Raw genomic sequence first — 54,417 nt, forward strand, 5'->3', positions numbered from 1 at the left:
GGTTGCGGGGGTGGGTGGGCGGTCTGGTCGGTCATGTGGGGCTCCTTCTTCAACGCCGCGACGGCCGGCGCGCATCTGGCGTGCCCCGTCACGGAAGGCGCGCATTGTCGAAGGGATAGGCCGAAACCGGAACATTATTTAGCCAAAGTTTGGCAGGCTAAATTTTATTCAGGAAAGGACGGCGAGCCGTTCACGCGAATTGCGCAGGCCCGCGCAACGCCGCCGGGCGAACCGCGCGGCGCCCGATCCGGTTCGCCTGTACCATCGCGTCATGTTCGATCGATACATCGGCCCGTGGGGCCTCGTCCGCGACGGCGACGCGATCCTGACCGCGAGCGGCGGCGTGCTGCCCGTTCTCCGGCACGCGCGGCACGCGATGCTGAAGGTCGCCATCTGCGACGAAGAGCGGCGCGGCAACGCGCTGATGATCTGGTGGAACGGGCAAGGCGCGGCGCAGGTATGGCGGCACGACCGCGACGCGATCCTGCTCGAACGCGCGCAGCCCGCGCCGTCGCTGGCCGGTTACTCGGCATCGGGCCGCGACGACGACGCGATGCGTATCGCATGCGACGTCGTCGCGCGGCTGCATGCGCACCGTGCGCCGGGAGCGCCTGCGCTCGTGCCGCTGCACGACTGGTTCGATGCGCTGCTGTCGGATGCTTCGGCCAACGACGTGCTGCGCCGCGCGGCGACGGTCGCGCGCCAACTGCTGGCCGCGCCGTCCGTCGACGAAGTCGTGCTGCACGGCGACATCCATCACGGCAACATCCTGCATTTCGGCGATCGCGGCTGGCTCGCGATCGACCCGAAAGGGCTGCGCGGCGATCGCGCGTTCGACTACGCGAACCTGTTCTGCAATCCTGCGCACGACATCGCGGCCGATCGCGCGCGCTTCGCGCGGCGCGTCGAGGTCGTGGCCGATGCCGCGCAGCTCGACCGTCGCCGGCTGCTGCGGTGGATTCTGGCGTGGGCGGGCCTGTCGGCCCTGTGGCTGATCGAAGACGGCCTGCCGCCCGATACGCGGCTGGCGGTCGCCCACCACGCCGCGCACGCGCTCGACGCGTAGGCGCGCAACACCGCCGCATTCGCGGGCGGCCCTGCGCCGTGCGCACGCGCCGCATCGCACGCACCGCATGCATCCGTTGCGCCCCGGGGCGCCATCCCCGGCAACGCCTTGTCGCACGGCATGCGATGCGGCATGCCGGGAAACGCAAACGCCCCTGCGGGCATGCAGGGGTGCCGGATCGCCACGCCGGCTCACGCCACCCGGCCGGCGCTCCCGATCAGGGTCTTGGGTTCCAGGTACGCGCTGATGCCCCACCGGCCCATTTCGCGCCCCAGGCCCGAATGCTTGAAACCGCCGAACGGCGCAAGCGGCTCATGCGCCAGCGTATTGACGAGCACGCGGCCGGCGTCGATCCGCAGCGCCACGCGCTCGCAACGCTCCGCGTCCTGGCCCAGCACCACCGCACTCAGGCCGTAGCGCGTGTCGTTGGCAATGGCGATCGCATCGGCATCGTCCTCATAGGGAATGATGGTCAGCACCGGGCCGAAGATTTCCTCCTGTGCGATGCGCATCCGGTTGCTCGCCCGCGAAAAGACCGTGGGTTTCACGTACCACCCGGCGCGCAGGCCGTCGGGCCGCCCCTCACCGCCCGCCAGCAGCACCGCGCCTTCTTCCTGCCCGATACGGATGTAGTCCTGCACGCGTTCCCATTGCTTCGCGCTCACCATCGGCCCGATGTCGGTGCCCGCGTCGCGCGGATCGCCGGAACGGACGTGCGCCACCGCCTGCGTGATCGCCGCTTCGAATTCCGCGAGCCGGCGGCGCGGCACCAGGACGCGCGTACCCGCGATGCACGCCTGGCCGCTGTTGATGAATCCCGCCTGCAGCACGAGCGGCATGACGCTCGCGAAATCCGCATCGTCGAGCACGACCGTGGGCGACTTGCCGCCGAGTTCCAGCGTCACGCGTTTCATCGTGGCCGCGCCCGCGCTCACCAGATGCCGGCCCACCGCGGACGAGCCGGTGAAGGAGATCTTCGCGACATCCGGGCTGCTCGAGATCGCGTCGCCGACCACGTCGCCGCGCCCGTTGACGATGTTGAACACGCCCTTCGGCAAGCCCGCCGCATGCAGCGCCTCGGTCACGATCTGCGTCTGCATCGCGCTCATCTCGCTGGGCTTGATGACCGCGGTGCAGCCGGCCGCCAGCGCGGTGGCGAGCTTGTTGCAGATGAACCCGGCATCGCTGTTCCACGGCGTGATCAGGCCGGCCACGCCGACCGGCGTCATGACCACGCGGGCCGATCCGGCCTGCTCCTCGAACACGAACGATTCCAGCGCGGCGATGGCCTGCCGGATCGCGTCCGCCGGATAGGTCGCCATCCAGCGGCCGCGCACCGTCGGCGCGCCGTATTCGGTCACGATCGCCTGCATCAGGTCGTCCTCCCGCGCGACGACGGCCTCGAGCATGGCCGTGAGCGCGGCGCGGCGCTGTGCCCGCGTGGTGCGCGACCAGCCGGGGAACGCGGCCCGCGCGGCCGCGATCGCCTGCCCGGCGTCCTGCGCGTCGCCTAGGCGGACCTGGCCGATCACCTGCTCGGTGCTCGGGTCGTGCAGGTCGAACCATTCGCTGCCGTGCGGCGTCACGAATGCGCCGTCGATGTAGATCTGTTCGATGCGTTGCATGCTGCGTACTCCTTTGTGCGTATCCGACAAGCTGTCACGACACGCAGTCTAGGAATACGTTACTGTTCTGATAAGCCACCTTATCGCTGATGACTCATCCCGAAAATCAGGACAATCGATGCATCGCACCGGAATGACCGAGCTGGAAGTGGTCCTGGCCGTCGCGCGCCGCAGCAGCTTTCGCGGCGCGGCGCTGGAGCTGGGCATGTCCACGACGGCGGTCAGCAGCGCCGTGGCCGGGCTGGAAGCGCGCCTGAAGGTGCGGCTGTTCAACCGCTCGACCCGCAGCGTGTCGCTGACCGACGCCGGCCAGCGCTACGTGACGCGCATCGCGCCGGCGCTCGCCGAGATCCGGAGCGCCGGCGAGGAGGCCGGCACCGGGTCCGGCCAGCCCAGCGGCACGCTGCGCATCAACGCACCGCAGGGCGCGACGCCGCTCCTGATGGAACCGCTCCTGGTCCCGTATGCGCAGCGCTATCCCGAGGTCCGCATCGACATCGTGAGCGAGTCGCGCATGATCGACATCGTCGCCGAAGGCTACGACGCCGGCATCCGCCTGGCCGAATCCGTGCCGCAGGACATGATCGCCGTGGCGCTCTCGCGCGACATCCGCATGCTGGTGGTTGCGACGCCCGAGTATCTGAAACGTCACGGCACGCCTCGCCATCCGCGCGATCTGCTCGAACATCAAAGCATCGGCATGCGCATGTCCCACGGCGGCATCTATCACTGGGAACTCGAACGCAAGGGACAGAAGCTGCAGATGGATCTGCCCGTGCGGCTCGCGCTCAACGAGTTGGCCGCCATCAAGCAGGCCATCCTGTCCGGGCTGGGCATCGGCTTCATCTCGGAATGGTTCATCGCCGAAGAACTGGAGGCCGGCACCCTGGTGCCGGTGCTCGTACCGTGGTGTCCGTCGTTCGGCGGGCTGCGGCTCTATTACTCGGGCCATCGTTTCGTGCCCGCGCGGTTGCGCGCGCTGATCGACCTGGCGCACGACCTGCGTCTGGCCGATGCGCCGTTGCGCGACCGGCCGGCGGGATGACGCGCGGCGCCCGCGTCTTGCCGGCGCGGGCACGGTCGCCGGTGCGGCCCCGACCGACCGTCGCCGCCCGCCCGGATGCGCCCGCCGTATTGGTCCGGGCAGCGATCCCGGCATGAAGAAAAGCCCGCCGACATTGCGCCGGCGGGCTTTCGCGTTCGACTGCCGGCGCGGCGCTCAGCGCGCCGGGTTCAGCGTCAGGTTCATGTGACGGTTCACGTCCTTGTACAGCAGGTAACGGAAGCGGCCGGGGCCGCCCGAATAGCATGCCTGCGGGCAGAACGCACGCAGCCACATGAAATCGCCCGCCTCGACCTCGACCCAGTCCTGGTTCAGGCGATAGACGGCCTTGCCTTCGAGCACGTACAACCCATGCTCCATCACGTGCGTCTCGGCGAACGGAATCACGCCGCCCGGCTCGAACGTCACGATGTTCACGTGCATGTCGTGGCGCATGTCGCTCATGTCGACGAAGCGCGTCGTCACCCATGCGCCGTTGGTGCCCGGCATCGGGATCGGCTCGACGTCCTGCTCGTTGGTCACGAATGCCTCCGGCAGCGGAATGCCGTCGACGGCCTGGTAATGCTTGCGAACCCAGTGGAAGCGCACCGCCGCATCGCTGACGTTGTGCAGCGTCCAGTCGGCGCCCGGCGGAATGAACGCGTAGCCGCCCGGCTTCAGCGTGTGCTTCGCGCCCTGCAGCGTCAGCTCGGCCTCGCCTTCGACGACGAACAGCACGGCTTCGGCGTTCCTGTCCTGCTCGGGCTTGTCGCTGCCGCCGCCCGGGTTCACTTCGACGATGTATTGCGAGAAGGTTTCGGCGAAACCCGACAGCGGGCGGGCGATCACCCACAGGCGCGTGTTCGTCCAGAACGGCAGCCAGCTCGTGACGATGTCGCGCATCACCCCCTTCGGGATCACCGCGTACGCCTCGGTGAACATCGCGCGATCGGTCAGCAGATCCGTCTGTGGCGGGTGGCCGCCGTGCGGCGCGTAATACGTTGTCTTAGACATGGTGCATCCAGGCAATGGGTTGGGCAGCCCCGGGCGCCAACGGCATCGGGCGGCACGCACACGCGCTGGGCGCGCGGGCGGCGGCGGGACTTCGTTGCCGGGGTGGCTTGAAGGCGCATGCGCCCTCGTTCGGTCGGCCAGGCTTCGCGACGGGGTCTTCCGGCTCATCGAACGCGGCGGCCCCCCTGCTTGCGGGACCGGCGGCCGGGCCGCGCGATCGTGCGGCGAGGCGCGGCTGACGGCACGGTTCGGCTCCGTACACGGGCATCGCCGACGATAGCGAAGTCACCCTCAATCGACCAATTAAATGTTGCGATGGATTCCATTCGATTTCCCACTGCCCGCTGGAACCCGCGATGTGCGGCGAAGGAGCGTGGCGCGGCGGCCTGGCTATCGGGGAAATCCTGACGAATGCGGCCACGCACAGGTGCGCCGGAACGCCGCCATGACGCGATACGGACGACAGCGGCAAGGCAGTTCGCGCACGCGGGTTGCGATCCATCGGGTGACGCGGTCGGGAGAGCACTGACGTGTGCGTGGCGGCAAGCCGCGTCGGTCACGGGCTGCCGTCAGGCCGTCGGACCGTCAAAGCGAAGCGGGAAAGCGAGCTGGGCGCATTGGGCGCATTGGGCGAATCGGGCGAATCGGGCGAATCGGGCGAGTCGGGCGAGTCGGGTGAGTCGGGCGAGTCGGGCGAGTCGGGTGAGCCGGGTGAGCCGGGTGAGCCGGGTGAGCCGGGTGAGCCGGGTGAGCCGGGTGAGCCGGGTGAGCCGGGTGAGCCGGGTGAGCCGGGTGAGCCGAGTGAACCGAGTGAACCGAGTGAGCCGGGCTAACGGCAAATAGCGCCCGCCTGCGCTGCACGGGTGTATTCAGGTGCCACAAGCACTGCGGTCGGAAAGCGGGAAATACGGCGGGAAGGGAGACGGGTCGGGCCGTCGGTCGGTCAGCAGGCAGCGGTGGATGAAGCAGGAAAAGGGGGCGATGTTGCCGGCGACGGCGACCCGGCAGAGCCGCCGGGCCGAATCGCAGGTCGGGGCCGATGCGATCGGCGCGCCGGTGCGCCGGTCGCGCACCGTGCCGCGCCAGCGGCGATCAGTCCCAGTCGCGGCGGTGGCGATGCTTGCGATGACGGTAGCCGCGATCGCCGTGGTCGCGTTCGTACGAGCTGCGCGACAGGTTGCCGCCGAGCGCCGCGCCCGCGCCGCCGCCGACCGCCGCGCCCAGCAGGCCGCCGGTGCGGCCGCCCATCGCGTTGCCTGCCGCGGTGCCCGCGCCGCCGCCGAGCGCGCCGCCGATGATCGCGCCGGTGCGCTCGTGACGATTCGACGTCACCGCGCCACCCGCGCCGCCGCCGATGGCGCCGCCGATCACCGAGCCCGTGCTGCCGCCGAGCGCGCCGCCGACCGCTGCGCCGGCGACCCCGCCGAGCGCGCCGCCAAGCGCGTTGTTCATGTCACCTGCCAAGGCCGGCAGCGCAGTCGCGCCGGTCAGCGCGGCGACGACGAGAGCGGGTGCGATTTTCTTCCACATTCCCGGATTCTTCCTTGTTCGCAATCGGGTTATCGAAGGTCCGCTCGATACGACGATCTGAATCGATCGACGCCGCGCCAGGTGAGGCGCCAAACCGCGGACCCGTTTATTTCAATGAGCTTGCGGCGAAGAATAGCACCGGTCCCGGCTCCTTGCCCCGGACATTCTGGTAACAAGTTGTTTACGAATAACCAACCGTAAACGTCCGTCCGAAAAACCCGGAAACCCGTGCGGGCATTGGCTTTGGCAAGGGCCCGGCCGCACGCGGCGACAGGCCGGCCGCCGGCGCGATCGCGCATTCGGGACACACGTGGCAACACATCGGACATGCGCCGTGAGCGCGCCGAAAGAACGGATTGGAAGAAATGAAGGGAGCGGTCAGTACACGCCGGGAAGCAGGCGCCAGGTCCGCGCGCAGTACGCGTCGTATTCGGCGCCGAATTGCGCGCGCAGCAGCGCCTCCTCGGAGCGGATCCGCGCGACGAGCGGCACCGTCATCGACACGACCAGCAGCACGCCGACGCCCGAGCGGAACGCCAGCGCCCAGCCGAGCGCGTTGACGAGCAGGCCGAGATAGCTTGGATTGCGGACGCGGCGGTAGATGCCGTCGGTCACGAGCGTATGGCCCGGCTGGATCGCGACCAGCCCGCTGAAGCGCTTGCCGAGCACGAATACGGGCCAGATCCGCAGCACGCCGCCCGCGACATACAGCACGACGCCGGTCCAGCGCACCGCGGCGCCGCCGACGGTCCAGAAATCCAGCCGGTCGGTCAGCGCGGGCAGGTACGCGAGCAGGAACCCGCAGACCGCGAACGCCGCGAGCACCCAGCGGTTGTCGCGGTTCTCGCGTTCGCCGCTGCTCAGGTTGCCTTCGGTGAACATCGCGGCGACGGCCATCGCCAGCGTCGCGACCACGACGACGGTCTGCGGCGGGGGCGAGAAGAAAGCGGCGAACCCGCCGCTGCCGAGCACCGCAAGCCCGAGATAGACGAGCGTGGAAATGCCCGACAGGGCTGCGACCTTGCGGGGGACGGTCATGGCGGCCTCGCCGGAATGCGTTCTCCCGTGAGGGAGAGGAACCGCGCACACGCCGCACGCCGCGCGGCGCGCCGCCGTCAAACGGCACGCGAATCCGCGCGATGCGCCGGGCGCAATGCCGCCGCCCCGGCGGTGCAGCCGGGGCCGGGGCCCCGCGCCGGATCAGCGGATGCGGAAGTTGCCGCCGATCCCGACGCTGACGGGCGGCGCGTAATACGCCGGCGCGTAGCCGTAGTAGGCCGGCGCGGGCGCATAGCCGTAAGGCGGCGCGACGTAGCAGCCGGACAGGCCGCCGATCAGGGCAAGCGTGATGAGAAGTCTGGACATGGCTCGATTCCCGGCGCGAAAGACGAATGGCATCTTGCGAAAGCCGCGCCGCCGCGACCTGCGGCGACCGGCACGAAGAGGCGATCCGCCCTTCCTGTCGCTCGATGAAGCAATGCGCCGAGTCTAGCGCCGGGCTTGCACGGCCGAGTTTCCCGGGCGGTTACACGTGTTACCCCGCATGACCGCTGAAACAGCCGGCGGCGCCGCGACGCCCGGCCGGCGGGCCGCCGTCGCGCCGCGCGCCGTCGACGCGTTACACGAAATGCGCGCGAATGCGCTGCGCGAGCGCTTCGAGCGTCGCCGCGTCGGCGATCTCGCGCGCATGCATCCGCAACTCGGCGCCTTCCCGGCGCGGAATCACGTGGAAATGCACGTGCGGGACCGTCTGGCCGGCTGCCGCGCCGTTGAACTGGCCGATGAACACGCCGTCCGGCTCGAACGCGGCGCGCACCGCCGCCGCGACGCGCTGCGTCATGCGGATGCCGGCCGCCGCCCCGTCGGCGGACAGGTCGAAAATCTGCGCGGCCGGCTCCTTCGGAATCACGAGCACGTGGCCGTCGGCCTGCGGCATCAGGTCCATGATCGCGAGGGTTGCGTCGTCTTCCGCAACCTTCACGCACGGCAGTTCGCCGCGCAGGATTTTTGCGAACGGATTGTTGTTGTCGTAGGACATGGCGTTTTCCGATAACGGTTTGACTGGGAGAGCAATGCCGGACGATTATCGGCCGACGGCCCGTGCAGTTTCAACCCGTTCGCTGCACGACAACGTGCCGATCGCCACGCGGCGGCCGGTCGCCACGCGTCACGACGTCGCGATTGCAACGCGGCGCCCGAACCTGCGACACTGCCTGATCGTTGCCGGCCGGCACGCCACCGAGGACGCTCGCGCATGACGATCTCCCTCAAGAAGCTGATCCTGCGCGGCACTGCGCTCGCGCTCGTCGCAGGTGCCGGCTACGCGGGCTACATGCTGTCCCGGCTCGCGCCGATCGCGACCGGCTATGCGGCCAAGGCGCTGTGTTCCGGCGTGTACGTGTCTGGCCGCCCGGCCGCGTCCGTGATCGACGTCGACATCATGGCCGGCGTGCATCCGCTGCTGAAGCTGGTACGCCCGTCGCTCGATCCCGGCCGCCATCGCGCAGTGGCGACCTTCGCCGGCTTCGCCGAGCGCGAAGCCGAGTTCCGGCCCGGGCTCGGCTGCACGCTCGTGCCCGGACCGCCGTCGAGCACGTCGCAGGCCGCGCTGCCGGCTGCCTTGCCGCCCCTCCCCGATCCGCCGCCCGCGCAGCCGGCACCGGCGGCGGCGCCCGCCGGCATCGATGCCGCCAGGCTGCGGAGCGCGCTCGACCGCGCGTTCGACGAACCCGATCCGGCACGGCCGCGACGCACGCGCGCGGTCGTGGTGATGTGGCGCGGCCAGGTGATCGCCGAACGCTATGCGCCCGGCTTCACGGCCGATACGCCGCTGCCCGGCTGGTCGATGACGAAGACCGTGACGGCCGCGCTGGTCGGCACGCTCGTCGCGCAGCACCGGCTGTCGCCCGACACCGCGGCGCTGCTGCCCGAATGGCGCGGCGGCGGCGATCCGCGCGCGGCCATCACGCTCGACGAGCTGCTGCGGATGACGAGCGGCCTGCAATTCAACGAGGACTACGACGACCCGCTGTCCGACGTGGCCGTGATGCTGTTCACGCAGCCCGATACCGCGCGGTTCGCGTCGGCGAAGCCGCTCGCCGCGGCGCCCGGCACACGGTGGGACTACTCGAGCGGCACGAGCGCGATCGTCGCGCGCGTGATGCGCGAAGCGCTGGGCGGCAGCGAGGACGACTACCTCGCGTTTCCGCGCCGCGCGCTGTTCGCGCCGCTCGGGATGCGCAGCGCGGTCTTCGAGCCCGACGCGTCCGGCACGTTCGTCAGCCCGTCTTACCTGTATGCGAGCGCGCGCGACTGGGCGCGCTTCGGGCAGTTGCTGCTGCAGGACGGCGTGTGGAACGGCCAGCGGCTGCTGCCCGAGGGGTGGGTGCGCTACCTGACGCGCGCGACGCCGCAGTCGTCGGACCAGGCGTACGGTGCGCAGTTATGGGTCAAGGTGCCGGAGCCGTTCAACGATCGCGATCCGCATGCGGTCGCGATGCCGGCCGACGCGTTTCATGCGATCGGCCATGAGGGCCAGTTCGTGAGCGTGGTGCCGAGCCGGCAACTGGTGGTCGTGCGGCTCGGGCTGTCGAGGCCGGAATCCGCGTGGAACCACGAGGCGTTCCTCGCACGCGTGCTCGCGGCGGTGCCGGCGGCCGGCGCGTGACGACGGCGCGCCCTCGCGCGCCGGCCGCGCTGCTGCTGCCGTGGCAACGCCGGCCGCGCCGCGCGCGGCCGGCGGCGTGTCACGGGTTCGCGCTGCCCGCGTACCGCTTGAAGCCCTCGCGCGTCGCGAGACGTTCGATATAGCGCGACACCGCAGGGAACTCCGGATGCTCGAACGGCGTGCCGAACCAGCGGTTCACCGACAGGCCGATCGGGATGTCCGCGAGCGTGAAGGTGGCGCCGGCCACGAACGCGCCGGTCGCCTCGAGCTGCGCATTCAGCACGCGCATGTGCTTCGTCCAGCCCGCGATCGACTGCGCGATACCGGCCGGATCCTGGTGATCGGGCGATTTCCGCACGAGGCCGAGAAACGCGCCGACCCACGAGCGGTTCAGGTCCGAACCCTGCCAGTCGATCCATTGATCGACCCGTGCGCGCGCCTGCGGCTCGGCCGGATACAGCGCGTCGCCGCCATGACGGTTCGCGAGATAGCGGATGATCGTGTTCGATTCCCAGAGCACGAAATCGTCGTCCTTGATGACGGGCACGAGACCGTTCGGGTTCAGCGCGAGATAGGCCGGATCGTCGGTCGCGCGAAAGCCCGCGCCCCAGTCTTCCTGTTCGAACGGCAGGTCCAGCTCGGTGCACAGCCACAGCACCTTGCGGACGTTGATGGACGGGATCTTGCCGAGGATGCGCAGCATGCAGTCTCCTTGTTGGGTCGGATGCGGAACGCCCGGGACGCACGACGGCGCCCGGGCGGATTCACGCCGAATTTATACACGACCGCGCGGGAAACGGCATGCCGTGCGCGGAAAATCCGCATGCGGCCGATTCGTCAGGTCGCGCAGCGCGTGCTCGGCCGTCGGGAAGCGGAACATGAACCCGTCCTGATGCAGCCGCGCGGGCATCACGCGCTGGCCGTCCAGCAGCAGCTCGGCCATCTCGCCCATCGCGTAACGCAGCGGCGCGGCCGGCACGTGCAGCCAGGCGGGACGGCGCAGCACCTTCGTCACGACCTGCACGAACTCGCGCTGGGTCAACGGCGCCGGCGCGACCGCGTTGTAGACGCCGCGCATGCCCGGGTTCGACATCGCGCGCGCGACGATGCGCAGCACGTCGTCCCGGTGGATCCAGCTCATCGCCTGCGCGCCGTCGCCGAAGCGCCCGCCCATGCCGAAGTAATGCGGCAGCAGCATCGAGCGCAACGCGCCGCCGGGGCCGAACACGAGGCCCAGCCGCAGCACCACCGTGCGCACCCCGTGGCGCTCGAGCGGCTGCGCGGACTGCTCCCACTGCCGGCACAGCTCGGCCATGAAGCCGGTGCCGGCACGGCTGCCTTCGTCGAGCCGCTCGTCGGCCGGACGCACGCCGTAGTAGCCGATCGCCGATGCCTGGACCCACGTGCGCGGCTTGACCTCGGCGGTCTCGACCCAGCGCATCAGCGACTCGGTCACGCCGACGCGGCTGGCGAGCAGCAGCGCCTGCCGGCGCTTGCTCCAGCGCCCGCCCAGCACCGGCGCCCCCGCGAGATTGATGACCGTGTCGAAACGCTCGTGCGGCTGCAACTGTTCGATCGCCGTGACGCTGCGCACGCGGCCATGGAACAGGTAGGCCGCGCGCAGCGGATCGCGCGCCAGCAGCGTCACCGCATGCCCCGCATCGAGCAGCGAACTCACGAGGGTTTCGCCGATGAAGCCGGTCCCGCCGGTCACGAGCACGTTGCCCGGCGGCTGACCCGCGAACGGATTGGCGGCCGGCGCGCGTCGTGCGATCCGGCACGCCGCCATGCCGTCGCGGACTCCCGACACCGTCACGCCGACGGCGAACAGGCTGAGCACCCAGCCGCGCCAGCCAAGGTCGATCGCCTGCAACGCGGTCGGCTCGTGCGCCCACGCGGCCAGTTGCATCGCGATCATCCCGAACAGCGCGCCGCCGTTGACGGCCAGCAGCGTGTGCAGCACGCGCTCGGTGGCCGGCAGCTTGCGGCTTTGGTCCTCGACGACGAAATCCCACAACGTCAGCACCACTTCGACGACCACCACCGCCGCGATGGCCGCGACCCAGGCGCCGTGAAAGGCCACGTTCGCGATCGACGCGAACACGAGGCCGTACAGCACGGAACGCACTGCGTGAATCGCCAGCTCGAGCCGCGCGCGCGGGCTGTGCGGCAGGTCCTGCGTGAGCTCATGGTGATAGAGCGTATCGAATGCGCCCATCGCGCCCTGCACGATCAGCAGGTTGAGCGCCCAGTCGAAAGCAGGCAAGGTGTTCATACGGTGTCCCTCCTCCACAGCCAGACGAGCGGCGGCACCATCGCGACGAGTGCCGCCGCGTCGACCGCCACGTGGCCCCATACGCGGGCCTCCAATGAAAACAGGATGTCCTGCGGCGCCCAGATCAGCAGGCCGGCCAGCAGCCATCCCCACACTTCGCGCCGGCGCAGCCGGTTGCCGAGGTGGACGAGCGCCAGCATCCAGACCGACGCGCACTGCACCGTCGCGCCGATCAGCGACATCCACCAGATCTGCTGGGCACGCGCAGGCTCGGGCGCCGCGCCCGCCCAGAAATGCAGCTCGACGACGCGGTGATAGCCGTCGAGCCACGGCGCGCCGGCCACCCACGGAACGACCATGCCGACCAGCAGGTGCGCGATCGCGGCGCAGAACATCCAGCTCACCACGAGGCGGCGCGCGCGGTCGTACGCCGGACGATCCGCCGTACGCCCGGCGGCGCGGTCGCTGCCGCACGCCGCGCCGGCGCACGCCGCGTCGGCGTGGTAGCCGAGCCAGCGCGATACCGTATGCCGGTCGCGCGCGAGGCGGCGATACAGCGGCGTCAGCGCGCGGCGCACGACCGGTACGCGAAGCGGCCAGACGCGCCAGCCCCCTCCGGCCAGCGTATAGGCGGCCAGGATGCTGTCCACGCCGGTCAGCATGCGTCCGTCGGGCAGGCGCGCGTGCAGCTCGCGGTTCAGCGCGGACAGCTCGACGCCCAGCGGCGCGGGATCGAAGCCCGGCTCGGCGATATCGACGAACGCCAGCCGGCGCCGCGCATCCCGGGCCCCGAGACGCCGTATTTCCGCGGCGCATAACGGACATCGTCCGTCGAAGTACAGCACCAGTTCACTTGATCCCATGATTCGTACTCCTTTTCGTTATCGCCCGCATCGTGGATCGACCGGCGGCCTTCCGATGCGCCGCACCGCCGCGCCCGCGCGGCGGCGCCGCACCTACATCGGCTTGAGCACCATCAGGAAATACACGCTCAGCATCGCGACGAACGCCGGATAGCCGAGCAGCTCCCAGCGCTTCGCGTAGCGCCAGTAGCGCTCTGGCAACGCGGCGGCGCCGTTCGCGTGAGCGAGCTTCGCCATCGCGGCCAGTTCGACCTGCAGCCACACGACCGGCAGCCAGCATGCGCCGGCGATCGCATACAGCACGATCGACGCGAGCAGCCACGGCGTCTGCCACGGCCAGCCGGCCGTGTGCGCGAGCCACAACCCCGAGGCGGGCTGGAAGATCACGGCCGGCGTCGTGAACCACCAGTCCGCGCGCACCACGAGCCGCGACACGGCCGCGATCGCGGGCACCGAGCGCGTGCGGTTCGCGAAGAACAGGTAGAACGCGGTGCCGAACCCCGTGCCGACCAGCAGCACCGAGGACAGGATGTGAAGCGCCTTGACGACGAGATAGGTATTCATGCGTGTTCTTCCTCGGAAAACAGGATCAGCAGGATGGCGAGAATCGGCACGTTCTTGAGCACGGGGCCGAACGGTTCGGCCAGCAGGCCGGGCATCGTGACCGCGATGACGGCCGAATACGCGACGATCAGCGCCGCCTGCGCCGCCCACAGGCGCCGCGACGGCGCGGCGACGGTCGCGACGCCGAACGCGAAATCCAGCGCGCTCGCCGCGTAGAGCGCGATCAGCGCGGGCAGCCCCGTCAGGTGTGCCGGGGCGAGCAATGCCAGGCTCGCGTGCAGCGGATGGACGAACGCGCTGGCGACGGCCGTCCAGATCCAGACGATCGCGAGCGCGCCGCGCAGCAGCGGACGACGCCACCTCGCGAGCGCGTCGCGACGCAGCGCAACCGCGTCCGCGCCGATGAAGCCGTCGATGCCGCGCGGCGGCCGGCCGAGCAGGGCCGTGACGGCCGCCGGATCGCCGGTGTTCCCGGCGCGCAGCATCGCCCACGTGTCGCGCGTGAACATCGCGCCCGGCAGCGTGCCGAGCAACGCGGCCGCCGCGCCAGCGAGCGGGCCCGGCAGCGTCACGCGGACGGCCGGCGGAAAGCCCAGCGCGGCGCGATAACGGGCCAGCATCCCGCGATAGTCGACTTCGTCGTTGCCGACGACGTCGATCACCGGAGAGCCGCCGGCCGGCGCGTCGACGCACCGCGCCACGGCTTCGGCGAGATCGTCGACGTGCACGGGGCGCAGCCGCTGGCGGCCGCCCGCCGGCAGGACCTGCACGGGCAGGCTCGCGAGCATCCGGAAAAAGCCCGCCGACGCGCCGGACTCGCCGTACACGAGCGCGGGACGCACGATCCGGAACTCGATCGGCAGCGTCTGCAGGAAGCGGTCGGCCGCGTACTTGCTGGCGAAGTAGCGCGTATCGCCACGCTCGGCGCCGAGTGCCGAGATCTGGATCACGCGCCGCACGCCCACCCGGCAGCACGCGGCGAACAGCGCGCACGGCGCGGCGCGATGCACGGCGTCGAGGGTCGCGCCGCGCCGGTCGGCCAGGATGCCGACCGCATTGATCACCACGTCGACGCCGGCCAGCCGCGCCAGCCACGCGTCGGGCTCGACGTCCGTCGCGAAATCGATCCCGACGTCGCGCGGGCCGACCGCATGGCGCACGCCGCGCAGCACGCGATGGCCGCCGGCTTCGAGCCGCGCGCACAGTGCCCGCCCGATGAAGCCGTTCGCGCCGCACACGAGCACGGTCATGCCGTGCGCCCCGGTGCGTGCGGGCGGGCAGGTCAACGGCCGGATTGCGTTCATCTTCATCCTTTATTTACAGTTATTTCTGTAATGACAGAAATAAAGACCCCAAAAAAAGCGGGCTGCCTGCCCGCACTGCGCGCCCCGCTTACTTCGACGGCTTGCGCCTGACCGTCTGGCTGATCTTCGCGCCGATGCCGAGCGCCTTCATCAGCGTATCGGGCTTGAGCCGCAGCATCTCGTCCGACCAGGTCGTGAGCGTCTCGACGAACTGCAGGGTGTCGCGGATGCGCTGCTCGGTTTCGCGGCTCTCGTTCGCGATCTCCGGATTCGTCAGGCAATCGCGCAGCACCGTGAGCGTCGGTTCGATCTCGCGCTGCCGCCGCCCTTCGACGATCAGCTTGAACAGTTCCCAGATGTCGGTCGACGTCTCGAAATGGTCGCGGCGATCGCCCAGCACGTGCACGACCTTCGCCAGCCGCCACGCCTGCAGTTCCTTCAGGCTCGTGCTGACGTTGGAGCGCGCGACGTTGAGCGTCTCGGCGATCTCGTCGGCCGCGATCGGCCGGCCGGCCAGATACAGCAGCGCGTGAATCTGCGAGACGGTGCGGTTGACGCCCCACCGCGAGCCCATTTCGCCCCAGTGGAGAATGAATCGTTCGGCAATCGGTGTGAGTTCCATGCCGTGAAATTTAGGCATTTCAGTTATTTCTGTCAAGAGAGAAATAACCGGGTGAACCGGTACCGTCCGGCCGCGCCCGCCCTCAATCGGCCGCTTCCTTTACAATGCGCGGGATTTTCCCGAATTCAGGCCGTACCCGCCTTTCTGACTAGAGGTTTCCATGATCATCAAACCGCGCGTGCGTGGCTTCATCTGCGTGACGACTCATCCGGTCGGTTGCGAAGCCAACGTCAAGGAACAGATCGACTACGTCACTTCGCACGGCCCGATCGCCAATGGCCCGAAAAAGGTGCTCGTGATCGGCGCGTCGACCGGCTACGGCCTCGCAGCCCGGATCTCGGCCGCGTTCGGCTCGGGCGCGGACACGCTCGGCGTGTTCTTCGAGCGCGCAGGCAGCGAATCGAAGCCCGGCACGGCCGGCTGGTACAACACCGCTGCGTTCGAGAAATTCGCCGCCGAACAGGGGCGCTATGCGCGCAGCATCAACGGCGACGCGTTCTCCGACCAGGTCAAGCAAGTCACGATCGACACCATCCGAAAGGATCTCGGCAAGGTCGATCTCGTCGTCTACAGCCTCGCGGCGCCGCGCCGCACGCATCCGAAGACGGGCGAAACCATCAGCTCGACGCTCAAGCCGATCGGCAAGACGGTGTCGTTCCGCGGCCTGGACACCGACAAGGAAGTGATCCGCGAGGTCACGCTCGAACCGGCCACGCAGGAAGAGATCGACGGCACCGTCGCGGTGATGGGCGGCGAGGACTGGCAGATGTGGATCGACGCGCTGGATGAAGCCGGCGTGCTGGCCGACGGCGCGAAGACCACCGCGTTCACGTATCTCGGCGAACAGATCACGCACGACATCTACTGGAACGGCTCGATCGGCGAAGCGAAGAAGGATCTCGACAAGAAAGTGCTGTCGATCCGCGAAAAGCTGGCCGCGCACGGCGGCGATGCACGCGTGTCGGTGCTGAAGGCCGTCGTCACGCAGGCAAGCTCGGCGATCCCGATGATGCCGCTGTACCTGTCGCTGCTGTTCAAGACGATGAAGGAAACCGGCACGCACGAAGGCTGCATCGAGCAGGTGTACGGCCTGTTCAAGGACAGCCTGTACGGCGCGACGCCGCACCTCGACGCGGACGGCCGCCTGCGCGCCGACTACAAGGAACTCGACCCGCAGGTGCAGGCGAAGGTCGTCGCGCAGTGGAACCACGTGACGAACGACAACCTGTACGAACTGACCGACTTCACCGGCTACAAGACCGACTTCCTGCGGCTGTTCGGCTTCGAGATCGCCGGCGTCGACTACGACGCGGACGTGAACCCGGACGTGAAGATCCCCGGCATCGTCGACACCACGGCCTGACGGCCCGGCCCGCCGCGTCGCGCGCGGCGGGCTCGCCCGCCCGGCGGCGTCAGCGCGGCGCCGGCGCTTCCAGATACACGCCCGACGACAGCGCGGCCTTCACCTGCCGCGTGAACTCGTCGGTCGACACCTCTTCCTCCCCCGCTTCGATGGCGTCGTACGCCTGGCGCACGACGTCGGCCGGCGCGGCCTTCGGCACGTCGAAGCCCGCCGTCAGGTCGGTATCGATGAAGCCGGCATGCAGCCCGACGACCTGCGTGCGCTGCTCGCGCAGCGACTGCCGTAGCCCGTTGGTCAGCGCCCACGCAGCCGATTTCGACACGCCGTAGCCCGACAGCAGCGGCCGGTTCACCCAGCTCGCGACGGACAGGATGTTCAGGATCGCGCCGCCGCCGTTGTCGGCGAGGGTGCCCGCGAAGGCGCGCGACATCGCCAGCATCCCGAACACGTTGGTCTCCAGGTGATCGCGCAGCGTCTCGGCCGCGCCGTCGTCCGTCAGGCTGCCGAGCCGCGCGATGCCCGCGTTGTTGATCAGCAGCGTGACGTCGCGCGCCGCGTCGGCCGCCGCGGCGATCGCCGCCGGATGGGTCACGTCGAGCTTCACGGGCACGACGCCCGGCAGCGTCACCGCGGCCGGATCGCGCGCCGCCGCATAGACCTTGCGCGCGCCCCTCGCCAGCGCCTGCTTCGCAAACTCGCGCCCGAGCCCGCGATTCGCGCCCGTGACGAACACCACTGCACCTTCGATCTTCATGATCGTTCCTTTCGCATGATGAATCGCATGCGCGCCGGCTCGCCGCGCGTGAGATCCGGTGGAAACACAGGCTGCCCTTGCGTACCGAATCGCGGCGCCCCCGCCGGCAGACGGCGAGCCGTCCGCTGCCCATCGCCCGGCGGCGCCAAAGACGCCGATCGATTGCCATCTCGCGTGCCGCCGGGGCTTCGCACCGCGCGCCGGGTCGGCTACACTCGATATCAATGTCGATCACCATTGTCTTTGCGTGGCATTGTGTTCGCGCCGAACAGGCATGTCAATGGTGATCGACATTGTGTTTTTCGATCGACGCGATCGCAAACAATCAGGGAGAGATCGATGGGCGTTTCAAGACAACAGGCCGCCGAGAACCGGAGCGCGATCGTCGCGGCCGCCGAACGGCTGTTCCGCGTGCACGGGGTCGACGCCGTGGGGCTGACGGAGTTGATGAAGGCCGCGGGCTTCACGCAGGGCGGCTTCTACAACCACTTCAAGTCGAAGGACGCGCTGGTCGCCGCGGTGCTGGAGAAGGCGATGCAGGACCGTGCGGATTCGCCGAATACCGACAGTCTCGATACGCTCGCGGCCGTGTATCTGTCGGCCGCGCATCGCGACAACGTCGAGGCCGGCTGCCCGTTGTCCGGTTTCGCGGGCGACGCGCCGCGGCTGAACGATGCGGCGCGCGCGTGCTACGCGCACGGCCTCGCCGCCTATCTCGGCCGGATGGAACGGATGGTGGCCACGGAAGGCGCGGACCCGGCGCAAACGCGTCGCGACACGCTCGCCGCCTTCAGCCAGATGGTCGGCGCGCTCGTGCTGTCGCGCGCGGTGGCCGGCGCCGATCCCGCGCTGGCCGACGCGATCCTCGATGCAGGGCGGGACTCGCTCGCCGCCGGACGCGGCGATCCGGTCGCGCCGGCATGACGGCGCACGCGGCCGCGCGTCAAGCCTGCCGCGCTATTCGACGGCCCGCGCGGCATCCCATAGCGGCTGCCCGCCCAGCGCCGCATGCCACGCGTCGAAACGCGTGCGCCACGATTCGAACGGCTCTGCCAGCGGACGGCGCGGATCGCCGCTGAGCGAATACGCCATCCCCTCGATCAGCCAGCGCGGCTTCGTCGCGACGGCCAGGTTGCCGAGCGCCTCCGCCTGACGATGATGGATCAGCTCGTGTGCGAGAAAGTAGGTCTGCCAGCCGCGCGGCGCGACGACCACGCCGAAACTCCCGAGCGTCAGCGCCGCGCGCGTGCCGACGCCGAATGCATCGGCGCACGCACGGGTCGAACAGAACACGACGCGCGGCGCCTCGCGGAACGCGCCGACGGCCGACGCCGCGCGCGCATAGCCGTCGAGATAGAGCCGCCGCGCATCGTCGAGCCTCGCGACATCGTCCGTGCAGATGTCCGCGCTCGGGCACGACACGCCGTGAACCAGTGCGGGCGCGACGACGCGCAGCGGCTTGACGAGCGCATACGCGGCAATCGGCAGCGCGACGAGCAGGCCCGTGAGGGCAAAGGCGACGTGGGAGCGTTTCATCGAGGCGGCGGTTCCGGTGCGTTCGGTTCGGGTCTTCCTGCGCCAATATATCGGACCGGCAGCGATGCCGGCCCCGTTTTCAGGTCCGGCGGTGCGGTGCACGCGGCGGGGCATGCCCCGGCGCATGTGGCCGCGTTTCACCCGCCCTGCGCAAACAAAGACTTTTTACGACTTAATAGCGCATGAATAATATATTGGACGGATAACCTGGCACACCGCATCCTTGCCCCTGACGGCTCGCGACGACACGCTCGACGGCCGCACGGCAAGGACAGGACATGAACAGGAACGAACGGCTCAACGGCATTTGCCATGGATTGCTCGCGGCGCTCATCTGGGGCGGCTTTCCGGTCGTCACGCGCCTCGGCGTCACGCACGCGACACTCGACGCATACGACATCGCATTCATCCGCTTCGCCATATCGGGCACGCTGCTGCTGCCCGTCCTGCTGCGCTACGGCCTCGGCACGCTGCGCCCGGCAACGGTCGCGCTGATGATGACCGGCGCCGGCGCGCCCTACATCCTGACCGTCGCGGCGGCGTTGAGCCGCGCGCCGGTCGGCTACTTCGCGCTGACACCCGGCAGCATGATCGCGTTCACCGCGATCCTCGGCCGGCAAGTCACGCACGAGCGGCTGAGCGCCGCGCAGGTTGGCGGGATCGTCGCGATCCTGGGCGGCATCGCACTGACCGCATCCGACGCGATGCGCGACGCGATCGGGCTGCCGGCCCTCGCGCTGTTCGTGCTCGGCGGCCTGCTGTGGGCCGTCTACAACGTCACGGCGAAACGCGCCGCCACCGGCGCGCTGCACACGACGGCCGTCGTGTCGGTCGGCTCCGCCGTGCTCTACTGCCCGCTTTATCTGGCCGCACGCGGAGGCGCGATACTGCACGCGCCGGCCGGAGCGATCGCCACGCAGGCGATCTATCAGGGTGTGCTGATGTCGGTGCTGGCCCTCTACTGCTTCAGCCAGGCCGTCGTCGCGCTCGGCCCGGCGATCGGCGCGACCTTCGGCGCGCTGATGCCGCTCCTCGCCACGCTCGAGGCTGTGCTGCTGCTCGACGAACGGCCGCACGCGCCGGCGCTGGCCGGCATCGCGATCGTCACGGCCGGCATGGTCCTGAGCCTCGCCGGCCGATGGCGAACGGCGGCGCGACCGGCCCTGCAGCGACCGAACCCCACCGCGCACGGCTGAAACGGGCGCCGCGCGTCACACGGCGCGCCCCGTGCCCGTGGCGCCGGCCTCCGCCCCGCGGCGGCTCCAGCGCACCGCGAGCCACAGCAGCGCGGCGCTGCACACGAACAGGATCGCCTCGACCCGTACCGTATCGACATGCCAGTGCCGCGTCAGCAACACGACGGCGAGGTCGAACACGAAGTGGATCGCGATCGCATAGGCGAGCCAGCGCTTCTTGCCGCGCACGAACGCCTGCAGCACGATCAGCGACAGCCCGACGTGCGCGGCCAGCGCGCTCGCGCGTTCGAGCAGCGCGAGAAACGGCGTCGCGGGCGTCATCCCCGCTAGCTGCGCGCCGATCACGGCCTGCACGCCTTCGGGCACGACGACGCCCGCTTGCGCCAGCAGATAACCCGTGCCGAGCGCGAGAAAGCCGACGCCGACCAGCAGCATCGCCTCCATCCCGCCGTGCCCGAGGCCGAGCATCACGGCAGTCGACGTGTCGTGCCGCTTCGGCAGCAGATACCGGAAAGCGACCCAGCGGCCGACTTCCTCGAAGAGCCCGGCCGTCAGCGCCGTGAGCACCAGCATCGGCAGATGCCGGTGCGAATGATGAGCGAACCAGCGGGTCAGCGGGATCTGCCACGACAAGCGCAATACCGGCTGGAACACGAAGAAGGTCAGCATGCCGTAGAAAAACACGCGCCACGGCACGTGCGTGCGGCGTCGCCATGCGGCCGCCAGCAACGCGGGCGCGAACAGCGCGACGACGCCGGCCGCGAGCGTGAGCAACAGGATCGCGGGGGCGACGGGATGCATGACGTGCGCGACTACGCGAGCTGCTTGTGGAAATACGTGGTCGCGCACGGCGTGCCGTCAGGCATCAGCGCATAGTTCGGCACGACGCCGACGCGCTGCCAGCCGGCCCGCTCGTACAGCCGCTCGGCGTCCCCGCCCGTCACGGTGTCGAGCACGAGCACGGTCTTGCCGGCGTCGCGCGCGGCCGCGTCCGCCGCCGCCATCAGCCGCGCGGCGATGCCCTGGCGGCGCGCGTGCCGCGACACGAGCATCTTCGCGACGTCCGCGCGATGCGGCTGGTTCTCGGGCTGCGCGGTCACGACCTGCACGGTGCCGACGATCCGGCCGGCCGCATCCTCGGCGACGAGCAGGATGCGCTCGCCGTTCGCGACGCCGTCGGCCACGCCCGTCCAGAACGCGACCGCGGCCTGTCGTTCGATCGGCAGCATGAAGCTGACGGACGCGCCCCCCTCGACGCAATCGATCAGCACGTCGGCCAGCGCGTCGACGCAGGCTCTCGCGTCGCGCGCGTCGGCGCGGCGGACGGTAACAGGTTCGGTCATGCCATCTCCGGTAGTCAGGCGGGTCGCACGCGCGGGTTCGACGTGCGCCCGGATCAGAAGGCGCGCCCGCCGGACCTCGCCGCGCACGCGGCGGCGGGCGTCCGGCCATGTTGCGCGGGTGGGCGCGTGTTACTGCCCCATCATCCTACGCGATGAATATTCCCGGTGCATCGCCTGACGCGTCACCTCCATTTCACGCAAGGCGTGACAGCCGGCCCGGCACCGCCAAGCTGTCCCCCGGACGCGCCGGTTCGACGGGCTGGGCCGGGCTGGGCCGGGCCGGGCCGGGCCGGGCCGGGCCGGCATTGCACGACGCGCCGCACGCGCCTAGGATTCCTGAAGGAAGCATGACGACACGCCGGCCGCCGGTGCGCACCGTCGTGCGCGCCGCGGGAGGCGACATGTTGCACACGCACACGCATTCGACCCGGGTCAGCCGGCACCTGAACGCCCCGCGCGGTCGCGTCTACCGTGCGTTGCTCGACCCGCAGGCGGTCGAGCAATGGAAGGTGCCCGACGGCATGACGTGCCGCGTGCATGCCTACGACGCGCGCGAAGGCGGCGCGCTGCGCGTGTCGCTGAGCCGCGACGTATCGTCGGGCGCGACCGCCGCGCACACCGACACCTATCACGGCCGCTTCGTCACGCTCGTGCCGGACGAGCGGATCGTCGAGATCGACGTGTTCGAGACCGACGATCCGATGCTGCGCGGCGCGATGACGATCACGATCACGCTGTCCGACGAAGCCGGCGGCACGCGCGTGGACGCCGTGCACGACGGCGTGCCGCCCGGCGTACCGGCCGCCGACAACGAAACCGGCTGGGAGATGGCGCTGGCGCGGCTCGCGGCGCTGGTGGAAGCCGGGTAAGGTCGCACGAAATGCCCGCCGTGGCATGCGTCGCGCCGACCCGGCCAGCGCGTGCAGTGCAGTGCCATGCCGTGGAACCGCGTATCGCACTCGTCCAACCGTGCAGGCGCGAACGGCTGCCTGAATGCATCCGGCCGTTCACGCGCGGACCCGCGCCATTGCGGACCGGGAAATAGCACGCGAAGCTGCCGCACGCTACGCCGGCCCCGTCGATGCGGGCCCTCGTCCACGACTCTCGAGCACCGGCGAGCGGTACGGAACAGCGCCCGAAGTTACCGCACACTGTACCGGCCCCATCGATGCAGGCCCTCGTCCACGGCTTTCGAGCACCAGAGAGCGGCACGGAACAGCGCCCGAAGTTGCCGCACGCTGCACCGGCCCCGTCGATACAGGCCCTCGTCCACGGCTTTCGCACACCGGCGCCGCAGCAGCGCGAAAAAAACGGCCGCATGCGACACTGGCCGCCGATGCACGCATCACGCGCGCCACCGGCGGGCGTGTGCATGCGCAACCGCCAACCGGACACGCTTGAGGGCCACCACCATGAACGCCGCGCGCACCGCCACGTGGTATTTCGACTTCGTTTCGCCGTTCGCCTATCTGCAACAGGAACAATTCGACCAGTTGCCGCCCGCCGCCGCGTTCGAGCCGAAGCCGATCGTGCTCGGCGCGCTGCTCGCGCACTGGGGCCAGAAAGCGCCGGCGGAAATCGCGGCCAAACGCGTGTTCACCTATCGTCATGCGCAATATCGCGCGGACAAGCTCGGCATCCCGTTCCGGATGCCGCCCGCGCATCCGTTCAATCCGATCAGGCCGCTGCGTCTCGCGATCGCGATGGGCAGCTCGCCCGACGCGATCCGGCGGATCTTCCGGCATATCTGGCGCGACGGCCACGACGTGTCGACCCCGGAAGGCTTCGCCGCGCTGTGCGACGCCGTCGACTTCCCGGAAGGGGTGACGGCCGTCGAAGCGCAGCCGGTGAAGGACGCGCTGCGCGCGAACACGGACGATGCGATCGCGCACGGCGTATTCGGCGTGCCGACCTTCGAACTCGCCGGCGACCTGTTCTGGGGCGAGGATGCGACCGGCATGTTCGCCGACTGCGCGACGTCGCGCGCGTGGCTCGACTCACCCGAGGTACGCCGCATCAGCACTCTGCCCGAAGGGATCCGGCGCGGCTGACGGCGCGACCGCCCGACACGCCTCACGCGTCAGCCGTCGCGCCCCTCGACGAGCTCCGGCACGACTTCGCGCATCATCGCGGCGAAGCGCACGAGCCGCGACGGGTAGAACTGCGCGTGCGGATACGTCAGGTAGACGGGCAGCGGCGCGGCCTGCCACTCGGGTGCGAGGTGCACGAGTTCGCCGCGCGCCAGATGATCGGCCAGCATCCATGACGACCCGACGCACGCGCCGACGCCCAGCAGCGCCGCGCTGCGCAGCGCATACAGGTTCGCCGTCGTGATGCGCGGGCGGATCGCAATGCGCCGCGTCTCGCCGGTGACCGAATGCGTCAGCGCCAGCTCGTTGCGGTAATACGTGCGCAACGCGAGCCACGGCAACGCGGCCAGCGCATCGGGATCGGCCGGCACGTCGGCGCCGCTCAGCACCGACGGCGCGGCCACCACGAAGCGCGGCACCTTCGAGAGCCGGATCGCGACCACCGCCGGATCGCTCGGCTCGCCCACCTGGATCGCGCAATCGATGCCGCTGCCGACGAAATCGCGCACGTCGTCCTGCAGCAGCCACTCGACCGACACGCGCGGATAGTCGCGCAGGAACCGCGCGAGCGGCGCGACGAAACGCTCCTGCCCGAACGCATGCGGCACCGCGACCCGCAGCAGCCCGTCGGGCTCCTCCTGGGCGCCGCGCAGATCGGCCTCGAAGGCCGCCCAGTTCGCCAGCAACTCCTTTGCACGCTTGAAGCAGCGCTCGCCGTCGACGGTCAGCCGCATCGCGTGCGTCGTCCGCTGCAACAGCCGCATGCCGAGCGAGCGTTCGAGCGCCTGCAGCCGCCGGCTGATGGTCGGCTGCGTCATGTGTAGTTGCACGGCGGCCGCCGAGAGGCTGCCGGCCTCGACTATGCGCACAAAGGTTTCCATCAGCTCGAAACGGTAGCCTGCGCCGTCCAGCGGCACCGCCTGAATGCGCGGAGAGCCGCCAGCAGCGGGAGATCGGGGAATTTTCTCGGTCATGCGTGAAGCGTATAACAAATCTGCGCGCGACGGCACTACCGTGGCCGGCCGCATGCCGCCACACTCGCGTCCATCCCTTTGTCCACCCCACGATGCACGCCATGTCCACCCCGTCCCGTCTCGACGCCGCGCCCCATGCGGCCGCCCATACGATGCCCGATCGCCGGCTCGTGCTGCTGCTCGCGGCCGCCGCCGGCCTCGGCGTCGCCCCGCTCTACTATGCGCAGCCGATGCTCGGCGCGCTCGGGCCCGATCTCGGCGCGTCGGCGCGCGCGATCGGCTTCGTGCCGACGCTCACGCAGCTCGGCTATGCGCTCGGCATCCTGCTGCTCGCGCCGCTCGGCGACCGCTTCGACCGCCGCCGCGTGATCGTGACCAAGGCCGCCGCGCTGGTCGTCGCGCTGCTGCTCGCCGCCGTCGCGCCGTCGCTCGGGCCGATGCTCGCGGCGAGCTTCGCGATCGGCCTCGCCGCGACGATGGCGCAGGACGTCGTGCCGGCCGCCGCCACGCTCGCGCACGATGCGCATCGCGGCCGCATGGTCGGCACGGTCATGACGGGGCTGCTGCTGGGCATCCTGCTGTCGCGCGTGGTGGCCGGGTTCGTCGCCGAGACGGCCGGCTGGCGCGCGATGTTCGCGCTCGCCGCCGCCAGCGTCGCCGCGATCGGCATCGTCGCCGCGCGCGGGCTGCCGCACTTCGAACCGACCACGCGCCTGCCGTATCGCGCGCTGATCGGTTCGCTCGGCGCACTGTGGCGCCAGCATCCGGCGCTGCGCCGCGCCGCGCTCGCACAGGGGCTGCTGGCGATCGGGTTCAGCGCGTTCTGGTCGACGCTCGCCGTGATGCTGCACGGCGCGCCGTTTCACCTCGGCAGCGCGGTTGCAGGCGCGTTCGGTCTCGCGGGCGCCGCCGGCGCACTGGCCGCGCCCGTGGCCGGGCGCCTGGCCGACCATCACGGCCCGGATCGCGTCACGCGCATCGGCATCGGCATCGCGGCGCTGTCGTTCGCGTCGATGGCTGCCGCGCCGCTGATGGCGCCGCATGCCCAGCTCGTGCTACTCGCGGTCGCGACGATCGGCTTCGACCTCGGCGTGCAGGCCACGCTGGTCTCGCACCAGGCCATCGTCTACCGGATCGACCCCGCGTCGCGCAGCCGCCTCAACGCGGTGCTGTTCGTCGGCATGTTCATCGGGATGGCGACCGGCGCCGCGATCGGCAGCCTGTTGCTCGCGCAACTGGGCTGGAATGCAGTGACCGCGCTGGCCGTCGTGACGTCGCTGGCCGCGCTGGCCGTGCGGATCTGGCGCAACTGATCCCGCGCCGCGCAACAAACCCGGCCGACAGGCCCGCGAGGCTCCCCCGCCCGCCTCGCGATTGTCGGCCGGCGCGCACGATGCTGCCGGCGCGGCGCGTGGATTCGGGCGATCGCGCGCCAGCGTGGAAAACGATCGCCGCCGGCTCGCACCCTCGCACCCTCGCGCGGCGCACGCGCCGCTCAGTCGCGATCGGGCGCCCCCAGCGGAAAGAACGCGCGATACGGCCGCGCCTCGTCGACCGCGCGCGCGAACGACGGCCGCGCCAGCAGGCGCGTGCGGTACGCGATCACGTTCGCGAACGACGGATCGATCCGGTGCGTCCAGTCCGCGTAAAACAGGAACGGCGCCGCGCCGCAATCGGCGAGGCTGAAGCGGTCGCCGGCCGCCCATTCGCGATCGGCCATCTTTCGGTCCAGCCACGCATACGACGTGTCGAGCAGCGCGCGCGCGTCGGCGACCCCGCGCGCATCGCGCTCGGCTTGCGGCCGCAGCGCGTCGAACACGACCTTCTGCTGCGGCGTCGACACGTAGTTGTCGAAGAAGCGATCCATCGTCCGCACCTCGAGCGCCGCGTGCGGATCGTCGGGCAGCAGGCGCACGGGGCCCGGATGATTCAGGCCGAGGTACTCGACGATGATCGACGCCTCGACCACCGTGCGGCCCGCATCGACCAGCACCGGAAAGCGCTTCAGCGGCCACAGCGCGGCCAGTTCCCGCATCGGTTCCGGATCGTCGTGCGTGAGCATGCGGTACGTGAACGGCGTGCCGTTCTCGTAGAGTGCCGTCAGCACCTTCTGGCAGTAGGACGAAAAGGGATGGGCGTAAAGCGTCGGCATCATCGCGTGCTCTCTCTGGGGTTTCGGCGCCGCATGATGCGGCGCCACGTGATCGGATACCTGGACGACGAACGGCGCCCGGCCGTTTCGACATCGGTCGGGATTTTTTTTCGCCGTCGGGCCGCTACGACCGGCCGTCCATCACGACGCGCCCTTCTGCGCGCCAGCGCAGCATCCCGCCGCCGAGATTCGCGACCGCGCCGAAGCCGGACTTCAGCAGGATCACGGTCGCCTGCGCGGATCGCCCGCCGGCCCGGCATACCGTCACGACCGGCCGGTCGCGCGCCAGCTCGCCGGTGCGCGCGGCCAGTTCGCCGAGCGGAATCGGCGTCGCGCCGGGCAGATGGCCGAGCGGGCCCGTGAATTCGTCCGGCTCGCGCACGTCGACGACCTGCACCGCCGGCAGGTGATCCTCCAGCCATTGCGGATCGATTTCCCAGAACCCGGCGAACGTATAGGCGAGCGGCGCCCAGTCGGGCACCGCCTGCGCATCGGGCGCGTTCGCCGCGACGCCGCACTGCAGGTTCGCCGGCACCGCGACGTCGATCTGGCGCGGGTGCGCGAGCCCGAGGTTGCGCATGTAGCCGGCGAAATCGTCCTCGCTCAGATCGCCGCCGAGGCGCGGATTGAAGCGCCGCTCCTCGCCGACGCTCGTCACCGTGAGCCCGCGATAGTCGTGCGCCGGATACAGCAGGCACGCGGCCGGCAGCGTGAACAGCCGGCCGTGCACCGCGCGATACAGCGCGCGCGGGTCGCCCTGCTGGAAGTCGGTGCGGCCCGTGCCGCGGATCAGCAAGCAATCGCCGGTGAACGCCATCGATTCGTCGTCGAGCACGAGGCTGATGCAGCCGCTCGTATGGCCGGGCGTCGCGCGCACGGTCAGGTAACGCGGGCCGAATGCGCAGCGCTCGCCGTCGTTCAGATAGCGGTCGGCGCCCTGCGCGCCGCTCGCGGCCGAGATCGCGATCGCGCTGCCCGTGCGCTGCTTCAGCAGCCATGCGCCCGTCACGTGGTCGGCATGCACGTGCGTGTCGACGGTCGCGACGAGCCGCAGCCCGAGCTCGTCGAGCAGCGCCGCGTCGCGGCGCACCTGCTCGAACACCGGATCGATCAGCAGCGCCTCGCGCGACGCACGGTCGGCGAGCAGATACGTGTACGTCGACGATTGCGGGTCGAAGAGTTGCCGGAAGATCATCGCGAAGTCGCTCCGTCGCGGATTGGTGCGTCTTGTCCGGCCCGCTACGCCGAAATCGTGCGGGCCGCTCCGTCGCGGGCCGGTGCGGCCGGCCCGCGGCCGCCGCGTCAGCGCGGCTGCGTCACGTAGCGCAGATACGGCTTCACCGTCCGGAAGCCCTGCGGATACTTCTGCTTCGCCGCGTCGTCCGACACCGACGTCGGGATGATGACATCGTCGCCGGGCGTCCAGTTGACCGGCGTCGCCACCGTATGCCGCGCATTGAGCTGCAACGCGTCGAGCAGGCGCAGCACCTCGTCGAAGTTGCGCCCCGCGCTCATCGGATAGACGAGCATCGCCTTGACCTTCTTGTCCGGCCCGATGATGAACACCGAGCGCACGGTCGCGTTGTCGACCGCCGTGCGCGGGCCGCCGCCCGCATTCGGATGGATCATGTCGTACAGCTTCGCGACCTTCAGTTCGTCGTCGCCGATCAGCGGATAGTTGACCGCATGCCCCTGCGTCTCCGCGATGTCCGCCACCCACTTCCGGTGATCGCTGACCGGGTCGATCGACAGCCCGATGACCTTCGTGTCGCGCTTGTCGAATTCCGGCTTGAGCCCGGCCATGTAGCCGAGTTCGGTCGTGCATACCGGCGTGAAATCCTTCGGATGGGAAAACAGGATCGCCCAGTGATCGCCGATCCATTCATGAAAACGGATCGTTCCCTCGGTGGTCTCCGCGGTGAAATCGGGCGCGTCCTCGCCCAGTCGAATCGACATGTTCGCCTCCGTCAAATGGGAATCGTCACGACGCCCGCGCCGCAGCCTGGCCACCGCGCGGCGCGCGATCGTCCGCGCGCGAACCGCCGGCATCGCCGATGCCCGGTCTCGCGCGTTCCTATAGCGTAGGTCAAAAAGCGCGCGCCACCGGCATGCGGCGCGGCGGATGCGGGTGGCGCAGGCGGCACGGCACGGCGATTCTCCGCACGCGGCCGCTCGCGCGGCCTGCCTTACACTAACGGCTGTTCTCGTCTTACGTTCACAGGAATGCCATCGACATGTCGCTGACGATCGATCCGAAGCAAGCCGCCGCGCTGCTGGCCGTCGCCGACACGGGCAGCTTCGAGCAGGCGGCCGTGCGCCTGCACGTGACCGCGTCCGCCGTCACGCAGCGGGTCCGCGCGCTGGAGGCGAGCCTCGGCACGCCGCTCGTGCTGCGCACGCGGCCGTGCCGCCCGACGGTGGCCGGGCAGCGCGTGCTGCAGCACCTGCGCCGTGTCGCGCTGCTGCAGGCCGACCTGCAAAGCACGCTCGCGACCGAGCGCGCATCGCCGATCTCCGTGACGATCGCGCTCAATTCCGACAGCCTCGGCACATGGTTTCTCCCGGCGCTGACGTCGGTGCTCGCGGGCGAGCGCATCCTGTTCGAGTTGATCGTCGAGGATCAGGACCATACGTTCGCGCTGCTCGAAAGCGGGATGGCGGTCGGCTGCGTGACGACCGAGCCGAAGCCGATGCGCGGCTGCCTCGCGACGCCGCTCGGCACGATGCGCTACCGGCTGCTCGCGGCCGCCGCGTTCGCGGTGCGCTGGTTTCCGCGCGGGCTGAACCGCACGAGCGCACGCCGCGCGCCCGTCGTCGCCTATTCGCGGCGCGACACGCTGCAGTCGTCGTTCCTGAAGGAGAAGTTCGGATTGCCCGAGGGCGCGTACCCGTGCCACTACGTGCCGGGCACCCATTCGCACTTCGCGGCGGTGCGCCACGGGCTCGGCTACGCGATGGTGCCGGAACCGCTGATCGGCGCCGCGCCGCTCGACGCGCAAGGGCTCGTCGATCTCGCGCCCGCGCATCCGACCGACGTCACGCTGTACTGGCACGCATGGACCGTGCAGTCGCCGACGATGGCGTCGCTGTCCAGCCGGGTCGTCGAGGCTGCGCGCCGGTTGCTCGCGCCGTTGCCGGCCTGACATGGGCCGGTGAAGCACCGGCCCGCCGCATCACACGCGCCGCTGCGAGAAATACGCGCCGACCGCACCGAGGAACGTGTCGATATCCGCGCGCGACACGTCGCAGTGGGTGACGAAGCGCGACGCGTACAGCATCTGCGTGAGGATCCCGCGCGCCTTGAGCCACGCCTCGAGCGGCGCGCAATCGGCTTCGGGGAATTGCGCGAACACCATGTTCGTCGCCTGCGACAGCACTTTCACGCCGTCGATACGCGCGAGGCCTTCGGCGAGGTGCGCGGCATTCGCGTGATCGTCCGCGAGCCGCTCGACCTGGTGGTCGAGCGCATACAGGCACGCCGCCGCGAGAATGCCCGACTGGCGCATCGCGCCGCCCAGCACCTTGCGCCAGCGCTGCGCGCGCTCGATCAGCGCGCGGCTGCCGACCAGCACCGAGCCGACCGGTGCGCCGAGCCCCTTCGAGAAACAGATCGACACGCTGTCGAACGGCGCGCACAGCTCGGCGATCGAACGGCCCGATGCGACGGCCGCATTGCAGACCCGCGCGCCGTCGAGGTGCAGCGACAGCCCGCGGCTGCGCGCGAACGCGGTGGCTTCCTGCACATAGGCTTCCGGCAGGACCTGGCCGCCGATGGTGTTCTCGAGCGCGAGCAGGCGCGTGCGGGCGAAGTGATTGTCGATCGGCTTGATCGCCGCGGCGATCTTCGCGACGGGCAGCGTGCCGTCCGGCGCGTTCTCGATCGGCTGCGGCTGGATGCTGCCCAGCACGGCGGCGCCGCCGCCTTCGTACTTGTAGGTGTGCGCGAGCTGGCCGACGATGTACTCGTCGCCGCGCTCGCAATGGGCCATCAGTGCGCCGAGGTTGCTCTGCGTGCCGCTCGGGAAGAACAGTCCGGCCTCCTTGCCAGCCCGCTCGGCCATCACCGCCTGCAGGCGCAGGACGGTGGGGTCGTCGCCCCAGACGTCGTCGCCGACTTCGGCGGCTGTCATCGCGGCCAGCATTGCCGGGCCGGGGCGTGTCACGGTATCGCTGCGTAAATCGATCATCGCTGAGTCCTGGGTTAACACGGACCGGAACCGATGCGCCCGGCCCTGCCGAAACGAGACTCAGAGTGTACGCAATTCACGCAGCGCGTGGGAGCCGGCGGTCGCCGCGCGCAACCGCACGCCGCGCCGCCGCCGCGCCTGCCGTCAATAGTTCGGCGGCGGCGGCTGAATCCCCGCCGGCGGCATCGGCGGCGCCGCGCGCGGCGCACCGCCGCCACCGTATGCACCGCCGCCATCGCCGCCTCGGCCGCCGCTCATCCCGCCCGGCACCGGCACGCGGTTGCCGGTCGCGTACATGCATTGCAGGTAGCCGTAGTCGTAGCGGCGCTGGATGTCGTAGGCCGAGCCTTGCGCCGCGCCGGCGCCGACCACGCTGCCCGCGAGCAGCCCCGCGCCCGCGCCGACGGCCGCGCCCGTGCCGCCATTGAACGCCGCCCCCGCGGCCGCGCCGAGCGCGGTGCCGACGGCGGCACTGCCGATCGCGCTCGCGGTCGACGCCTGCCCGGCGCTCACGCCGCCCGATTGCTGGAACGCGTACTGGCGGCAGTTCGCATCGTCGGCGCGGAACTGGTCGAACGATTTGCCGGTGCCCGGCAGCGCCATCACGCTCGGCCCGGTCGGCATGTAGGCGCATGCGCCGAGGAGGCCGGCCAGGGCCAGCGCGGCCGGCACGCGCAGATGTCGAATTACGGATTTCATCGTCGCGCCTCCGTCACTGCGGCCGCGCCGGCACCGATCGCCAGCCCGACGTGCAGGTCTTCACATAGGGGTAGTAATGTTTCGACGCGTCGCAGTAGTACCAGACGTTCGCGTCGCCTTCGTCCTGCGGCTGGCCCTTCTCGACGTATTCGGGCGGCGGGCCCGGGTCGACCGGCACCGCGATGACGGGCGGCGGGTAGTAATAGGGAGCAGGAACGACAGGGTAGTAATACGGGTAACCGGGGCCGATGTAGACCCCGACCCGGGCGGCATGCGCCACGCCGCCCGTCGCGACCGCGATCGCGGCCGCCGCGCCCAGCGCGAGCTTCAATCCATTCACGTCACGTTCTCCGGCTGAGGGTTCGTCGATCCGAACCCGACATACCGAACGCTACGCCGCGCGCGATCCGGCATCCATTACCGCCGGACGCGCCAATGTTGCATGACGTTACCAATGTGACAAACCGCAACGGCCGCGGCCCGCCGGCACGGTCGTGCGCATTACGCATTAATGCACCGCAACAGTCCGGCCGCGCGCGGACGCGCGGCGCGGCGTCGCCCGGTGCGACGCGACGCTTGCGTCCGCATCGAACCGTTCCGATGACGCCGCGCGCCATATTGACGCACGTGCGTCAGACCGCCACGTCTCGGCCGCGCGCGGCGCACGCGGCCTTCTTGATACGAATCAACGATTTATCCCAAAATCGCCCGCGACGGGCTGGACATCTGCGACGAGTTGGCACATTTCGCGGTGCAACATCGCAGCCCATACTCCAGCCAACCCCGACGCCCGTCCGCCGGGGTCCGCCGGCACCCGCCGGCGGATATCGTCAGCTTCGGTCAACTGGTATGGACACCGCTCTTTCGGCCCTCGATCTGGCCCGCCTGCAATTCGCGTTCACCGTCTCCTTTCACATCGTCTTTCCGGCGCTGAGCATCGGCCTCGCCAGCTTCATCACCGTGCTCGAATATCGCTGGCTCAAGACCGGCAAGCAGTACTACAAATCCCTCTGTCTGTTCTGGTCGAAGATCTTCGCGGTCGCGTTCGGGATGGGCGTCGTCTCCGGCGTCGTGATGAGCTACCAGTTCGGCACCAACTGGTCGGGCTTCTCGAGCTTCGCCGGCGCGGTCACCGGGCCGCTGCTGATGTACGAGGTCATGACCGCGTTCTTCCTCGAGGCCGGCTTCCTCGGCATCATGCTGTTCGGCTGGAACCGCGTCAGCCCGCGCGCGCACTTCGGCGCGACGCTGATGGTCGCGATCGGCACGCTGATCTCGACGTTCTGGATCCTCGCGTCGAACAGCTGGATGCAGACGCCGCAGGGCTTCGAGATCGTCGACGGCCGTGTCGTGCCGACCGACTGGTTCGCGATCATCTTCAACCCGTCGTTCCCGTACCGCCTGTTCCACATGGCGATCGCCGCGTTCATCGTCGCCGCGCTGGTGGTGGCCGCGACGGGCGCGTGGCACCTGCTGAAGGGCCGCCGCGACAAGGGCGTGAAGAAGATGTTCTCGATGGCGCTGTGGCTGCTGCTCGTGCTCGCGCCGCTGCAGGCCGTGATCGGCGACCAGCACGGCATCAACACGCTGAAGCACCAGCCCGCGAAGATCGCCGCGATCGAGGGGCTGTGGGAAACCGAGAAGGGCGGCACGCCGCTCAACCTGTTCGGCCTCCCCGACATGAAGGCGGAAACGACCCGCTATGCGGTCAAGGTGCCGCACCTCGGCAGCCTGATCCTCACGCACAGCTGGGACGGCGAGATCCGCGGGCTGAAGGATTTCCCGCCGGAAGACCGGCCGAATTCGACGATCGTGTTCTGGAGCTTCCGGATCATGGTCGGCCTCGGCATCGCGATGATCGGCCTCGCCGCGCTGGCGTGGCTCCTGCGCCGCCGCGGCCGCCTGTATGAATCGAAGGGGTTCCAGCGCTTCGCGCTCGTGATGGGCCCGACCGGCTTCGTGTCGCTGCTCGCGGGCTGGGTGACGACCGAAGCGGGCCGCCAGCCGTGGGTCGTGTACGGCGTGATGCGCACCGCGCATGCGGTGTCGCCGCTGTCGGTACAGCAGGTCAGCCTGTCGATGATGACGTTCGTGGTCGTGTACTTCCTCGTGTTCGGCACCGGCGTGTACTACATGCTGAAGCTGATGAAGGCCGGCCCCGCGCTGCCCGACGCGCCGCATGACGACACGCCCGGCACGCGCCCCGATCACACCGCGCGCCGTCCGATGTCGGCCGTCGACGAGCTGATCGAGACCGTCTGAGCCCACCCCATCCGCAAACGAGAAAACCTATGGACGTCACCGTAATCTGGGCCGCGATCATCGCATTGGGGCTCTTCATGTACGTCGTGCTCGACGGCTTCGACCTCGGCATCGGCATCGTCTTCCCGTTCTTCCCGGACGAGAAGGAACGCGACCTGATGATGAACACGGTCGCGCCCGTGTGGGACGGCAACGAGACCTGGCTCGTGCTCGGCGGCGCCGGGCTGTTCGCGGTGTTCCCGGTCGTCTATTCGACCGTGCTGTCGGCGCTGTACCTGCCGCTGATCTTCATGCTGGTCTGCCTGATCTTCCGCGGCGTGTCGTTCGAGATCCGCGCGAAGGCGCGGCGCACCAAGCAGCTGTGGGATCTCGCGTTCATCGGCGGCTCGGCCGGCGCGACGCTGTTCCAGGGGATCGCGCTCGGCGCGTTCCTGCAGGGCATCAACGTGAAGGACGGCGTGTTCGCGGGCGACGCGTTCGACTGGCTCACGCCGTTCAGCCTGCTGACGGGCCTCGGCCTGATCGTGACCTACGCGCTGCTCGGCTGCTGCTGGCTCGTCGCGAAGACGGAAGGCGACCTGCAGCGGCGCCTCCACCGCGTGGTGTGGCCGCTGACGGTCGTGCTGCTCGGCTTCATCGCCGTCGTCAGCCTGTGGACGCCGCTGCAGGATCCGGCCGTGGCGCAGCGCTGGTTCGATTCGGGGCTGTTCTGGCGCCTGCTGCCGGTGCCGTTCCTGGTCGTCGGGTGCGCGGTGTGGATGCGGCGCGCGGTGCGCAACCGGCACGACATGACGCCGTTCGTGCTCGCGCTGGCGCTCGTGCTGCTCGGCTACGTCGGCCTGCTCGTCACGCTGTTCCCGTATGCGATTCCTCAGACGATGACGATCTGGGAAGCGGCGGCGCCGCGTTCCAGCCAGACCTTCACGCTGGTCGGCGCAGCGGTTATCCTCCCGATCATCATCGCCTACACGACGATGGGTTACTGGGTATTCCGAGGCAAGGTGCGCCATGAAGACCAGCATTACTACCACCACTGATTCCACCGGCCGCCCCGCGGCGGCGCCACGGCCGCGGATGCGCGGCTGGATGTGGTTCGTCGTTCTATGGGCGGCCGGCGTGCTCGGCGCCGTCACGCTCGGCTACGCGTTCAAGATCTTCATGAACCTGACGCTGTTCGCGGTGAAGTAAGCACCGCCCGCGTCGCCCGCCGGCGCGCATGCCGGCGCCGTGCCGCATGCCGCGCCGGCGGCGCCTCGTCCGCGCCGGCGGGGCGCGCGCCCCTCGCGGCTTCCGCGCGTCAGCGCCCGCCCTGCTCGCCGTCGCACTTCACCGTGCACATCGCCTTGTCCACTTCCGTGAAGAACGTCTGGTAGTACTCGGGCTCCATCACGGTCTTGGTCCGCGAATCGCCGGCGCTGTCCCACACCGTGCGATCGAATCGCGCACGCACGATCGCGACGTGCGCGTCCGGCCCCGCCCGAACCGTCACGATCGCGGCCACGCGTTCATGATCGGGCTTCACCGGCAGCATCCCGATGCGCGCCTTCAAGGCGCCGCGCAGCAGCTGCCGCCACTTCGGGATCAGCGTGTCGCTGCGCCCCGCCTCCACCAGCCCCGAATCGCGATCGACCGTCACCGGCTCATAGCCTTGCGCGCGCAGCACGCCCGCCACCGCGTCGAGCGTGTGCGCCTGCGTCGCGTCCTTGTAGCGGCGATCGCTGAGCATGCGCAACGTCTGCCGCTCGGTGTCCGTCAGGTCGACCTCGGTCTGGCTCGAGCTGTAGCGCACCAGCGATCCGCCGCTGCCGATCTGGCGCTCGTTCTCCGGCTTCGTCGCGCACCCGGTCAGCGCCGCGAACAGCCCGGCACAGGCCAGCGCCAGCGCACCGCGGCCACGCGCGGGCGGTGTCGCCGCCGCACGGCGCGCGGCGCGCCGGAGGCGAAGACGGTGGCGAATTCCGGTTGCCCGGGCGTCGGGTGGCGATATCATCGTCATCGGGGGGTTCTCCTGTCGGCGACATGATAGGCACCCGCCGCGGCCGCCGCAAACGACATTTTCTAATCCACTGTGTAGCTTTTCTTCGCGATCTCACGATGCGCCGATTGCCGCCCCTGAATGCGCTGCGCAGCTTCGAAGCTGCCGGCCGCCTGCAGAGCCTGACCCTTGCCGCCGAGGAGCTGAACGTGACCCAGAGCGCGGTCGCGCAGCAGATCCGCGTGCTCGAATCGTTCTTCGGGCAGAAGCTGTTCGAGCGCGACGGGCGCTCGTTGCGGCTCACGCCGCGCGCGCGGCATTACCTCGTCGACGTCGCGAGCAGCCTCGGGCGGCTCGCGCTGGCGACCGGCCAGATGTTCGAGCCCGTCGGCGGCCATCCGGTGCGGATCAACACGTCCGTCTCGTTCGCGCACGGTTGGTTGCTCACGCAACTGGCCGCCTTCCAGGCCGCGCACCCGGACATCGACGTGCAGCTCGTCACGACGCCCGATGCCGAGCGCGACCAGCTCGACGAATCCTGCGACGTCGTGGTCCGCCGCTATACGCCGGAGCTGCGCCGCAAGGGGTTCGTGTCGCGGCCGCTGCTCGCGACCGTCGCGGTGCCGGTATGCGCGCCCGACCATCCGGTGCTCGGGCAGGTACGCACGCCGGCCGACCTGCGCAACGCGCCGCTGCTGCATTACGCGGGCTTGCCGCAGGCATGGCAATACTGGTTCCACCAGGCCGGATCGGTCGTCACCGAGACGCTGCGCGGGCCGTTCTATCGCGAGTTCTTCCTGATGACCAAGGCCGCCGCGAGCGGGCTCGGCGTGTGCCTCGCGCCGCGCGCGGTCGTACGCGACGATCTCGAGCAAGGGCGGCTCGTCACGCTGTTTCCCGAGGTCCGCCTGGAAGGGCCGCCGTTTCATTGCCTGTATCGCGACGATGACGACGACGCGTCGCTGCGCACGTTCGTCGACTGGCTGTTTGCACGGGCGGAGGCGCTGGAAGGCGCGGTGACGGGATAGCCGCGAGCGACGGGAGGCGCGAAAGCGGCCGAAGCAGCCGAAGCAGCCGAGGCGGCCGGATGCGGATGCAACCATGCCGCCGACATCCGGACGGCCGTGCCGCGCCGCGACGTTCGGCCGGCCAGTGCGCGGCCACGCCCGCCTACGCCGGATCGGCGAGCCACCACGCGACCCGCGCGACGAGCGGATCCGCGGCGTCGAAGCATTCGACGCCCGCCACCTGCGGCGCGTCGCAAATCGTGAACACCGGCTTGCCCCACTGCAATCCGAGCGCGATCTCGGACAGCGTGCCGAGCCCGCCGCCGACCGCGACCAGGCACAGCGACGCACGCGCGACCAGCGCATTGCGCGTGATGCCGAGCCCGGTCGGCAGCGCGACGCTCAGGTACGGATTCGCGTGCGTCGCATCCTCTTCGGGCAGCAACCCGATCGCGCACCCGCCGGCCGCATGCGCGCCGCGCGCGGCCGCCTCCATCACGCCCTGCTTGCCGCCGCCGACGAGCGCGACGCCCGCCGCCGCCAGCGCGTGCGCGATGCGCTCGGCAACCCGCATCTGCTCGCCGGTCGCGTCGCGCGGACCGATGATGCCGACCGGCATGCAATGCCGCCGCGGGCCGCGCTGCCGCTGCGCGAGTTGCGCGAGCGCGCCGCGCGTCGCCGCCGACCACTCAATGACGTCGTTGCCGGACAAGGCCTTCCCCCAGTGCAAGAACGCAGGTGCAGATCGCCGTCAGCACGATCGACAGCACGGCCGCCTGCGAGAAATCGGTTTGCCCGTCCGACAGCTTCAGATACATCAGCAGCGGCAGGATATTGATCTGCGTGCCGGCCAGCGCGAGCGCCGTGCCGTAGGTGCCGAGCGCGATCGCCGTGACGAGGCACCACGCGGCCGCGACCGACGGCCACAGTTCGCGCCACGCGACGTCGAGCCACGCGCGCCACGGCCGGGCGCCGAGCGTCAGCGCCGCCTCGAGCGGCCGCCGGTCGAGATTCGCGAGCGCCGGATAGATCATCAGCGCGACCCGCGGAATCAGGTAATACGCATACGCGACCGCCAGCCCCGGCATCGTGTAGATCGCGCCGCCGAGTACGGTCGGATCCGCGCCCAGCGACGCCGCCAGCATGGTGACGAAGCCCGCGCGGCCGAACGCGAGGATGAAACCGTAGGCGATCACCAGCCCGGAGAACGCGAGCGGCACGCCGAGCAGCGCGAGCGTCCAGTGGCGACGGGCGGGCGACTGGCCCGCCAGCGCGAACGCGACCGGCACGCCGACGCCGACCGACAGCGTGCCCGCGCCGGCCGCCAGCGCCAGCGAGCGCGCGATCGCATCGGCGACGAGCGGATCGCGCAGCACCGCGCCGAACGCGCGGCCGCCGTCCGTGAAGGCCGAGCCGACGAGCGCGGCGAGCGGCAGCACGAAGCACACCGCCAGCAATGCCGCCGCCGGGGCCGCGCCGAAACGGCGCAGCGCGCCGCGTTCCGCCAGGGAAGTCTGCATCGCGCGCCCCTTACTGGCCGAGCGTCGCCTGCGACCAGAGCTGGTCGACCTCGGCCTTGCGCGCGGCCGCCTTCGCCACGTCGAGCGGTCGCACCTGCGGCGCCTGCGGCAGCTTCGCCGCGACGTCGGGCGCGACCGGCGTGCCGGGCACGGCCGGCCGCACGAAGCCCTGCGCGAACAGCGCCTGCCCGACGTCGCTCATCACCAGGTTGAGCCAGAGCTGCGCGGCCGACGGGTTCGGGCCGTTCTTCACGAGGCTCATCGCATACGGCGCCGACACGCTGCCGTCCTGCGGAATCACGATGTCGGCCGCCTCGCCCATGCCATCGACGTACCGCGCCTTCAGGCCGTCGTTCTCGTAGCCGATCAGGATCGGAATCTCGCCCTTCACGAACTTCGCGTACGGCGTCGTGCCCTCGACCCGCAGCACGTTGCCCGCGCGCTTCAGCTTGCCGAAGAATTCCGCGCCGGGTTTCGGATTCTCGACGCTGCCGCCGTTCGCATATGCGGCCGCGAATACGGCGACCTGCCCTTGCCCGGTCGAACGAGGATCGAGATAGACCACCGTGTTGCGATATTCCGGCTTCAGCAGATCGGACCAGCGTTGCGGCACGTTCTTCACGAGCTTGCGGTTGACGAGGAACGCGATGTTCAGCGAATGCACCGCGAACCAGCGGCCGTCCGCCGAGCGAAACACGTCCGGCAGCCTGTCGAAGTTGACCGGCTTGAACGGGGCCACGACGTCCCGGGCCTGCGCATCGAGCGCGGATGCGGCGAAGTAGTACGCGGTATCGGCCTGCGGGCGCCGGCGCGACTTGTCGAGCGCGACCACGGTCGCCGCCGAGCCGATGTCGTTGTAGGTGATCTCGACCTTCGGGTAGCGCTTGCGGAACTCGGCGAACAGCGCCTTCCAGTTCGCCCATTCGGGGCCCGTGTCGAACGACACGACGAGCCCCTCGTCGGCGGCCTTCGCGTACAGCGCATCCTCGCCCGGATAGAGCGGCGCGGCGTGCGCCGGCGCGGCGGCCAGCGCGGCGAACGCGCAGAGCGCCAGCACGCCGGCGCGCAAGGTGTTCACAAGAGGGTGACCAGCAGGCATCGGAGATCTCCGTTCAATGAAATGGGTCAACTCGCATCCGGCGTCGCCGGCAGCACGAGCAGATGGCATGGTTCGATCGCGATGCGGCGCATGGCCGGCACGCGACCTTCGCACAGCAGCGGGCCGGCCGAGCCGGCGGGAATGAAGTCGTAGCGTTGCGTCGCGCCGAAGTAGCGCACGTCGCCCGGACGGCCGTCGAGGCGGTTCACGCCGTCGGCCGGCGGATCGGCCTGTACGTGCTCGGGCCGCACCAGCACCTCGACCTCGGCGCCCGGCGGGTGCCCGCCGGTCTCGGCGTGCAGCGTCGCGAATTGCACGTCGACCGCGCCGCGCGCGATCACGCGGCCGCGCAGCAACGTCGAATGCCCGACGAAGCGCGCGACCCGGGCGGACACGGGACGCTCGTACAGGTCGCGCGGCGTGCCGACCTGCAGTACCCGGCCGCCGTCGACGATCGCGACGCGGTCGGCCATGCTCAGCGCCTCGTCCTGGTCGTGCGTGACGAGCAGCGTCGTCGCCCCGCACGCGCGCTGCAACGCACGAATCTCGTCACGCAGCTGATGGCGGATGCCGGCGTCGAGCGCGGCCAGCGGCTCGTCGAGCAGCAGGAGCTTCGGTTCGATCACGAGCGCACGCGCCAGCGCGACGCGCTGCTGCTGCCCGCCGGACAGCATCGCGATGCCGCGCTCCGCATGGGCCGACAGGCCGACGCGCTCGAGCATCTCGCCCGCGCGCCGCCGCCGGAGGCCGGCCGCGACGCCGCGCATCCTCAGCCCGTACGCGACGTTGTCGGCCACCGACAGGTGCGGAAACAGCGCGTAGTGCTGGAACACCATCCCCACCTCGCGCCGCCACACCGGCACGCCCGCCATGTCGGCGCCGCCGATCGCGATGCGGCCGCTGCCGCCGTCGAGCAGGCCGGCCGCAAGCCGCAGCAGCGTGGACTTGCCGGACCCGCTGCGCCCCATCACCGCGAGCAGTTCGCCCGGCGCGGCGGACAGCGTGACGTCGTCGACGCCGTGACGCGCGCCGGGATACTGGAAGCTGACGTGTTCGAACTCGAGACTCATGACGGACTCACTTCAGACGTTGCACGGTGCCGACCGACACCAGCGTCGCGAGCACGGCGAGGACGAGCAGCACGACGGTGGCCGCGCACGCCATCCCCGACGCACCGTAGAACGCCTGCAGCAGCACGATCGGATAGTTGCGGTAGCGAAAGCCGGCGATCAGGTTCGAGATCTGGAATTCGCCGATCGACAGCGCGGCCACCATCACGAGCCCGGAAAACAGGCTGTGCCGCAGGTTCGGCAGCACGATCGTGACGAACTGGCGCAGCGGCGTCGCGCCGAGCGTCGCCGCGCATGCCTCGAGGCGCGCGAGGCCGAGATGGCGCAGATCGCCGAGCAGCGTCTGCAGCAGGTAGGGCAGCGTCAGCACCGCGTGGGCCGCGATCATCAGCGGCAGCGTGCCGAGCCACGGCAGCGCGTCGCCGCTGAAGATCGCGATGTAGCCGAAGCCGAGCGTCAGCGCGGGAACGCCGACCGGCATCAGCATCACGACGCGCGTCGCCATCCCGCGCCCCGCCAGGGCGCGGTGATGCAACGCGTAGGCGAGCGGCAGGCCGATCGCGGCGTTGAGCGCGCAGCACGCCAGCGCCACCGTCAGGCTCACGCCGAACGCGCGGGTGAAGCTGCGGTTCCCGGCCAGATCGGCGAACCAGTGCCAGGTGAAGCCGGTCGGCAGCAGCGTGTTCGTCCACGACTGGCCCACCGAGCCGATTAGCAGCAGCGCGATCGGCAGCAACAGGTAAAGCCCGAACACCGCGACGAGCGCGTGCAGCAACAGGCGGCCGGCGTGCGGGCGCGCGCGCCTGTTACGCGGAATCGGAACACCACCGGCCGGTGCCGGAGCGGCGGACGCAGACATGGAAACACTCGCGGGCAAGAGACGAAGACACCGCGCGACGCCCGTCGGGCGGGACTGTCGCGCGTTGGCTGGATGACGGCAGTGTGCGGATTCGACATGGCACCGTCATGAAAAAAACGTACAAAGCCCGCATCGATCTGTGCGCGGAAGGAATAGTCGCGATGAAGCACCTGTATCCGAACGTCGCGGAACTGCACGCCTTCACGCGTTCCGCGAAGCACCTGAACTTCTCCTATGCGGCCCGCGAACTGGGCCTGACGCCCAGCGCGGTCAGCCGGCAGGTCGCGAATCTCGAGGCGCTGTTCGGCGTGAAGCTGTTCGTGCGCGAGGGGCGCGGCCTCGTCCTCACGCGCGCCGGGCAGGTGTACCACGCACGGATCGCCGGCCCGCTGCGCGAGATCGGCAACGCATCGATCGAACTGCTGAGCGCGCGCGAGAACAGCGACCTGCTGACGATCGCGAGCGTGCCGACGTTCACGACCAAGTGGCTCGTGCCGCGGCTCTCGCGCTTTCTGGCCGTCGCACCGGGCGTCACGTTGAGCTTTCGCCGCCATCTCGCCCCCGGCGACAGCTTCCCGTTCGGCCTCGATGCGGCGATCCGCTACGGCGACGGCACATGGGAAGGCGTGCGAAGCGATTACCTCGACGGACGAACCTTCGTGCCGGTCTGCACGCGCGCATTCGGCGAGCAGCATGCGTTGCGCACGCCGGCCGATGCGGTGGCGGCGCCGCGCCTCGTGCACGAGCAGGCGGAAATCGCGTGGTCCGCCTGGGCGGAACGCCATCGCGCGACGCAGATGAACGCGCTCGCCGGGCCGCGCTTCGAACAGTATTCGGTACTGATCCAGGCTGCGCAGGCGGGGCTCGGGCTCGCGCTCGTGCCGCGCTTTTTGATCGCGGACAATCTCGCGTCCGGTACGCTCGTCGAGCCGTTCGATGCGCCCGTCGACGTGGACGCGCAGGGGCACTACCTGTGCTACGCGCCGGAGCGACTCGAAACGAGCGAGGCGTTGCGGCAGTTCAGGGCGTGGATGCTGGACGAATGCGCAGCCGCGTGAGCCTGGCAGGCATCGCGGTCCGGCGTGCGCGGACGTGCCCGGCGCAGCGCGGTTGCGGTCTTAAGACGTCGCGGGGCTTATGTCGGATTTACATATGATGGATGCGAAATAGACTGCTTGATGAGCGACGGGAAAGATTCGGGCAACTTCCGGGGGAAAGCCGGATCTCGAGCGCACTCGAAAAAGACGTTCCGGGGGATTGCGTCGACTCCGATCACGCAGTGCCGGCGCCGTCGGAGTCGCGCCGTTTTTACAGGGGATCAGCAAGTGCGCCGGCGGTCCACCAGGCTGCCGGGGATCATGCGCGGCTACGCGCCTGCATTCCTGGTGCCGTGACTTTGCCCCGCGGCAAGGCCATTCGGTTGCACAGTCGAGATTGTCCGGCGGGGGTGCCACCCGTCGAACGATTTCCATGCACGAACGTTCCGCGATCCGCAACGGGTCGCCGGGGACGAACGCGCGCGAGAATAACCATGAGCACGATCTTGAACGCATTCCTGACGAGTTTGACCGTCTTCCTGCTGTGCACCGTATGTCCGGCGGCGCACGCCCAGAACCCGACCAACACACCCGTGCCGGCCATCAACCTGGGGCCGGAAATCCTGGACGTCATCAACCAGAATTCGGCCAACCCGACCCAGGCCATCAACAACTACATGGCCGGCCTCGCCAGGACGGAGGCGCACTGGGTGCGGGTCAATATCAACTGGGCGCAAACCCAACCGTCCCAGACGACGATCAACCCGAACGACCCCAATCCGGGGGCGAGCAGCGGCCTGACCTGGGGGGTGACGGACACGATCATTCGGGCGGCCAGAAACAACGGACTGCGCGTGTTGGGCCTGATTACGCTGACACCGCCGTGGGCCGTGAGTACCGAGTGCCCGGCCGGTTATCAGCAGGCGAACGGCGGCGCCTTCTGGCTGTGCGCGCCCAACCCGACGCTCTACGTCAATTTTGCGCGGGCCGCGGCCCGGCACTACAGCAGCGACAGCTACGGCGGCCAGGTCGACGCCTGGGAAATCTGGAACGAGCCCAACTGCGGCGGCGATTTCATTCCTCACGATCCGGCGCTGTACACGCAAATCCTGAAGAGCGCGTATCCCGCGATCAAGCAGGCGAACCCGGGCGCCTACGTCTATGCGGGCGGCAGTGCGAACTGCCAGACGTCACCGAACAACGGCACCGGCGCACTGCCGTCGAACGGGATCGCGGGCCTGGTCAATTCGACCAGCTCCGCTTACCCCGCGCCGACGCAATGGGATCCGCGGGACTGGCTGGCGGCGATGTACGCGAATGGCGCGCAAGGGCATTTCGATGCGCTCGCCCATCATCCGTACTGCTATTCGGACGACTGGCAAGCCGCGCCCAATCAATGCCCGAGCACGACGCTCAATACGACGTTCCCGCAATATTCGAACGCATTCAACATGATGTGGCATACGTTCACGTCGCCGTCGTACGGCTGGCCGTCGTCCAGCGGCAACACGTTCGCAAGCTACGTCGGCACGAGCCTGCGTGACCAGATGAGTGCGAACGGCGACGGGGCAAAGGCGATCGTCCTCACCGAATTCGGCGCGCCCACCACGGGCTCGAACGGCGCGGCGAACTTCACCGGCGTGCTGGGCGGCTCGTCCACGCAGTACGCGAGCGCCGATTTTCAGACCTTGCAGCTGTCGCCCTATCTGACGGAAGCCAACCAGGCGCGTGAATTCAGCGCGCTGATGGCATGGATCGCGCAACAGGCCAAGGGCGCGTACGGTCCGGTATACGCGTACTCGTACTCGGACATGGCGTTGTCGATGCCGAACAGCACGAATATCTACGAACCGTACTTCGGCATCGTCACGATCAGCGCGACGACCGGCGCAACGGGAACCGTCGGGCCCGCGAAGATCGAAGGCACGGCGATGTCCAGATCGACGCAGTACTACCCCACGTGGCCGAATTTCGGTGCGATTGCCAGCGCCGCCGCAGCCGGAAAATCCGGCTACGCGCCGATCGGCCCCGGGTGGTACAACGCGCTGGGCAAGTAGCGGCATGCCGGTTCACGGGCCGTACGCCAGTCGGGGCGAACGGCCTGCTCGCGCGCCCACCCCTCCACTGCTTCCCGTGCAGAACCATTTTTGTCGGCTTGGCGCGCGACTATTGGCGTGTGATAAGGGGTTTTCCCTGACCCGGAGCACGAGTATGTCGACCCTGGAAGCTCTCCGGTTCGTGCTGGACGATGCACGCACCCCCGAAATCATTCGCCACCACGTCGTCGATGCGTTGCAGTACGCATTGCGCAACTACGGCCAGGTATTCACCGCGAAGGAAGTCGAATGGCTGGCGCAGTGGGACGACGCGCGTCTGCCGCTGGCCGCGAAGAAGGAACTGGGCAAGCGCGAGGAACCGGCGCTCGCCGCGCGCTGAAGGCGGTGCGTCGCCGCGTCCGGACCTGCAACCGGACGCGGCGGCGGCGGACGGCCTGCTTACTGCAGGCCGAAGTCGACGCGAGTGGTCGCGCCCTTGTCCTCGATGCCCTTCGCATCGAGCTTCGGCGCGACGACGAACACGCGGCTCGAATCGATCTTCCCGTCGAGGTACTGGCGCACGGCCTGCGCGCGCTGCTGGGCGAGCGTGCGCAGCGCGTTGTCGTCGGCCTGCGCATGCTCCGCGAGCGCCTTCTTCATGTCGGCGTCGGGCAGCGTCTTCTGCAGGCCGATCAGGTTGCGCGGCTTCTTGAAGTCGGCCGCCTTGTACGCACGCGCCAAGTACTTGCCGTACTCGCCCGGCTCGACCTTCACCGACATCGGGTCGACGCTTTCGCCCTGCCCGACCACATCCTTCAGCTTCTGCTGGCGAACGAGCCGCTCGACGTACGCGTCGCCCAGCCCCGACGTGTCCTTCGTCGGGTCGACGCGGCCGATCAGGTCGAGGCGGATCGACGGCTTCTCGGTCAGCATCTTCACGACGGTGTCGAGCTTCTTCTGCTGCGCGTCGTCGAGCTGGTACGAGCCCGGCGCGAACTCGACGTAGCCGAGATCCTCGCCGCCGCCGCCGAACGCATGCGCGAGCAGCGAGAACGGCGACGTGACGGCCTTCGCGATCAGGTTCAGCACGGCCCGCCAGATCAGCCCGCCGACGCTGAATTCCGGGTTCGACAGCGAACCCGACACCGGCAGGTTCACGTCGATCTCGCCGCGCGTGTTCTTCAGCAACGAGATCGCGAGCTTGACCGGCAGCCTGGTCGCCGTGTCGTTGTCGACGTGATCGCCGAACGTGAGCTGGTCGATGAAAATGTGGTTGTTCGCCTTCAGCTGGTCGTTGTCGAGCTGGTAGTGCAGATCGACGTTGAGCTTGCCCTTCGTGATCGGGTAGCCCGCGTACTTCGCCGAGTACGGCGTCAGGTTGGTCAGCTCGATGTCGTGCGCGGACGCGGTGAGGTCGAGCGCCGGCTTCTCGATCAGCGGATTCACCGAGCCCTTGATCGAGATCGGCCCGTTGCCCGCGAGGTTCGCGGCGACGTCGACCGGCGCGGACGTCGTCGAATCGGTGCCGAACGCGCCGACCGTGCCCTTGATCGCGACGAGGTTCGCCGTGTAGTTCGGCTTGATGAAGTTGTCCGTATACGTGACGCGGCCGCTCTGCAGCAGCAGTTCGCCGAAATGCATCCGCACCGGGCTTTGCGGCGGCGCCGCGGCCTTCACGACCGCCGTCGCCGAGGCGGCGGCCGGCGCGGACGCCTGCTGCGCGACGGCCGGCGGCGACAGCGGCACCGGTTCGCTCTTGCTCGCGTCGCGCGTGAGCGACTGCGCGGGGCCCGATTGCTTCGCGACCACGTCCTTCAGGTTCAGGCGCCCCTGCGCGTCGAGCAGCACGCGGCCGTAGAAGTTCGAGAACGTCACGCGCGCGGCGTCGACGTCGGTGCCCTTCTCGTCGTAGCTGGCCTTCAGGTTCGTCAGCGCGAGCGAGCGCCAGCCCGCGAACGGATCGGAGGTCGCCTTGTCGAGCATCCGCACGTCGACGAGCGCGACGTCGCCGCGATAAGTCGCGCGCGGCGCATCCTTCACCTGCGCGAACGTCAGGTTGCCCTGCGCGTTGAGCAACGCGCTCGCGATGGTCGCGTTCAGCGCGCTGCCGAAGTACGGCTCGAACGCGGCCACGTCGAGGCGGTTGCCGTTGATCTTCAGCCCGAGCTTCAGCGGCTGCGCGGTCACGTCGCCCGTCACGTTCAGCGAACCCTTGCGGCTCAGCGTCGCCTTCAACTGCACCGGCAGCGGCTTCGTCAGATCGTCGCTCAGTTTCTGCACCGAGAGATCCAGCGGCTTGATCGCCAGCTTCACCGGGCGCGGCGTCGACAGGTCGGTGAAGTTCGCGGACGCGTCCTTCACGTTCAGCGCGTCGATCCGGTAGTGCCACGACGGCGCGGCGGCCTCGGCCTTGCGCGCCACCGTGCGCTTCGGCACCGACGCCTGCGCGGGTCCGGCCAGCGCCGCAAGGTCGATCCCGCCGTCCTTCAGGCGCTTCACGTCGAGCGCGAGCCCGTTTGCGTCGACGCTTTCGATCTCCGCGATGCGCGTGGCGACGTCCACCTTCGCGATCTTCGCGCTCGCGTCCGGCAGCACGATCGCCGGCGTCTTCGCGTCGGGCGTCGCGATCTTCAGCGACTTCAGGCTGACGGTACTGTCGGCGACCTGCGCGACCAGCGGCGTCTTGCCCCAGTCGGCCGTCGCATTGACGGTCGCGCCGAGCGCGCCGTCGAGCACGCGCGCGCGCGTGGCCTCGCCGAGGTACGGCTGCAACGCCGGCAACGCGAGCGCGGCGACCGTCAGCTTCGTGTCGGCCTGTTTCTCCGCGAGATTGAATGCGCCTTCGGCCATCACGTCGCCGCCGCGCGACAGCGACGTCGACAGCGTGTATTTCGCGGGCGTCTTGCCCAGCAGCGAGAAGCCGTCCAGCGTCGCGGCAAGCTTCGTGAGCGACAGCGCGGTCGGCGTCGCCGGCACGCGGTCGTCCAGATTGACCGTGCCGCCATCGATCGCGAAATGACGGATCGTCAGGTCGAGCGGCGGCGCCTCCTGCGTGCCGGCTTCGGCATGCGCGCCGCTCGCCGCCGTGGCGGAAGCGGCCGCCGCGCCCGATGCCGGGCTGCCCTCGGCGGCCTTCGGCGCGGCGGCCGGCTGCGCGGCCAGCTTCTCGACGTTCAGCGCGCCCTGCTTGTCGCGCGACAGGTCGACCACCGGCTGGTCGAGGCGGATCTCGTCGAAGTGCATCGCATTGCGCAGCGGCTCGAGGCTGGCCGCCGCGACGTGCACGCCGCGCGCGGCGAACAGCGGCGCGGACGCGCGGTCCGTCACCTTCGCGTCGGCCAGGTCGACGGTGCCCGATACGCGCAGCGCGGGCGTCTCGCCGCTCATCACGAAATTGACCGTGAGGTCGCTGCTCAACAGGCCGCTCGTCACCGCCACCGGCAACTGCGCCGGCACGTACGAGATCAGCTTCGGCACGTCGAGGCGGTCGAATTTCAGCGCGATCTCCGATTCGCGCGACTGCGCGAACGGCTTGGTCCTGCCGTCGATCGCGATCGGGCTGCCGTCGAAGCGCGCGCGCAGCTTCGGCTCGACGAAGATGTCGGTCTTCGAGGCCAGCGTCGCGATATACGGAATGCCGAGCGTCCAGTTGTCGACGACGTGCTTCTCGTTCAGCAGGCGGTCGTCGAAGTCGATCCGGCCGTCATTGACCTGGATGTTGGACACCGAGAACTGCGTGGGCTTGCTTTCGGGCTGGGGCGACGGCTTCGAGAACTTCTCGATCAGGTCGGTGAAGTTGAAGCGCTGCGCGTCGTAGCGGACGATGTGAAAGCGCGGCGAGTCGAGACGCACTTCATTGACGATCGGCGCGCCGCGGAACAGCGACGACCACGACGGCCTCACGACCAGCTTGCCGATGTCGACGAAGTCGCCCTGGCCGCCGCGCTCCCCGAGATGGATGCCGTCGGCTTCGAGGTTCAGCGTGTACGGGTTCAGCGCGATGCGCCGGATCGTGGCCGGCCGGTCGAGCTGCCGGCTCAACTGCTGTTCGGCGACGTGGCGGATCAGCGGCGGCGCCGCGAAGAACCCGAGCAGTCCGAACAAAACGAGGAAGATCAGTATGCCGATGCCGATCCGGCGGGTCCGGCGCGAGCGTGCAACGCCGCCGAGGGCATGGAGGGTCGAGGATACGGTTTCTTTGTCTGCGCTTGCCATGCTGGAATGCCTCGGGAATGGATGCCGGGCCGCGCCGGAACACCGGGCGGCCACGCACGCTATCCCGAAAGTATAGGCTCAGGAGGTGACGGTACGGGATTCGGGCGCCGCAGCGCCCGCCGTTCGGACCGCGCCGCCGGTCATCCGTTCACTTCCGGACGACGACGGGCGGCATCCACGATCCGTCGCTCGCCTGCGGCTTCGGTGCGTACAGGCGCAGCGCGAGTGCGAAATCGGCGCGCGGCGCCGGCAGCCAGTTGGCCGCATGCGCGCCGCCCGGCGATGCCGACACGACGATGTCGATCGAGCCGTCGTGGTTGCGGCGCAGCCGGTCGCGATCGCCGAGCGAGCGGCGCGCCGCGCCGACGTCGGGCAGCGCGCCGTTCGTCGTGTAGGGCGTGAGCGTCCAGAACGCGCGCACCGGCGGCAGCGCGCCCGGCGAGAAATGCAGCATGTAGCGGTTCGCGCCGTTCAGCGGATGGCCGTCGCTGTCCACGCGCACGACCGCGAGCGTCTCGTCGTCGCGCGTCGCGGTGCCGAACTGCGTGTAGGCCGCATACGCGCGCAGCGTGTAGTCCTGACCGTACTTGCCGGCCGTGTCGCCGATCCAGTTCCAGCCGTTCGCGTTGAGCAGGTTCGACGGCGGCGTTGCGAGCCGCGCGCGCGCTTCGGCCACGCCGGCGGTCGCGGCCGCGAGGCGGTCGCCCGTCCACAGCACCGGGTAGCCGGCGGACACGCCGATATCGTTGAGCAGTTCCTGCGCGTGCGCGTCGTCGGCCGGCGCCGGGTTGTCCTGCAGCGCCTGCGCGAAACGCGCGAAGAACGCCTTCGGGTCGAGCGCGGCCACCTGCTCGGCCGGCGTGCCGCCGCTCAGCGCTTCGGACGGCGCGCTGCCGGCATGGACCGCCACCGATGCGCCGCGCGCCGCGCCCGTGTAAACAGACAGCGGCACCACGCGGATCGCGCGCTGCAGTTTCTTCACGTTCGTGAGATCGCGCCCGCCGCTCGTCTGCAGCCGCACTTCGAGCCACGCATGGCCGGACGGCACGTCGACGCGCAACGCGCCCTGCGGCAGCGTGCCCTGCCAGTCCTTCGCGACGAAGGCAATCGTTTGCAATCGCGCGCCACCGCGTGCACCGCGCGCCGCAACGCTCGACGACGACCACTGCACGTTCGTCCACATGTCGAGCGCACGCGCGTCCCAGTAGCGGCCGCGCGTGTCGGGCAGCGTGACGATCACGGGTTCGGCGGCGACGTCGAGCCAGCCGGTCGAGTCGAGCGTGTCGACGCCCGGCAGCGGCGGACTGACCGCGCCAACGGGCGGCAGCGCCTGTGCGTGGCGCAGCGTGTTGAGGGGCGCCTGCCCCGGTTGGGCCCCGTCGCCGCCCGTCGCCGCTTCCTTCGCGACGTCCATCAGCACGAGCGGGTACGCATAGATATAGGAGTCGGCGACCTCGGCGCGCATCCAGCCCGTCTTCCGCTGGATCGCGTCCGGCTGCGACGCACACCCCGCAAGCAATGCCGCAATGGCCAGCGACGCGCATGCGCGCCGCAGAGAAACTGATTCCTGCTGGTTTTCAATCATCGATTACTGGCCGATTATCGTTCTTTTCAGTCAACGCCTTGTTCGACGCGCGAACGGTGAAAGCAAGGCTCCCCAGCCTGCCCGGATGACCGTTTCGCTATGTTGCACAACGGCGGGCGCTGATGTCAGGCCGGTATCATAGCGCCTAAGGGCATCCCCCTATATGCCGAATAGCTGACGGAACGGTAGCCGCACTGTCGACAAATTCGAAATAGTTCGATTAATTCGCAACAAAATCGGAGATGTCGGGACGGTATGTGTATACGTCTGAACAATCGCGGGAGGGAGGCCGGGTGTCGGGGCGGCGATGGGTGTCTCGCTTGGCGTGCCGGTGTGGCCGACGGCGCGTCCGACGGCGTCCCGGCCGGTATTTGACGGCTCGTCGCCGGTGCCGTGTACGACATCACCGCGAACGGAGCAAAAGCGCCCGCGCCGATCGCAGGCCGCCCCTGCGGCGACGAATTCAGGGTTCACATCCCCGCGGGTTTGCCGCGCGCGGGTGATCCTGGCCACCGAACGACGCGTCAGCCGGAATCGTCTCGCGAGCGCCGGGCGCTGCGGCCGCTCGCTCGCGCATTCGAGCACGAAAGCGCGGGCGACCGGTGGCCCGGGGGCCGTCCGGAAGCCGGGCGACCGTTTTTTCCGCGGTGTGACAATCTGTCTGTATCCGCATCGTCGCCGCCACTTGACCTTGCCATCATGGGAATGTTGATACTGGAACCATTCGCGGCACGAATCGCGCTTTCTGGAAATCCGACATGACTGAACCCCTTGCCTCCGCTGCGCTGCAAACGGTCGAACTGACCGTCGACGGCATGCATTGCGGCGGCTGCACCGGCCGCGTGCAACGCGCGCTGGCCACCGTACCGGGCGTCGTCGACGCGACGGTCGATCTCGACGCGCACACGGCGACTGTGACTGCGCAGGACACGGTCGAACCCGGCCAGCTCGTCGACGCCGTCAACGCAACCGGCTATCGCGCGGCGGTACGCGACACGGCAGCCCACACCGTCGCGTCCGCGACGCCCGCGGCGCTCGACGAAACGCCGCCCGCCCCCACGGCAACCCTTCCGGCAGCAACCACCATCGAACTCGACATCGATGGAATGACGTGTGCGTCCTGCGTATCGCGCGTCGAGAAAGCGCTCGCGAAGGTGCCGGGCGTCACGCGCGCGTCGGTCAACCTCGCGACGGAACGCGCCACCGTCGACGCCGCGGCGGGCGTTTCCGCATCGCAACTGGCGGACGCCGTAAAGCAGGCCGGCTACGGCGCGACGCCAACGGCAAGCGATGCGGCCATCCCGGCCGCCGTCGCCCCGCCGGCCGGCATCGAACTCGATATCGACGGGATGACCTGCGCGTCCTGCGTATCGCGCGTCGAGAAAGCGCTCGCGAAGGTGCCGGGCGTCACGCGCGCGTCGGTCAACCTGGCAACCGAGCGCGCGACCGTCGATGCCGCCCCCGACGTTTCCGCGGCACGACTCGCCGAAGCAGTCAGGCAGGCGGGCTACGGCGCGACGCCGGTCGCCGGTGGCGCCACCGCGCCGGCAGCCACCGCCGCGTCCTCCGGTTACGAGCTCGACATCGGCGGGATGACCTGCGCGTCCTGCGCCGGCCGTGTCGAAAAAGCGCTGGCCGCGGTGCCGGGCGTCGCGCACGCGTCGGTCAACCTCGCGACCGAGCGCGCGTCCGTGCACGGCACCGGCGCCCTCGACGCCGCCGCGCTGATCGCGGCGGTCACGACGGCCGGCTACCGCGCGTCGCTCGCCGGCGCGCCGTCGGCCGGCGCCGACGCAGGACCCGCCACGCCCGTGCAGGACCCCGATGCGCGCAAGAGGCGCGAAGCGGCCCGCGAACGCAACCTCGTGATCGCGGCCGCCGTGCTGAGCGCGCCGCTCGTCGCGCCGATGCTCGCCGCGCCGTTCGGCATCGATACGATGCTGAACGGCTGGCTCCAGCTCGTGCTCGCGTCGATCGTCCAGTTCGGCTTCGGCGCGCGTTTCTACCGGGCGGCCTGGCATGCGGTGAAAGCGCGCGCCGGCAACATGGACCTGCTCGTCGCGCTCGGCACGTCGGCCGCGTACGGGCTGAGCCTGTGGATGCTGCTGCGCGACCCCGCGCATCCCGGCCACCTGTATTTCGAGGCGTCGGCCGTCATCGTCACGCTCGTGCGTTTCGGCAAATGGCTCGAATCGCGCGCGAAGCGCCAGACCACCGACGCGATCCGCGCGCTGAACGCGTTGCGTCCCGACCGTGCGCGCATCGTCGAGCACGGCGTCGAGCGCGACGTGCCGCTGTCGCAGGTGCGCGTCGGCACCCGCGTCAGCATCCGCCCCGGCGAGCGCGTGCCCGTCGACGGCCGGATCGTGTCGGGCCGCTCGCACATCGACGAATCGCTGATCACCGGCGAAAGCCTGCCGGTGCCGAAGGACGACGGCGACCCCGTCACGGCCGGCTCGATCAACGGCGAAGGCGCGCTCGTCGTCGACACCACCGCGATCGGCGCGGAAACGACCCTCGCGCGCATCATCCGCCTCGTCGAATCCGCGCAGGCCGAGAAGGCGCCGATCCAGCGGCTCGTCGATCGCGTGAGCGAGGTGTTCGTGCCGGCGATCCTCGGCATCGCCTTGCTGACGCTGATCGGCTGGCTGATCGCCGGCGCCGGGATGGAAACCGCGATCCTCAATGCGGTCGCGGTGCTCGTCATCGCGTGCCCGTGCGCGCTGGGCCTCGCGACGCCCGCCGCGATCATGGCCGGCACCGGCGTCGCGGCCCGGCACGGCGTGCTGATCAAGGATGCGCAGGCGCTCGAACTCGCGCAGCGCGCCACCGTGATCGCATTCGACAAGACCGGCACGCTGACCGAGGGCAAGCCGTCGATGACGGCGTTCGAAGCGGTCGGCATGCCGCGCGACGCGGCGCTCGCGCTCGCGGCGGCGGTACAGCGTCAGAGCGATCATCCGCTGGCGCGCGCCGTGGTCGCGGCATACGACGCGGACCTGGCCGCGCACGGCGGCACGGCTGCGTCGGCTGCTGCCGTCGCGGCCGATGCGCGCGCGGTGGCCGGACGCGGCGTGGAAGCGCGCGTCGACGGGCAGCGGCTCGCGCTCGGCAGCACGCGCTGGCGCGACGAGCTCGGCATCGCGGTGCCGCCCGCGCTCGACGCGCGCGCGACGGCGCTCGAACGCGCGGGCAACACGATCTCGTGGCTGATGCGCGCCGACGCACCGCGCGCGCTGCTCGCGCTGGTCGCCTTCGGCGACACCGTGAAACCGGGCGCCCGCGACGCGATCGCGGCGCTGTCGGCGCGCGGCGTCGCGAGCGTGCTCGTGACGGGCGACAACCACGGCAGCGCGGCGGCCGTCGCGGCATCGCTCGGCATCGACGAGGTGCATGCGCAGGTGTTGCCCGACGACAAGGCCCGTGTCGTCGCCGAGCTGAAACGCACGCACGGCGGGATCGTCGCGATGGTCGGCGACGGGATCAACGATGCGCCCGCGCTCGCCGCGGCCGATGTCGGCATCGCGATGGCGACCGGCACGGACGTCGCGATGCACACGGCCGGCATCACGCTGATGCGCGGCGATCCGGCACTGGTCGCCGACGCGATCGACATCTCCCGGCGCACCTACCGGAAGATCCAGCAGAACCTGTTCTGGGCGTTCGTCTACAACCTGGTCGGCGTGCCGCTCGCGGCGCTCGGCTGGCTGAACCCGGTCATCGCGGGTGCGGCGATGGCGTTTTCCAGCGTGAGCGTCGTGACCAACGCGCTGCTGCTGCGGAGATGGAAAGGCCGCGCGCGCTGATGCGGGCGGGCGGCGTGTGCCGGACGGAGGGGGCCAAACGGCCGTTCTGCGTTCTGCGTTCTGCGTTCTGCGTTCTGCAC

Annotated in this window: 49 protein-coding genes; 18 read left to right on the forward strand and 31 right to left on the reverse strand. The window is 69.8% G+C overall.

The features are described from left to right. Positions 1-271 precede the first annotated feature (271 nt). Complete coding sequence (locus tag GQ56_RS0132365; protein ID WP_031402600.1) at positions 272-1,066, forward strand: aminoglycoside phosphotransferase family protein; 795 nt, start codon at positions 272-274, stop codon at positions 1,064-1,066. Between the two features lie 191 nt (positions 1,067-1,257). Here GQ56_RS0132365 and GQ56_RS0132370 read toward each other — a convergent pair whose 3' ends face one another. After that, a complete protein-coding gene (locus GQ56_RS0132370; protein ID WP_031402601.1) occupies positions 1,258-2,691 on the reverse strand; it encodes an aldehyde dehydrogenase family protein in 1,434 nt (477 codons plus the stop codon). Positions 2,692-2,824: 133 nt separating this feature from the next. On the opposite strand from GQ56_RS0132370, the gene GQ56_RS0132375 reads away from it, so the two are divergent. After that, on the forward strand, positions 2,825-3,736 hold the full coding sequence (locus GQ56_RS0132375) for a LysR family transcriptional regulator (RefSeq protein ID WP_081895005.1): 912 nt from the start codon (positions 2,825-2,827) through the stop codon (positions 3,734-3,736). Positions 3,737-3,910: 174 nt separating this feature from the next. On the opposite strand, the gene GQ56_RS0132380 is transcribed toward GQ56_RS0132375, so the two are convergent. The 5 genes from GQ56_RS0132380 to GQ56_RS0132400 all read right to left on the reverse strand — a co-directional run bounded on the left by GQ56_RS0132380 (position 3,911) and on the right by GQ56_RS0132400 (position 8,315). Further along, entirely contained in the window at positions 3,911-4,747 is an 837-nt protein-coding gene (locus GQ56_RS0132380; protein ID WP_031402603.1) for a bifunctional allantoicase/(S)-ureidoglycine aminohydrolase, read from the reverse strand. A 1,092-nt stretch (positions 4,748-5,839) separates the two neighbouring features. Then, the gene (locus GQ56_RS0132385; protein ID WP_031402604.1) at positions 5,840-6,277 is read right to left on the reverse strand and encodes a hypothetical protein; all 438 of its coding nucleotides are present in this window, start codon (positions 6,275-6,277) and stop codon (positions 5,840-5,842) included. Between the two features lie 378 nt (positions 6,278-6,655). Then, complete coding sequence (locus GQ56_RS0132390; RefSeq protein ID WP_031402605.1) at positions 6,656-7,315, reverse strand: methyltransferase family protein; 660 nt, start codon at positions 7,313-7,315, stop codon at positions 6,656-6,658. A gap of 162 nt (positions 7,316-7,477) precedes the next feature. Further along, the gene (locus tag GQ56_RS46135; RefSeq protein WP_162836114.1) at positions 7,478-7,642 is read right to left on the reverse strand and encodes a hypothetical protein; all 165 of its coding nucleotides are present in this window, start codon (positions 7,640-7,642) and stop codon (positions 7,478-7,480) included. A 253-nt stretch (positions 7,643-7,895) separates the two neighbouring features. Continuing rightward, complete coding sequence (locus tag GQ56_RS0132400; RefSeq protein ID WP_031402606.1) at positions 7,896-8,315, reverse strand: HIT family protein; 420 nt, start codon at positions 8,313-8,315, stop codon at positions 7,896-7,898. Between the two features lie 216 nt (positions 8,316-8,531). Between GQ56_RS0132400 and GQ56_RS0132410 the strand changes: the two genes are divergently transcribed. Then, entirely contained in the window at positions 8,532-9,944 is a 1,413-nt protein-coding gene (locus tag GQ56_RS0132410; RefSeq protein WP_031402608.1) for a serine hydrolase domain-containing protein, read from the forward strand. A gap of 79 nt (positions 9,945-10,023) precedes the next feature. On the opposite strand, the gene GQ56_RS0132415 is transcribed toward GQ56_RS0132410, so the two are convergent. From GQ56_RS0132415 to GQ56_RS0132440, 6 genes are all read right to left on the reverse strand, one after another. After that, positions 10,024-10,647 carry a glutathione S-transferase family protein gene (locus GQ56_RS0132415; RefSeq protein WP_031402609.1) on the reverse strand — a complete coding sequence of 208 codons (624 nt, stop codon included), beginning with the start codon at positions 10,645-10,647 and terminating at the stop codon, positions 10,024-10,026. A gap of 72 nt (positions 10,648-10,719) precedes the next feature. Further along, positions 10,720-12,219 carry a TIGR01777 family oxidoreductase gene (locus tag GQ56_RS0132420; protein ID WP_031402610.1) on the reverse strand — a complete coding sequence of 500 codons (1,500 nt, stop codon included), beginning with the start codon at positions 12,217-12,219 and terminating at the stop codon, positions 10,720-10,722. Continuing rightward, the gene (locus GQ56_RS0132425; protein ID WP_031402611.1) at positions 12,216-13,082 is read right to left on the reverse strand and encodes a thiol-disulfide oxidoreductase DCC family protein; all 867 of its coding nucleotides are present in this window, start codon (positions 13,080-13,082) and stop codon (positions 12,216-12,218) included. The genes GQ56_RS0132420 and GQ56_RS0132425 overlap by 4 nt, the downstream gene beginning before the upstream one ends. A 93-nt stretch (positions 13,083-13,175) precedes the next feature. Further along, the gene (locus GQ56_RS0132430) at positions 13,176-13,646 is read right to left on the reverse strand and encodes a DUF2269 family protein (RefSeq protein ID WP_031402612.1); all 471 of its coding nucleotides are present in this window, start codon (positions 13,644-13,646) and stop codon (positions 13,176-13,178) included. After that, a complete protein-coding gene (locus GQ56_RS0132435; RefSeq protein WP_031402613.1) occupies positions 13,643-14,950 on the reverse strand; it encodes an SDR family oxidoreductase in 1,308 nt (435 codons plus the stop codon). The genes GQ56_RS0132430 and GQ56_RS0132435 overlap by 4 nt, the downstream gene beginning before the upstream one ends. An 88-nt stretch (positions 14,951-15,038) precedes the next feature. Then, positions 15,039-15,572 carry a GbsR/MarR family transcriptional regulator gene (locus GQ56_RS0132440; RefSeq protein ID WP_011353812.1) on the reverse strand — a complete coding sequence of 178 codons (534 nt, stop codon included), beginning with the start codon at positions 15,570-15,572 and terminating at the stop codon, positions 15,039-15,041. Between the two features lie 160 nt (positions 15,573-15,732). On the opposite strand from GQ56_RS0132440, the gene fabV reads away from it, so the two are divergent. Further along, positions 15,733-16,935 carry an enoyl-ACP reductase FabV gene (fabV, locus tag GQ56_RS0132445; RefSeq protein WP_031402614.1) on the forward strand — a complete coding sequence of 401 codons (1,203 nt, stop codon included), beginning with the start codon at positions 15,733-15,735 and terminating at the stop codon, positions 16,933-16,935. A 49-nt stretch (positions 16,936-16,984) separates the two neighbouring features. On the opposite strand, the gene GQ56_RS0132450 is transcribed toward fabV, so the two are convergent. After that, positions 16,985-17,689: an SDR family oxidoreductase gene (locus tag GQ56_RS0132450; RefSeq protein ID WP_031402615.1), complete on the reverse strand. Its 705-nt coding sequence runs from the start codon at positions 17,687-17,689 to the stop codon at positions 16,985-16,987. 339 nt (positions 17,690-18,028) lie between these two features. On the opposite strand from GQ56_RS0132450, the gene GQ56_RS0132455 reads away from it, so the two are divergent. Beyond that, entirely contained in the window at positions 18,029-18,613 is a 585-nt protein-coding gene (locus GQ56_RS0132455; RefSeq protein WP_031402616.1) for a TetR/AcrR family transcriptional regulator, read from the forward strand. Between the two features lie 33 nt (positions 18,614-18,646). Here GQ56_RS0132455 and GQ56_RS0132460 read toward each other — a convergent pair whose 3' ends face one another. Then, entirely contained in the window at positions 18,647-19,225 is a 579-nt protein-coding gene (locus tag GQ56_RS0132460) for a membrane protein (protein WP_031402617.1), read from the reverse strand. Positions 19,226-19,503: 278 nt separating this feature from the next. Here GQ56_RS0132460 and GQ56_RS0132465 point away from each other — a divergent pair, with 278 nt between their 5' ends. Further along, positions 19,504-20,421: a DMT family transporter gene (locus GQ56_RS0132465; protein WP_075123078.1), complete on the forward strand. Its 918-nt coding sequence runs from the start codon at positions 19,504-19,506 to the stop codon at positions 20,419-20,421. 15 nt (positions 20,422-20,436) lie between these two features. Here GQ56_RS0132465 and GQ56_RS0132470 read toward each other — a convergent pair whose 3' ends face one another. Both GQ56_RS0132470 and GQ56_RS0132475 read right to left on the reverse strand, forming a co-directional pair. Further along, positions 20,437-21,222, reverse strand: a complete 786-nt coding sequence (locus tag GQ56_RS0132470) for a YhfC family intramembrane metalloprotease (protein ID WP_031402619.1) — start codon at positions 21,220-21,222, stop codon at positions 20,437-20,439. 11 nt (positions 21,223-21,233) lie between these two features. Next, a complete protein-coding gene (locus GQ56_RS0132475) occupies positions 21,234-21,764 on the reverse strand; it encodes a GNAT family N-acetyltransferase (RefSeq protein ID WP_031402620.1) in 531 nt (176 codons plus the stop codon). Between the two features lie 401 nt (positions 21,765-22,165). On the opposite strand from GQ56_RS0132475, the gene GQ56_RS0132480 reads away from it, so the two are divergent. Further along, entirely contained in the window at positions 22,166-22,633 is a 468-nt protein-coding gene (locus GQ56_RS0132480; protein ID WP_031402621.1) for an SRPBCC family protein, read from the forward strand. 543 nt (positions 22,634-23,176) lie between these two features. Then, a complete protein-coding gene (locus GQ56_RS0132485) occupies positions 23,177-23,815 on the forward strand; it encodes a 2-hydroxychromene-2-carboxylate isomerase (protein ID WP_031402622.1) in 639 nt (212 codons plus the stop codon). A 29-nt stretch (positions 23,816-23,844) separates the two neighbouring features. Here GQ56_RS0132485 and GQ56_RS0132490 read toward each other — a convergent pair whose 3' ends face one another. After that, positions 23,845-24,828 carry a LysR family transcriptional regulator gene (locus GQ56_RS0132490; RefSeq protein ID WP_031402623.1) on the reverse strand — a complete coding sequence of 328 codons (984 nt, stop codon included), beginning with the start codon at positions 24,826-24,828 and terminating at the stop codon, positions 23,845-23,847. A gap of 101 nt (positions 24,829-24,929) precedes the next feature. On the opposite strand from GQ56_RS0132490, the gene GQ56_RS0132495 reads away from it, so the two are divergent. Beyond that, entirely contained in the window at positions 24,930-26,141 is a 1,212-nt protein-coding gene (locus GQ56_RS0132495) for an MFS transporter (protein WP_031402624.1), read from the forward strand. Positions 26,142-26,323: 182 nt separating this feature from the next. Here GQ56_RS0132495 and GQ56_RS0132500 read toward each other — a convergent pair whose 3' ends face one another. The 3 genes from GQ56_RS0132500 to GQ56_RS0132510 form a co-directional block, all read right to left on the reverse strand. Further along, positions 26,324-26,983, reverse strand: a complete 660-nt coding sequence (locus GQ56_RS0132500; RefSeq protein ID WP_031402625.1) for a glutathione S-transferase family protein — start codon at positions 26,981-26,983, stop codon at positions 26,324-26,326. Positions 26,984-27,104: 121 nt separating this feature from the next. After that, positions 27,105-28,175, reverse strand: a complete 1,071-nt coding sequence (locus GQ56_RS0132505) for an MBL fold metallo-hydrolase (protein ID WP_031402626.1) — start codon at positions 28,173-28,175, stop codon at positions 27,105-27,107. Between the two features lie 107 nt (positions 28,176-28,282). Continuing rightward, positions 28,283-28,936, reverse strand: coding sequence for a peroxiredoxin (locus tag GQ56_RS0132510; protein WP_031402627.1), 654 nt, complete (start codon positions 28,934-28,936; stop codon positions 28,283-28,285). Between the two features lie 278 nt (positions 28,937-29,214). On the opposite strand from GQ56_RS0132510, the gene GQ56_RS0132515 reads away from it, so the two are divergent. Further along, the gene (locus GQ56_RS0132515; RefSeq protein ID WP_031402628.1) at positions 29,215-30,123 is read left to right on the forward strand and encodes an HTH-type transcriptional regulator ArgP; all 909 of its coding nucleotides are present in this window, start codon (positions 29,215-29,217) and stop codon (positions 30,121-30,123) included. A 30-nt stretch (positions 30,124-30,153) separates the two neighbouring features. Here GQ56_RS0132515 and ltaE read toward each other — a convergent pair whose 3' ends face one another. From ltaE to GQ56_RS0132530, 3 genes are all read right to left on the reverse strand, one after another. Then, on the reverse strand, positions 30,154-31,167 hold the full coding sequence (ltaE, locus tag GQ56_RS0132520; protein ID WP_031402629.1) for a low-specificity L-threonine aldolase: 1,014 nt from the start codon (positions 31,165-31,167) through the stop codon (positions 30,154-30,156). A gap of 144 nt (positions 31,168-31,311) precedes the next feature. Then, the gene (locus GQ56_RS0132525; protein WP_031402630.1) at positions 31,312-31,866 is read right to left on the reverse strand and encodes a glycine zipper family protein; all 555 of its coding nucleotides are present in this window, start codon (positions 31,864-31,866) and stop codon (positions 31,312-31,314) included. Positions 31,867-31,879: 13 nt separating this feature from the next. Continuing rightward, positions 31,880-32,206, reverse strand: a complete 327-nt coding sequence (locus tag GQ56_RS0132530) for a hypothetical protein (protein WP_031402631.1) — start codon at positions 32,204-32,206, stop codon at positions 31,880-31,882. Between the two features lie 509 nt (positions 32,207-32,715). Between GQ56_RS0132530 and GQ56_RS0132535 the strand changes: the two genes are divergently transcribed. Genes GQ56_RS0132535 through GQ56_RS0132545 form a run of 3 tightly spaced genes read left to right on the forward strand, consistent with a single transcriptional unit; the run spans position 32,716 to position 35,316 of the window. Further along, positions 32,716-34,128: a cytochrome ubiquinol oxidase subunit I gene (locus tag GQ56_RS0132535; protein ID WP_031402632.1), complete on the forward strand. Its 1,413-nt coding sequence runs from the start codon at positions 32,716-32,718 to the stop codon at positions 34,126-34,128. A 29-nt stretch (positions 34,129-34,157) separates the two neighbouring features. Beyond that, positions 34,158-35,165, forward strand: coding sequence for a cytochrome d ubiquinol oxidase subunit II (gene cydB / locus GQ56_RS0132540; protein ID WP_031402633.1), 1,008 nt, complete (start codon positions 34,158-34,160; stop codon positions 35,163-35,165). Further along, entirely contained in the window at positions 35,137-35,316 is a 180-nt protein-coding gene (locus tag GQ56_RS0132545; RefSeq protein ID WP_031402634.1) for a hypothetical protein, read from the forward strand. The genes cydB and GQ56_RS0132545 overlap by 29 nt, the downstream gene beginning before the upstream one ends. Positions 35,317-35,425: 109 nt before the next feature. Here GQ56_RS0132545 and GQ56_RS0132550 read toward each other — a convergent pair whose 3' ends face one another. Continuing rightward, positions 35,426-36,124: a hypothetical protein gene (locus GQ56_RS0132550; RefSeq protein WP_031402635.1), complete on the reverse strand. Its 699-nt coding sequence runs from the start codon at positions 36,122-36,124 to the stop codon at positions 35,426-35,428. Between the two features lie 98 nt (positions 36,125-36,222). On the opposite strand from GQ56_RS0132550, the gene GQ56_RS0132555 reads away from it, so the two are divergent. Continuing rightward, entirely contained in the window at positions 36,223-37,131 is a 909-nt protein-coding gene (locus tag GQ56_RS0132555; protein WP_031402636.1) for a LysR substrate-binding domain-containing protein, read from the forward strand. Positions 37,132-37,273: 142 nt separating this feature from the next. On the opposite strand, the gene GQ56_RS0132560 is transcribed toward GQ56_RS0132555, so the two are convergent. From GQ56_RS0132560 to GQ56_RS0132580, 5 genes are all read right to left on the reverse strand, one after another. Beyond that, a complete protein-coding gene (locus GQ56_RS0132560) occupies positions 37,274-37,729 on the reverse strand; it encodes a TIGR00725 family protein (RefSeq protein ID WP_152601929.1) in 456 nt (151 codons plus the stop codon). 70 nt (positions 37,730-37,799) lie between these two features. Further along, the gene (locus tag GQ56_RS0132565; protein ID WP_031402638.1) at positions 37,800-38,630 is read right to left on the reverse strand and encodes an ABC transporter permease; all 831 of its coding nucleotides are present in this window, start codon (positions 38,628-38,630) and stop codon (positions 37,800-37,802) included. Between the two features lie 10 nt (positions 38,631-38,640). Beyond that, on the reverse strand, positions 38,641-39,729 hold the full coding sequence (locus GQ56_RS0132570) for an extracellular solute-binding protein (RefSeq protein ID WP_031402639.1): 1,089 nt from the start codon (positions 39,727-39,729) through the stop codon (positions 38,641-38,643). A gap of 26 nt (positions 39,730-39,755) precedes the next feature. Then, positions 39,756-40,799 carry an ABC transporter ATP-binding protein gene (locus GQ56_RS0132575; protein ID WP_031402640.1) on the reverse strand — a complete coding sequence of 348 codons (1,044 nt, stop codon included), beginning with the start codon at positions 40,797-40,799 and terminating at the stop codon, positions 39,756-39,758. A gap of 7 nt (positions 40,800-40,806) precedes the next feature. Continuing rightward, positions 40,807-41,658 carry an ABC transporter permease gene (locus tag GQ56_RS0132580; protein ID WP_031402641.1) on the reverse strand — a complete coding sequence of 284 codons (852 nt, stop codon included), beginning with the start codon at positions 41,656-41,658 and terminating at the stop codon, positions 40,807-40,809. A gap of 161 nt (positions 41,659-41,819) precedes the next feature. Here GQ56_RS0132580 and GQ56_RS0132585 point away from each other — a divergent pair, with 161 nt between their 5' ends. From GQ56_RS0132585 to GQ56_RS0132595, 3 genes are all read left to right on the forward strand, one after another. After that, on the forward strand, positions 41,820-42,716 hold the full coding sequence (locus GQ56_RS0132585; protein WP_031402642.1) for a LysR substrate-binding domain-containing protein: 897 nt from the start codon (positions 41,820-41,822) through the stop codon (positions 42,714-42,716). A 482-nt stretch (positions 42,717-43,198) separates the two neighbouring features. Then, positions 43,199-44,752, forward strand: coding sequence for a glycoside hydrolase 5 family protein (locus GQ56_RS0132590; RefSeq protein ID WP_031402643.1), 1,554 nt, complete (start codon positions 43,199-43,201; stop codon positions 44,750-44,752). Between the two features lie 154 nt (positions 44,753-44,906). Further along, entirely contained in the window at positions 44,907-45,131 is a 225-nt protein-coding gene (locus GQ56_RS0132595; RefSeq protein ID WP_031402644.1) for a hypothetical protein, read from the forward strand. A 59-nt stretch (positions 45,132-45,190) separates the two neighbouring features. Here the strand turns inward: GQ56_RS0132595 and GQ56_RS0132600 are convergent, their stop codons facing one another. After that, on the reverse strand, positions 45,191-48,946 hold the full coding sequence (locus GQ56_RS0132600; protein ID WP_031402645.1) for a DUF748 domain-containing protein: 3,756 nt from the start codon (positions 48,944-48,946) through the stop codon (positions 45,191-45,193). A 148-nt stretch (positions 48,947-49,094) separates the two neighbouring features. Beyond that, on the reverse strand, positions 49,095-50,531 hold the full coding sequence (locus GQ56_RS0132605) for a DUF1254 domain-containing protein (RefSeq protein ID WP_031402646.1): 1,437 nt from the start codon (positions 50,529-50,531) through the stop codon (positions 49,095-49,097). A 758-nt stretch (positions 50,532-51,289) separates the two neighbouring features. Between GQ56_RS0132605 and GQ56_RS39695 the strand changes: the two genes are divergently transcribed. Beyond that, positions 51,290-54,337 carry a heavy metal translocating P-type ATPase gene (locus GQ56_RS39695; protein ID WP_075123079.1) on the forward strand — a complete coding sequence of 1,016 codons (3,048 nt, stop codon included), beginning with the start codon at positions 51,290-51,292 and terminating at the stop codon, positions 54,335-54,337. Positions 54,338-54,417: the final 80 nt, after the last annotated feature.

Source organism: Burkholderia paludis, from assembly GCF_000732615.1.
Lineage (GTDB): Bacteria > Pseudomonadota > Gammaproteobacteria > Burkholderiales > Burkholderiaceae > Burkholderia > Burkholderia paludis.

Bases quoted from the DNA above. Each gene is read 5' to 3' on its own strand.
- GQ56_RS0132420 (WP_031402610.1), bottom strand. From the start codon at position 12,219: ATGAACACCTTGCCTGCTTTCGACTGGGCGCTCAACCTGCTGATCGTG.
- GQ56_RS0132425 (WP_031402611.1), bottom strand. From the start codon at position 13,082: ATGGGATCAAGTGAACTGGTGCTGTACTTCGACGGACGATGTCCGTTA.
- GQ56_RS0132490 (WP_031402623.1), bottom strand. From the start codon at position 24,828: ATGACCGAGAAAATTCCCCGATCTCCCGCTGCTGGCGGCTCTCCGCGC.
- GQ56_RS0132475 (WP_031402620.1), bottom strand. From the start codon at position 21,764: ATGACCGAACCTGTTACCGTCCGCCGCGCCGACGCGCGCGACGCGAGA.
- GQ56_RS0132435 (WP_031402613.1), bottom strand. From the start codon at position 14,950: ATGAACGCAATCCGGCCGTTGACCTGCCCGCCCGCACGCACCGGGGCG.
- GQ56_RS0132460 (WP_031402617.1), bottom strand. From the start codon at position 19,225: ATGAAACGCTCCCACGTCGCCTTTGCCCTCACGGGCCTGCTCGTCGCG.
- GQ56_RS0132500 (WP_031402625.1), bottom strand. From the start codon at position 26,983: ATGATGCCGACGCTTTACGCCCATCCCTTTTCGTCCTACTGCCAGAAG.
- GQ56_RS0132535 (WP_031402632.1), top strand. From the start codon at position 32,716: ATGGACACCGCTCTTTCGGCCCTCGATCTGGCCCGCCTGCAATTCGCG.
- GQ56_RS0132525 (WP_031402630.1), bottom strand. From the start codon at position 31,866: ATGAAATCCGTAATTCGACATCTGCGCGTGCCGGCCGCGCTGGCCCTG.
- GQ56_RS0132550 (WP_031402635.1), bottom strand. From the start codon at position 36,124: ATGACGATGATATCGCCACCCGACGCCCGGGCAACCGGAATTCGCCAC.
- GQ56_RS0132430 (WP_031402612.1), bottom strand. From the start codon at position 13,646: ATGAATACCTATCTCGTCGTCAAGGCGCTTCACATCCTGTCCTCGGTG.
- GQ56_RS0132480 (WP_031402621.1), top strand. From the start codon at position 22,166: ATGTTGCACACGCACACGCATTCGACCCGGGTCAGCCGGCACCTGAAC.
- GQ56_RS0132485 (WP_031402622.1), top strand. From the start codon at position 23,177: ATGAACGCCGCGCGCACCGCCACGTGGTATTTCGACTTCGTTTCGCCG.
- GQ56_RS0132390 (WP_031402605.1), bottom strand. From the start codon at position 7,315: ATGACCGTCCCCCGCAAGGTCGCAGCCCTGTCGGGCATTTCCACGCTC.
- cydB (WP_031402633.1), top strand. From the start codon at position 34,158: ATGGACGTCACCGTAATCTGGGCCGCGATCATCGCATTGGGGCTCTTC.
- GQ56_RS0132510 (WP_031402627.1), bottom strand. From the start codon at position 28,936: ATGTCGATTCGACTGGGCGAGGACGCGCCCGATTTCACCGCGGAGACC.
- GQ56_RS0132600 (WP_031402645.1), bottom strand. From the start codon at position 48,946: ATGGCAAGCGCAGACAAAGAAACCGTATCCTCGACCCTCCATGCCCTC.
- GQ56_RS0132455 (WP_031402616.1), top strand. From the start codon at position 18,029: ATGGGCGTTTCAAGACAACAGGCCGCCGAGAACCGGAGCGCGATCGTC.
- GQ56_RS0132570 (WP_031402639.1), bottom strand. From the start codon at position 39,729: ATGCCTGCTGGTCACCCTCTTGTGAACACCTTGCGCGCCGGCGTGCTG.
- GQ56_RS0132565 (WP_031402638.1), bottom strand. From the start codon at position 38,630: ATGCAGACTTCCCTGGCGGAACGCGGCGCGCTGCGCCGTTTCGGCGCG.
- GQ56_RS46135 (WP_162836114.1), bottom strand. From the start codon at position 7,642: ATGTCCAGACTTCTCATCACGCTTGCCCTGATCGGCGGCCTGTCCGGC.
- GQ56_RS0132465 (WP_075123078.1), top strand. From the start codon at position 19,504: ATGAACAGGAACGAACGGCTCAACGGCATTTGCCATGGATTGCTCGCG.
- GQ56_RS0132495 (WP_031402624.1), top strand. From the start codon at position 24,930: ATGTCCACCCCGTCCCGTCTCGACGCCGCGCCCCATGCGGCCGCCCAT.
- GQ56_RS0132400 (WP_031402606.1), bottom strand. From the start codon at position 8,315: ATGTCCTACGACAACAACAATCCGTTCGCAAAAATCCTGCGCGGCGAA.
- GQ56_RS0132605 (WP_031402646.1), bottom strand. From the start codon at position 50,531: ATGATTGAAAACCAGCAGGAATCAGTTTCTCTGCGGCGCGCATGCGCG.
- GQ56_RS0132375 (WP_081895005.1), top strand. From the start codon at position 2,825: ATGACCGAGCTGGAAGTGGTCCTGGCCGTCGCGCGCCGCAGCAGCTTT.
- GQ56_RS0132515 (WP_031402628.1), top strand. From the start codon at position 29,215: ATGTCGCTGACGATCGATCCGAAGCAAGCCGCCGCGCTGCTGGCCGTC.
- GQ56_RS0132505 (WP_031402626.1), bottom strand. From the start codon at position 28,175: ATGATCTTCCGGCAACTCTTCGACCCGCAATCGTCGACGTACACGTAT.
- ltaE (WP_031402629.1), bottom strand. From the start codon at position 31,167: ATGATCGATTTACGCAGCGATACCGTGACACGCCCCGGCCCGGCAATG.
- GQ56_RS0132440 (WP_011353812.1), bottom strand. From the start codon at position 15,572: ATGGAACTCACACCGATTGCCGAACGATTCATTCTCCACTGGGGCGAA.
- GQ56_RS0132470 (WP_031402619.1), bottom strand. From the start codon at position 21,222: ATGCATCCCGTCGCCCCCGCGATCCTGTTGCTCACGCTCGCGGCCGGC.
- GQ56_RS0132575 (WP_031402640.1), bottom strand. From the start codon at position 40,799: ATGAGTCTCGAGTTCGAACACGTCAGCTTCCAGTATCCCGGCGCGCGT.
- GQ56_RS0132410 (WP_031402608.1), top strand. From the start codon at position 8,532: ATGACGATCTCCCTCAAGAAGCTGATCCTGCGCGGCACTGCGCTCGCG.
- GQ56_RS0132415 (WP_031402609.1), bottom strand. From the start codon at position 10,647: ATGCTGCGCATCCTCGGCAAGATCCCGTCCATCAACGTCCGCAAGGTG.
- GQ56_RS0132545 (WP_031402634.1), top strand. From the start codon at position 35,137: ATGAAGACCAGCATTACTACCACCACTGATTCCACCGGCCGCCCCGCG.
- fabV (WP_031402614.1), top strand. From the start codon at position 15,733: ATGATCATCAAACCGCGCGTGCGTGGCTTCATCTGCGTGACGACTCAT.
- GQ56_RS0132385 (WP_031402604.1), bottom strand. From the start codon at position 6,277: ATGTGGAAGAAAATCGCACCCGCTCTCGTCGTCGCCGCGCTGACCGGC.
- GQ56_RS0132365 (WP_031402600.1), top strand. From the start codon at position 272: ATGTTCGATCGATACATCGGCCCGTGGGGCCTCGTCCGCGACGGCGAC.
- GQ56_RS0132555 (WP_031402636.1), top strand. From the start codon at position 36,223: ATGCGCCGATTGCCGCCCCTGAATGCGCTGCGCAGCTTCGAAGCTGCC.
- GQ56_RS0132380 (WP_031402603.1), bottom strand. From the start codon at position 4,747: ATGTCTAAGACAACGTATTACGCGCCGCACGGCGGCCACCCGCCACAG.
- GQ56_RS0132585 (WP_031402642.1), top strand. From the start codon at position 41,820: ATGAAGCACCTGTATCCGAACGTCGCGGAACTGCACGCCTTCACGCGT.
- GQ56_RS39695 (WP_075123079.1), top strand. From the start codon at position 51,290: ATGACTGAACCCCTTGCCTCCGCTGCGCTGCAAACGGTCGAACTGACC.
- GQ56_RS0132370 (WP_031402601.1), bottom strand. From the start codon at position 2,691: ATGCAACGCATCGAACAGATCTACATCGACGGCGCATTCGTGACGCCG.
- GQ56_RS0132560 (WP_152601929.1), bottom strand. From the start codon at position 37,729: ATGCCGGTCGGCATCATCGGTCCGCGCGACGCGACCGGCGAGCAGATG.
- GQ56_RS0132580 (WP_031402641.1), bottom strand. From the start codon at position 41,658: ATGTCTGCGTCCGCCGCTCCGGCACCGGCCGGTGGTGTTCCGATTCCG.
- GQ56_RS0132450 (WP_031402615.1), bottom strand. From the start codon at position 17,689: ATGAAGATCGAAGGTGCAGTGGTGTTCGTCACGGGCGCGAATCGCGGG.
- GQ56_RS0132595 (WP_031402644.1), top strand. From the start codon at position 44,907: ATGTCGACCCTGGAAGCTCTCCGGTTCGTGCTGGACGATGCACGCACC.